Annotated in this window: 57 protein-coding genes and 5 tRNA genes (2 of these 62 cut by a window edge); 50 read left to right on the top strand and 12 right to left on the bottom strand. The window is 70.6% G+C overall.

The window, feature by feature from the left end:
- The 7 genes from gltX to BFF76_RS03425 form a co-directional block, all read left to right on the top strand.
- On the top strand, nt 1–1445 hold the 3' portion of the coding sequence (gltX, locus tag BFF76_RS03455; protein ID WP_079122296.1) for a glutamate--tRNA ligase. Its footprint begins 22 nt before the window's first position; the window shows 1445 of its 1467 coding nt (coding positions 23–1467); its start codon lies off the left edge, out of view; the stop codon is at nt 1443–1445.
- A gap of 88 nt (nt 1446–1533) precedes the next feature.
- Complete coding sequence (locus tag BFF76_RS03450; RefSeq protein WP_065847126.1) at nt 1534–2253, top strand: HAD family hydrolase; 720 nt, start codon at nt 1534–1536, stop codon at nt 2251–2253.
- A gap of 85 nt (nt 2254–2338) precedes the next feature.
- A tRNA-Gln gene (locus tag BFF76_RS03445) sits at nt 2339–2410 on the top strand.
- Nucleotides 2411–2429: 19 nt separating this feature from the next.
- Nucleotides 2430–2502 (top strand) — tRNA-Glu (locus tag BFF76_RS03440).
- Between the two features lie 60 nt (nt 2503–2562).
- A tRNA-Glu gene (locus BFF76_RS03435) sits at nt 2563–2635 on the top strand.
- A 12-nt stretch (nt 2636–2647) separates the two neighbouring features.
- Nucleotides 2648–2719 (top strand) — tRNA-Gln (locus BFF76_RS03430).
- A gap of 19 nt (nt 2720–2738) precedes the next feature.
- Nucleotides 2739–2811 (top strand) — tRNA-Glu (locus BFF76_RS03425).
- 171 nt (nt 2812–2982) lie between these two features.
- Here BFF76_RS03425 and ndgR read toward each other — a convergent pair.
- On the bottom strand, nt 2983–3699 hold the full coding sequence (ndgR, locus tag BFF76_RS03420) for an IclR family transcriptional regulator NdgR (protein WP_024490257.1): 717 nt from the start codon (nt 3697–3699) through the stop codon (nt 2983–2985).
- Between the two features lie 173 nt (nt 3700–3872).
- Here ndgR and leuC point away from each other — a divergent pair, with 173 nt between their 5' ends.
- The 4 genes from leuC to BFF76_RS03400 all read left to right on the top strand — a co-directional run bounded on the left by leuC (nt 3873) and on the right by BFF76_RS03400 (nt 7024).
- Nucleotides 3873–5297, top strand: a complete 1425-nt coding sequence (gene leuC / locus BFF76_RS03415; RefSeq protein ID WP_065847124.1) for a 3-isopropylmalate dehydratase large subunit — start codon at nt 3873–3875, stop codon at nt 5295–5297.
- A 5-nt stretch (nt 5298–5302) separates the two neighbouring features.
- Nucleotides 5303–5896, top strand: coding sequence for a 3-isopropylmalate dehydratase small subunit (gene leuD, locus BFF76_RS03410; RefSeq protein WP_031100636.1), 594 nt, complete (start codon nt 5303–5305; stop codon nt 5894–5896).
- 104 nt (nt 5897–6000) lie between these two features.
- Nucleotides 6001–6228, top strand: a complete 228-nt coding sequence (locus tag BFF76_RS03405) for an SCO5555 family protein (protein WP_031100634.1) — start codon at nt 6001–6003, stop codon at nt 6226–6228.
- Nucleotides 6229–6370: 142 nt separating this feature from the next.
- A complete protein-coding gene (locus BFF76_RS03400) occupies nt 6371–7024 on the top strand; it encodes an HU family DNA-binding protein (protein ID WP_031100633.1) in 654 nt (217 codons plus the stop codon).
- An 80-nt stretch (nt 7025–7104) separates the two neighbouring features.
- Here the strand turns inward: BFF76_RS03400 and BFF76_RS03395 are convergent, their stop codons facing one another.
- Both BFF76_RS03395 and cofC read right to left on the bottom strand, forming a co-directional pair.
- A complete protein-coding gene (locus BFF76_RS03395) occupies nt 7105–7308 on the bottom strand; it encodes a hypothetical protein (protein ID WP_031100632.1) in 204 nt (67 codons plus the stop codon).
- Nucleotides 7309–7318: 10 nt separating this feature from the next.
- Nucleotides 7319–8005, bottom strand: a complete 687-nt coding sequence (gene cofC / locus BFF76_RS03390; RefSeq protein WP_065847132.1) for a 2-phospho-L-lactate guanylyltransferase — start codon at nt 8003–8005, stop codon at nt 7319–7321.
- Nucleotides 8006–8152: 147 nt separating this feature from the next.
- On the opposite strand from cofC, the gene BFF76_RS03385 reads away from it, so the two are divergent.
- Genes BFF76_RS03385 through BFF76_RS03375 form a run of 3 tightly spaced genes read left to right on the top strand, consistent with a single transcriptional unit; the run spans nt 8153 to nt 11119 of the window.
- On the top strand, nt 8153–8905 hold the full coding sequence (locus tag BFF76_RS03385) for a lysophospholipid acyltransferase family protein (RefSeq protein WP_031100631.1): 753 nt from the start codon (nt 8153–8155) through the stop codon (nt 8903–8905).
- A complete protein-coding gene (locus BFF76_RS03380; RefSeq protein WP_031100630.1) occupies nt 8902–9912 on the top strand; it encodes an NAD(P)H-dependent glycerol-3-phosphate dehydrogenase in 1011 nt (336 codons plus the stop codon). Before BFF76_RS03385 ends, BFF76_RS03380 begins: the two co-directional genes overlap by 4 nt.
- A 34-nt stretch (nt 9913–9946) precedes the next feature.
- On the top strand, nt 9947–11119 hold the full coding sequence (locus tag BFF76_RS03375; protein ID WP_065847122.1) for a D-alanine--D-alanine ligase family protein: 1173 nt from the start codon (nt 9947–9949) through the stop codon (nt 11117–11119).
- 33 nt (nt 11120–11152) lie between these two features.
- On the opposite strand, the gene BFF76_RS03370 is transcribed toward BFF76_RS03375, so the two are convergent.
- Both BFF76_RS03370 and BFF76_RS03365 read right to left on the bottom strand, forming a co-directional pair.
- Nucleotides 11153–11644, bottom strand: coding sequence for a DUF3515 domain-containing protein (locus BFF76_RS03370; RefSeq protein ID WP_031100626.1), 492 nt, complete (start codon nt 11642–11644; stop codon nt 11153–11155).
- 20 nt (nt 11645–11664) lie between these two features.
- Complete coding sequence (locus BFF76_RS03365) at nt 11665–11898, bottom strand: Lrp/AsnC ligand binding domain-containing protein (RefSeq protein ID WP_031100624.1); 234 nt, start codon at nt 11896–11898, stop codon at nt 11665–11667.
- A gap of 321 nt (nt 11899–12219) precedes the next feature.
- Between BFF76_RS03365 and BFF76_RS03360 the strand changes: the two genes are divergently transcribed.
- Both BFF76_RS03360 and thiD read left to right on the top strand, forming a co-directional pair.
- A complete protein-coding gene (locus tag BFF76_RS03360) occupies nt 12220–13188 on the top strand; it encodes a thiamine-phosphate kinase (RefSeq protein ID WP_053929011.1) in 969 nt (322 codons plus the stop codon).
- 189 nt (nt 13189–13377) lie between these two features.
- Nucleotides 13378–14187 (top strand): bifunctional hydroxymethylpyrimidine kinase/phosphomethylpyrimidine kinase, encoded by an 810-nt coding sequence (gene thiD / locus BFF76_RS03355; RefSeq protein ID WP_031100617.1) that lies wholly within the window; start codon nt 13378–13380, stop codon nt 14185–14187.
- Nucleotides 14188–14272: 85 nt separating this feature from the next.
- Here the strand turns inward: thiD and rpmB are convergent, their stop codons facing one another.
- The gene (gene rpmB, locus BFF76_RS03350) at nt 14273–14458 is read right to left on the bottom strand and encodes a 50S ribosomal protein L28 (protein ID WP_003965989.1); all 186 of its coding nucleotides are present in this window, start codon (nt 14456–14458) and stop codon (nt 14273–14275) included.
- A gap of 257 nt (nt 14459–14715) precedes the next feature.
- Here rpmB and BFF76_RS03345 point away from each other — a divergent pair, with 257 nt between their 5' ends.
- The 9 genes from BFF76_RS03345 to mutM all read left to right on the top strand — a co-directional run bounded on the left by BFF76_RS03345 (nt 14716) and on the right by mutM (nt 23764).
- Nucleotides 14716–16338 carry a DAK2 domain-containing protein gene (locus BFF76_RS03345; RefSeq protein WP_065847120.1) on the top strand — a complete coding sequence of 541 codons (1623 nt, stop codon included), beginning with the start codon at nt 14716–14718 and terminating at the stop codon, nt 16336–16338.
- A 48-nt stretch (nt 16339–16386) separates the two neighbouring features.
- A complete protein-coding gene (gene recG / locus BFF76_RS03340) occupies nt 16387–18606 on the top strand; it encodes an ATP-dependent DNA helicase RecG (RefSeq protein WP_031100614.1) in 2220 nt (739 codons plus the stop codon).
- 87 nt (nt 18607–18693) lie between these two features.
- Nucleotides 18694–19278 (top strand): 16S rRNA (guanine(966)-N(2))-methyltransferase RsmD, encoded by a 585-nt coding sequence (gene rsmD / locus BFF76_RS03335; protein WP_031100612.1) that lies wholly within the window; start codon nt 18694–18696, stop codon nt 19276–19278.
- Nucleotides 19279–19304: 26 nt separating this feature from the next.
- Entirely contained in the window at nt 19305–19784 is a 480-nt protein-coding gene (gene coaD, locus BFF76_RS03330) for a pantetheine-phosphate adenylyltransferase (RefSeq protein WP_199831488.1), read from the top strand.
- 97 nt (nt 19785–19881) lie between these two features.
- Nucleotides 19882–21006: a cell division initiation protein gene (locus BFF76_RS03325; protein WP_053929015.1), complete on the top strand. Its 1125-nt coding sequence runs from the start codon at nt 19882–19884 to the stop codon at nt 21004–21006.
- A gap of 137 nt (nt 21007–21143) precedes the next feature.
- Nucleotides 21144–21809, top strand: a complete 666-nt coding sequence (locus tag BFF76_RS03320; protein ID WP_042837394.1) for a YceD family protein — start codon at nt 21144–21146, stop codon at nt 21807–21809.
- Nucleotides 21810–21811: 2 nt separating this feature from the next.
- Nucleotides 21812–21985 (top strand): 50S ribosomal protein L32, encoded by a 174-nt coding sequence (gene rpmF, locus BFF76_RS03315; protein ID WP_003965982.1) that lies wholly within the window; start codon nt 21812–21814, stop codon nt 21983–21985.
- A 19-nt stretch (nt 21986–22004) separates the two neighbouring features.
- Nucleotides 22005–22832: a ribonuclease III gene (gene rnc / locus BFF76_RS03310; RefSeq protein WP_031100603.1), complete on the top strand. Its 828-nt coding sequence runs from the start codon at nt 22005–22007 to the stop codon at nt 22830–22832.
- A gap of 74 nt (nt 22833–22906) precedes the next feature.
- Nucleotides 22907–23764 carry a bifunctional DNA-formamidopyrimidine glycosylase/DNA-(apurinic or apyrimidinic site) lyase gene (gene mutM / locus BFF76_RS03305; protein ID WP_065847118.1) on the top strand — a complete coding sequence of 286 codons (858 nt, stop codon included), beginning with the start codon at nt 22907–22909 and terminating at the stop codon, nt 23762–23764.
- Nucleotides 23765–23774: 10 nt separating this feature from the next.
- On the opposite strand, the gene BFF76_RS03300 is transcribed toward mutM, so the two are convergent.
- The 3 genes from BFF76_RS03300 to BFF76_RS03290 form a co-directional block, all read right to left on the bottom strand.
- Nucleotides 23775–24179: a winged helix-turn-helix transcriptional regulator gene (locus tag BFF76_RS03300; RefSeq protein WP_065847117.1), complete on the bottom strand. Its 405-nt coding sequence runs from the start codon at nt 24177–24179 to the stop codon at nt 23775–23777.
- Between the two features lie 57 nt (nt 24180–24236).
- A complete protein-coding gene (locus BFF76_RS33475) occupies nt 24237–24401 on the bottom strand; it encodes a hypothetical protein (RefSeq protein ID WP_244167205.1) in 165 nt (54 codons plus the stop codon).
- Nucleotides 24402–24869: 468 nt separating this feature from the next.
- The gene (locus BFF76_RS03290; protein ID WP_065847113.1) at nt 24870–25823 is read right to left on the bottom strand and encodes a CAP domain-containing protein; all 954 of its coding nucleotides are present in this window, start codon (nt 25821–25823) and stop codon (nt 24870–24872) included.
- A gap of 157 nt (nt 25824–25980) precedes the next feature.
- Between BFF76_RS03290 and BFF76_RS03285 the strand changes: the two genes are divergently transcribed.
- The 4 genes from BFF76_RS03285 (at nt 25981) to BFF76_RS03270 (ending at nt 32674) form a co-directional block, all read left to right on the top strand.
- Complete coding sequence (locus tag BFF76_RS03285) at nt 25981–26262, top strand: acylphosphatase (RefSeq protein ID WP_031100595.1); 282 nt, start codon at nt 25981–25983, stop codon at nt 26260–26262.
- 442 nt (nt 26263–26704) lie between these two features.
- Entirely contained in the window at nt 26705–26917 is a 213-nt protein-coding gene (locus BFF76_RS03280; protein ID WP_031100593.1) for a hypothetical protein, read from the top strand.
- Nucleotides 26918–27228: 311 nt separating this feature from the next.
- Nucleotides 27229–31002 (top strand): AAA family ATPase, encoded by a 3774-nt coding sequence (locus BFF76_RS03275; protein WP_065847111.1) that lies wholly within the window; start codon nt 27229–27231, stop codon nt 31000–31002.
- Nucleotides 31003–31255: 253 nt separating this feature from the next.
- Nucleotides 31256–32674 carry a sugar porter family MFS transporter gene (locus BFF76_RS03270; RefSeq protein ID WP_031100587.1) on the top strand — a complete coding sequence of 473 codons (1419 nt, stop codon included), beginning with the start codon at nt 31256–31258 and terminating at the stop codon, nt 32672–32674.
- Between the two features lie 126 nt (nt 32675–32800).
- Here BFF76_RS03270 and BFF76_RS03265 read toward each other — a convergent pair whose 3' ends face one another.
- On the bottom strand, nt 32801–34192 hold the full coding sequence (locus tag BFF76_RS03265) for a purine-cytosine permease family protein (RefSeq protein WP_031100585.1): 1392 nt from the start codon (nt 34190–34192) through the stop codon (nt 32801–32803).
- A gap of 110 nt (nt 34193–34302) precedes the next feature.
- Here BFF76_RS03265 and ftsY point away from each other — a divergent pair, with 110 nt between their 5' ends.
- Nucleotides 34303–35505 (top strand): signal recognition particle-docking protein FtsY, encoded by a 1203-nt coding sequence (gene ftsY / locus BFF76_RS03260; protein WP_031100583.1) that lies wholly within the window; start codon nt 34303–34305, stop codon nt 35503–35505.
- Between the two features lie 65 nt (nt 35506–35570).
- Here the strand turns inward: ftsY and BFF76_RS03255 are convergent, their stop codons facing one another.
- Nucleotides 35571–36218: a bifunctional DNA primase/polymerase gene (locus BFF76_RS03255; RefSeq protein ID WP_053929018.1), complete on the bottom strand. Its 648-nt coding sequence runs from the start codon at nt 36216–36218 to the stop codon at nt 35571–35573.
- A gap of 425 nt (nt 36219–36643) precedes the next feature.
- Here BFF76_RS03255 and nsdA point away from each other — a divergent pair, with 425 nt between their 5' ends.
- The 5 genes from nsdA (at nt 36644) to ffh (ending at nt 44299) form a co-directional block, all read left to right on the top strand.
- Nucleotides 36644–38119 carry a transcriptional repressor NsdA gene (gene nsdA, locus BFF76_RS03250; RefSeq protein WP_065847109.1) on the top strand — a complete coding sequence of 492 codons (1476 nt, stop codon included), beginning with the start codon at nt 36644–36646 and terminating at the stop codon, nt 38117–38119.
- A 337-nt stretch (nt 38120–38456) separates the two neighbouring features.
- Nucleotides 38457–39809 (top strand): ammonium transporter, encoded by a 1353-nt coding sequence (locus BFF76_RS03245; protein WP_031100576.1) that lies wholly within the window; start codon nt 38457–38459, stop codon nt 39807–39809.
- Nucleotides 39806–40144, top strand: a complete 339-nt coding sequence (locus BFF76_RS03240) for a P-II family nitrogen regulator (RefSeq protein WP_014048583.1) — start codon at nt 39806–39808, stop codon at nt 40142–40144. Before BFF76_RS03245 ends, BFF76_RS03240 begins: the two co-directional genes overlap by 4 nt.
- A gap of 35 nt (nt 40145–40179) precedes the next feature.
- Nucleotides 40180–42630 (top strand): [protein-PII] uridylyltransferase, encoded by a 2451-nt coding sequence (locus BFF76_RS03235; RefSeq protein WP_065847107.1) that lies wholly within the window; start codon nt 40180–40182, stop codon nt 42628–42630.
- A gap of 121 nt (nt 42631–42751) precedes the next feature.
- Nucleotides 42752–44299: a signal recognition particle protein gene (gene ffh, locus BFF76_RS03230; protein WP_053929020.1), complete on the top strand. Its 1548-nt coding sequence runs from the start codon at nt 42752–42754 to the stop codon at nt 44297–44299.
- A 60-nt stretch (nt 44300–44359) separates the two neighbouring features.
- Here ffh and BFF76_RS03225 read toward each other — a convergent pair whose 3' ends face one another.
- The gene (locus tag BFF76_RS03225) at nt 44360–45220 is read right to left on the bottom strand and encodes a class I SAM-dependent methyltransferase (RefSeq protein WP_053929021.1); all 861 of its coding nucleotides are present in this window, start codon (nt 45218–45220) and stop codon (nt 44360–44362) included.
- 520 nt (nt 45221–45740) lie between these two features.
- Between BFF76_RS03225 and BFF76_RS03220 the strand changes: the two genes are divergently transcribed.
- From BFF76_RS03220 to dprA, 15 genes are all read left to right on the top strand, one after another.
- Nucleotides 45741–46334 carry a hypothetical protein gene (locus BFF76_RS03220; RefSeq protein WP_053929022.1) on the top strand — a complete coding sequence of 198 codons (594 nt, stop codon included), beginning with the start codon at nt 45741–45743 and terminating at the stop codon, nt 46332–46334.
- A 155-nt stretch (nt 46335–46489) separates the two neighbouring features.
- On the top strand, nt 46490–46930 hold the full coding sequence (rpsP, locus tag BFF76_RS03215) for a 30S ribosomal protein S16 (RefSeq protein WP_031100566.1): 441 nt from the start codon (nt 46490–46492) through the stop codon (nt 46928–46930).
- A gap of 2 nt (nt 46931–46932) precedes the next feature.
- Nucleotides 46933–47172, top strand: coding sequence for an RNA-binding protein (locus BFF76_RS03210; RefSeq protein WP_031100565.1), 240 nt, complete (start codon nt 46933–46935; stop codon nt 47170–47172).
- 106 nt (nt 47173–47278) lie between these two features.
- Entirely contained in the window at nt 47279–47869 is a 591-nt protein-coding gene (gene rimM / locus BFF76_RS03205) for a ribosome maturation factor RimM (protein ID WP_031100564.1), read from the top strand.
- Nucleotides 47869–48690 (top strand): tRNA (guanosine(37)-N1)-methyltransferase TrmD, encoded by an 822-nt coding sequence (gene trmD / locus BFF76_RS03200; RefSeq protein ID WP_031100563.1) that lies wholly within the window; start codon nt 47869–47871, stop codon nt 48688–48690. The genes rimM and trmD overlap by 1 nt, the downstream gene beginning before the upstream one ends.
- Nucleotides 48691–48814: 124 nt before the next feature.
- Nucleotides 48815–49165 (top strand): 50S ribosomal protein L19, encoded by a 351-nt coding sequence (gene rplS / locus BFF76_RS03195; protein WP_031100562.1) that lies wholly within the window; start codon nt 48815–48817, stop codon nt 49163–49165.
- A 45-nt stretch (nt 49166–49210) separates the two neighbouring features.
- Nucleotides 49211–49984, top strand: a complete 774-nt coding sequence (lepB, locus tag BFF76_RS03190; protein ID WP_053929024.1) for a signal peptidase I — start codon at nt 49211–49213, stop codon at nt 49982–49984.
- A complete protein-coding gene (gene lepB / locus BFF76_RS03185) occupies nt 49977–51035 on the top strand; it encodes a signal peptidase I (protein WP_065847105.1) in 1059 nt (352 codons plus the stop codon). Before lepB (BFF76_RS03190) ends, lepB (BFF76_RS03185) begins: the two co-directional genes overlap by 8 nt.
- Nucleotides 50953–51834: a signal peptidase I gene (gene lepB, locus BFF76_RS03180; protein ID WP_031100556.1), complete on the top strand. Its 882-nt coding sequence runs from the start codon at nt 50953–50955 to the stop codon at nt 51832–51834. Before lepB (BFF76_RS03185) ends, lepB (BFF76_RS03180) begins: the two co-directional genes overlap by 83 nt.
- A 49-nt stretch (nt 51835–51883) precedes the next feature.
- Nucleotides 51884–52657 (top strand): signal peptidase I, encoded by a 774-nt coding sequence (gene lepB, locus BFF76_RS03175; RefSeq protein WP_031100547.1) that lies wholly within the window; start codon nt 51884–51886, stop codon nt 52655–52657.
- The gene (locus tag BFF76_RS03170; RefSeq protein ID WP_031100546.1) at nt 52647–53135 is read left to right on the top strand and encodes an NUDIX hydrolase; all 489 of its coding nucleotides are present in this window, start codon (nt 52647–52649) and stop codon (nt 53133–53135) included. Before lepB (BFF76_RS03175) ends, BFF76_RS03170 begins: the two co-directional genes overlap by 11 nt.
- 63 nt (nt 53136–53198) lie before the next feature.
- The gene (locus BFF76_RS03165; protein ID WP_003965949.1) at nt 53199–53507 is read left to right on the top strand and encodes a DUF2469 domain-containing protein; all 309 of its coding nucleotides are present in this window, start codon (nt 53199–53201) and stop codon (nt 53505–53507) included.
- A 170-nt stretch (nt 53508–53677) separates the two neighbouring features.
- A complete protein-coding gene (locus tag BFF76_RS03160; RefSeq protein ID WP_031100543.1) occupies nt 53678–54037 on the top strand; it encodes a YraN family protein in 360 nt (119 codons plus the stop codon).
- Entirely contained in the window at nt 54037–55659 is a 1623-nt protein-coding gene (locus BFF76_RS03155) for a YifB family Mg chelatase-like AAA ATPase (protein ID WP_053929027.1), read from the top strand. Before BFF76_RS03160 ends, BFF76_RS03155 begins: the two co-directional genes overlap by 1 nt.
- Nucleotides 55656–56341, top strand: partial view of a DNA-processing protein DprA gene (gene dprA / locus BFF76_RS30890; RefSeq protein WP_079122295.1) — the 5' portion only. The gene runs 487 nt beyond the window's last position; the window shows 686 of its 1173 coding nt (coding positions 1–686); it begins with the start codon at nt 55656–55658; the stop codon falls past the right edge of the window. Before BFF76_RS03155 ends, dprA begins: the two co-directional genes overlap by 4 nt.

Raw genomic sequence — 56341 nt, 5'->3', positions numbered from 1 at the left:
TCTGTCCCTCCCCGACCGGCAACCCGCATGTGGGCCTGGTCCGCACCGCCCTGTTCAACTGGGCCTTCGCCCGGCACCACCAGGGCACCCTGGTCTTCCGTATCGAGGACACCGACGCGGCCCGCGACTCCGAGGAGTCCTACGGCCAGCTGCTCGACTCGATGCGCTGGCTCGGCCTCGACTGGGACGAGGGCCCCGAGACCGGCGGCCCGCACGCCCCGTACCGCCAGTCGGAGCGGATGGACCTCTACAAGGACGTCGCGGAGAAGCTCCAGGCCGCCGGGCACGCCTACTCGTGCTACTGCACCACCGAGGAGCTCGACGCCCGCCGCGACGCCGCCCGCGCGGCCGGCAAGCCCTCGGGCTACGACGGTCACTGCCGCGACCTGAGCGAGGAGCAGAAGGCCGCGTACGAGGCCGAGGGCCGCACCTCGATCGTCCGCTTCCGGATGCCCGACGAGGCGATCACCTTCACCGACCTGGTCCGCGGCGACATCACGGTGCAGCCGGAGAACGTCCCGGACTTCGGCATCGTCCGTGCGAACGGCGCTCCTCTCTACACGCTCGTCAACCCGGTCGACGACGCCCTGATGGAGATCACGCACGTCCTGCGCGGCGAGGACCTGCTCTCCTCCACCCCCCGCCAGATCGCCCTCTACCGGGCGCTCATCGAGCTGGGCATCGCGAAGGACACCCCCGCCTTCGGCCACCTGCCGTACGTCATGGGGGAGGGCAACAAGAAGCTCTCCAAGCGCGACCCGCAGGCCTCGCTCAACCTCTACCGCGAGCGCGGCTTCCTGCCCGAGGGTCTGATCAACTACCTCTCGCTGCTCGGCTGGTCCATCGCGGAGGACCGCGACATCTTCGGCCGGGACGAGCTGGTGGCCGCGTTCGACATCGCGGACGTCAACGCCAACCCGGCGCGCTTCGACCTGAAGAAGGCCGAGCACATCAACGCCGAGCACCTGCGCATGCTCGACGTGAAGACCTTCACCGAGGCATGCGGCCCCTGGCTGAAGGCCCCCTTCGCCCCCTGGGCGCCCGAGGCGTTCGACGCGGAGCAGTTCGCCGAGATCGCCCCGCACGCCCAGACCCGTGTGACGGTCCTCTCGGACATCACGGCCAACGTGGACTTCCTCTTCCTGGACGAGCCCGTCGAGGACGAGGCGTCCTGGGCCAAGGCCATGAAGGCGGGCTCCGACGCCCTGCTCGTCACCGCCCGCGCCGAGCTGACCGCCGCGGAGTGGAACGCCGAGGCGCTCAAGACCGCCGTCCTCACCGCGGGTGAGAAGCACGGTCTGAAGCTGGGCAAGGCGCAGGCCCCGGTCCGCGTCGCCGTCACCGGCCGCACGGTCGGCCTGCCGCTCTTCGAGTCCCTGGAGATCCTGGGCCGCGAGAAGACGATCGCACGCATCGACGCGGCGCTGGCGAAGCTCGCCGCGTAGCGTCCGGTTCTCCCACGACGGGGTGGCCGCCCGAGCCGGGGTGGCCACCCCCTCGGCATGCGGTGGCCGTGCCGGTAATCTGGCCGGCATGCCGATCCGAGCGGTTCTCTGGGACATCGACGACACGATCTTCGACTACTCCGGGGCGGACCGCACCGGTATGCGCAAGCACCTGGAGCACGAGGGCTTTCCCGGGGGATACGCCACCCTGGAGCTTGCCCTCGACGCGTGGAAGGCCATCACGGATGTGCAGTGGGCGCGTTTCGCCGCAGGGGAGCTGGACTTCCAGGGGCAGCGACGGGAACGCGTACGTGCCTTTCTCGCGCGGGTGCTGAGCGATGCCGAGGCCGATGACTGGTTCGGCCGGCACGCGGCTCACTACGAGGCGGCGTGGGCCCTCTTCCCGGACACCATGCCCGTCCTGGACCGGTTGGCGGGAAGCTTCCGCCACGCCGTCCTGTCCAACTCGAGCATCCACAACCAGGACCGCAAGCTGCGCGCCCTCGGGGTCCGGGACCGCTTCGAGGCGGTGGTGTGCGCGGTGGAGCTGGGAATCTCCAAGCCGGACGCGGGGGCGTTCCACGCCGCCTGCGAGGTGCTCGCTCTCGAACCGCAGGAGGTGGCGTACGTCGGGAACGAGCCCGACATCGACGCCGGCGGTGCGGTGGCCGCCGGGCTGACCGGGATCTGGCTGGACCGCGAGGGGCGGGGCGGGCGTCCCGAACTCACGCGGATCACCGGTCTGGACGAGCTTCCCGGCCTGCTGGCGGGCGATACCCGTTTTGGAGCGCCGGACACCTTCAGGTAATGTTCTTCCTGCGCCACCCGAGCGGGACGAAAGATCCGGGCGGGGAGCGCAGACAGAAACAGAACCCCAAGGGGTTGCGTTTCAGTGGGCTATGGTGTAATTGGCAACACTACGGTTTCTGGTACCGTCATTCTAGGTTCGAGTCCTGGTAGCCCAGCGCAAGACCGAAGTAACAAGCCCCCGTTGTGTAGCGGCCTAGCACGCTGCCCTCTCACGGCAGTAGCGCCGGTTCGAATCCGGTCGGGGGTACAGATCCTTCCCGCGAGAACACCTGGGTCGCACCCACGTTCTTGATGCAGGATCGCTAGGGCCCCCGTTGTGTAGCGGCCTAGCACGCTGCCCTCTCACGGCAGTAGCGCCGGTTCGAATCCGGTCGGGGGTACTTGTCACACCATGGGCTATGGTGTAATTGGCAACACTACGGTTTCTGGTACCGTCATTCTAGGTTCGAGTCCTGGTAGCCCAGCGCAAGACCGAAGTAACAAGCCCCCGTTGTGTAGCGGCCTAGCACGCTGCCCTCTCACGGCAGTAGCGCCGGTTCGAATCCGGTCGGGGGTACAACACGGCAGTACGGAAAGGCCCTTCACCTCGGTGGAGGGCCTTCTGTGTGTGTGCGGCGCAGGCTTTCGCCGGAATCGGGCTACGGAGATGATGCCCATCTCCGGTGCGGGGCAGGCGACTTGGGCCGCCACGACGCTGGGGCGGCCGGAGGGGGCGAAGCGGGCCGGGTCAGCCCGTGCGGCGCAGGGCCTCGCTCAGGCGCGCCGCCGAGTCGATGATGGCCTGGGCGTGCATCCGGCCGGGGTGGCGGGTGAGCCGCTCGATCGGGCCGGAGACGGACACCGCGGCGACCACCCGGTTCGACGGCCCGCGGACCGGGGCCGAGACCGAGGCCACGCCCGGCTCGCGCTCGCCGATCGACTGGGCCCAGCCCCGGCGCCGTACGCCGGAGAGGGCCGTCGCCGTGAACCGGGCGCCCTGCAGGCCCCGGTGCAGGCGCTCCGGCTCCTCCCACGCCATCAGGATCTGCGCGGAGGAGCCCGCCTTCATGGTGAGCGTGGAGCCGACCGGCACGGTGTCCCGCAGGCCGGACAGCCGCTCCGCCGCCGCCACGCAGATCCGCATGTCGCCCTGCCGGCGGTAGAGCTGGGCGCTCTCGCCGGTGATGTCACGCAGATGTGTGAGCACCGGTCCGGCCGTCGCCAGGAGGCGGTCCTCGCCGGCCGCGGCCGCGAGTTCCGACAGCCGGGGGCCGAGAATGAAGCGGCCCTGCATGTCCCTCGCCACCATGCGGTGGTGTTCGAGTGCCACGGCCAGTCGGTGTGCCGTGGGCCGTGCGAGCCCTGTCGCCGCGACCAGCCCGGCGAGGGTGGCCGGACCGGACTCCAGGGCGCTCAATACCAGAGCTGCCTTGTCGAGAACGCCGACGCCACTAGAGTTGTCCATACGACGATACTCGCGTCTCACTCTGTGAAACGCAAGTTCAATTTTCCCCGGAAGTTGCGAACCTGTACAGGCGGCCGTACAACGGCCCGCAGCCACCGCCCCGCTCGGGGGTCCGGACGGCGGCACCCGAATCTCTAGTTGGGCCGGCGAAGACGCCGGCCGGAGGGAAAGCGATGGGTAGGACACTCGCGGAGAAGGTCTGGGACGACCACGTCGTCCGGCGCGCCGATGGCGAGCCCGACCTCCTCTTCATCGATCTGCACCTGCTGCACGAGGTGACCAGCCCGCAGGCGTTCGACGGTCTGCGCCAGGCAGGCCGGCCTGTACGGCGCCTCGACCTCACCATCGCCACCGAGGACCACAACACCCCGACCCTCGACATCGACAAGCCGATCGCCGACCCCGTCTCCCGCGCCCAGCTGGAGACCCTGCGCAAGAACTGCGCGGAGTTCGGCGTCCGGCTGCACCCGCTGGGTGACGTGGAACAGGGCGTCGTGCACGTGGTCGGCCCGCAGCTCGGCCTGACCCAGCCCGGCACCACGGTCGTCTGCGGCGATTCGCACACCTCCACCCACGGCGCCTTCGGAGCACTGGCCTTCGGCATCGGCACGAGCCAGGTCGAGCACGTCCTGGCCACCCAGACGCTGCCGCTGGCCCGCCCCAGGACGATGGCGATCACCGTCGAGGGCGAACTCCCCGACAGTGTCACCGCCAAGGACCTCATCCTTGCCATCATCGCCAGGATCGGTACCGGCGGCGGCCAGGGCTACATCCTCGAATACCGCGGCTCCGCCATCGAGAAGCTCTCGATGGAGGCCCGGATGACCATCTGCAACATGTCGATCGAGGCCGGTGCCCGCGCGGGCATGATCGCCCCCGACGAGACCACCTTCGCCTATCTGCGGGGCCGCGACCACGCTCCCGAGGGCGAGGAGTGGGACGCCGCGGTGGAGTACTGGAGGACGCTGCGCACCGACGAGGACGCCGTCTTCGACGCCGAGGTCGTCATCGACGGCACGGCGCTCGCGCCGTTCGTCACCTGGGGCACCAACCCCGGCCAGGGCGCACCCCTGTCGGCCGCCGTCCCCGACCCCGCTTCGTACGAGGACGCCTCGGAGCGCCACGCCGCCGAAAAGGCCCTGGAATACATGGGGTTGACCGCCGGACAGCCGCTGCGCGAGATCAACGTGGACACCGTGTTCGTAGGTTCCTGCACCAACGGTCGCATCGAGGACCTGCGTAACGTGGCCTCCATCATGGGCGGCCGTAAAGTCGCCGACGGCGTAAGGATGCTGGTCGTTCCCGGGTCCGTCCGGGTCGCCCTGCAGGCCGTGGAGGAGGGCCTGGACAAGGTCTTCACCGCCGCCGGTGCCGAATGGCGGCACGCGGGCTGCTCGATGTGCCTCGGCATGAACCCCGACCAGCTGGCCCCCGGCGAGCGCTCGGCCTCCACCTCGAACCGGAACTTCGAGGGCAGGCAGGGCAAGGGCGGCCGCACCCACCTGGTCTCCCCGCAGGTCGCCGCCGCCACCGCAGTGCTGGGCCATCTGGCCTCGCCCGCCGATCTGTCCGACGCCCGTACGCCCGCCGGAGTCTGAGAGCCATGGAAGCATTCACCGCACACACCGGCCGGGCCGTCCCGCTGCGCCGCAGCAATGTCGACACCGACCAGATCATCCCCGCGCACTGGCTGAAGAAGGTCACCCGCGACGGCTTCGAGGACGGGCTCTTCGAGGCCTGGCGCAAGGACGGGGACTTCGTCCTCAACCGCCCCGAGCGCAAGGGCGCCTCGGTGCTGGTCGCCGGCCCCGACTTCGGTACGGGCTCCTCGCGTGAGCACGCGGTCTGGGCCCTGCAGAACTTCGGCTTCAAGACCGTCATCTCCTCCCGTTTCGCCGACATCTTCCGTGGCAACTCGCTGAAGAACGGTCTGCTGACCGTCGTCCTGGACCAGCAGGTCGTCGACAGGCTGTGGGAGCTGACCGAGGCCGACCCGACGGCCGAGGTCACCGTCGACCTGGAGAAGCGACAGGTCCTCAGCGACGGCATCACAGCCGACTTCGAGCTCGACGAGAACGCCCGCTGGCGACTGCTGAACGGGCTCGACGACATCAGCCTCACTCTTCAGAACGAAGCGGACATTGCGACTTATGAGGCGGCGAGGCCGTCCCACAAGCCGCGTACGATTGACGCCTGAGCAGCGCTTTTCCCGAACTGCGCCCTCTGCCGGAAGGCAGGGGGCGCAGTCGCTTGTTGAGACCCCCTCGGGCGACAACTCGCCCCAGATGGCACAATCGGTGCATGGAACGCGACAGCCAACTCGAGCTCTATGGCCAAGTCGCCGACCGATTGAAGGAAGCGCACGCAAAGGTGCGTGCACTGCAAGTCCCGGAGGGCGTACGGATGGCGCTGTCCCGGAAGCTGCTGGTCGTCACGGCCGCGGCTAAGCACGATCTCCCAGGCGCGGCAAGGCGTCTGGACCGGTTGATGAAGGACCTCGATGAGGGCCGATTCCCCGAAGGTGACTGACTCTGCGGACAGCGCAGCGGTCGACTTCGTTGCGGCACTAGGGTGATTAGCCCGTTTCGTGTTTGATTTGCGGTATATATCTGCCTAACGTGCGAAAAAGCCTGAACAGTTTCGTTCCGGCAATGTCTCCGAAGGGGAAGACGTGAACAAGGCACAGCTCGTAGAAGCGATTGCCGACAAGGTCGGCGGCCGCCAGCAGGCCGCGGACGCAGTCGACGTGGTGCTCGACGCGATCGTCCGTGCGGTCGTCGCGGGAGACCGTGTCTCGGTCACCGGCTTCGGCTCGTTCGAGAAGGTCGACCGCCCCGCCCGGTACGCCCGCAACCCGCAGACGGGCGAGCGCGTACGGGTCAAGAAGACCTCAGTGCCCCGCTTCCGTGCGGGACAGGGCTTCAAGGACCTGGTCAGCGGCTCCAAGAAGCTCCCCAAGAACGACGTAGCCGTGAAGAAGGCCCCCAAGGGCAGCCTCTCGGGCGGTTCTTCCACCCGTACGACGGCGAAGGCGGCCGCGAAGAAGGCCACCGCCAAGAAGGCCACCGCGGCGAAGAAGACCACGGCGGCGGCGAAGAAGACGGCACCGGCCAAGAAGACCACCGCCAAGAAGACCACCACCGCGGCGAAGAAGACCACGGCGGCGGCGAAGAAGGCGACGCCGGCCAAGAAGACGACGGCCACGAAGAAGACCGTCGCCGCCAAGACGGCGCCCGCCAAGAAGGCCACGGCGAAGAAGGCGCCCGCGAAGAAGACCACGGCACGCAAGACCACAGCCAAGAAGGTCACCGCACGCAAGAAGTGAGACCGGGCACCGCTCGCTCTCACACGCGCCGGGCCGGGCTCCCCTCGGGGAGCCCGGCCCGCGGGCTGTTCAGGCCCCGCTCAGAGCGTCTGCAGCGTCACCAGGGTGATCCGCAGCGAGGCACCCTCGCCCTCGGTCTCGATCCGCACCCGCTGCCCCGGACGCAGCAGCCGCAGCCCGCCCGCGTCGAACGCCGCCGCGTCGAAGTCCACCGGGGTGCCGTCGTCGAGAAGCACGCTGCCGGTGCGGGTCTCGGAGTCGTACGTGAACGAGGTCGCCTGCATGAACCGCAGCCTATCGGTCGGCGGCGGGCGCGACCGGGGCCGTCAGCCCCGCTGTGAACCGCCCCACCCCGAGCGCCAGCGCCGCTTCCAGATCGCCGCCGGTGTCCACGTCCCTGCGGACCGAACCGAGGCCGGGCAGCGCGACCTCCACCGCCCCCGACGCCAGGTGCCGCGCGCGCGACGTCCCGCCGAAGGACGGCCGCAATTCCACTCCGGGCGCCGCGGAAAGAAATGTGGTGCCGATTCCCTGAGCATCACTGACGAATGCGCGTGGAAATTCCGCGGAGAATTCGAGCACCCGCGCCAGTTCATCCGGCCGCAGTGCGGGCAGGTCCGCGTTGAGCACGGCCAGTGCTGCGTCCCCGCGCCGCGCCCGCACCGACCGCGCACCGTGCTCCAGCGCCGCGTTGAGCCCGGCGGCCGGGGTGTCGGCCACCGCCCGCGCGCCGAGCGCGGCCAGCGCGGCCGCTGCCACCGCGTCGTCCGTGACGACCACCACATCCCTCACCATCCGGCAGGCCAGCGCCGCCGACACGGTGTCCTGCGCGAACGCCAGGGCCAGGCGCGGACGCAGATCCCCGCCCACCGCGGGGCCGAGCCTGCTCTTGGCCCCTGCGAGCGGTTTCAACGGGACGACCAGGGACCAGGGACCGGTCGGGTCGGTGTTCGTGGCGATCTCCCCCTCCGTACGCGTCAGCCCATATTCTCGCCTGCCCGCACGACAACCCGGAGGTCCGCCCCCAGGGGTGAGGCGTACGGTGTTCTCCACACAGCAGGGGCCCGGGGTGGGGCACGTACCGCCGCGAGCCGCGCAGCAGCTCAGTTCCTAAAGGAAGGCGTCCGAGTGTCCCGCCGCAGAATCGGCTTCTGGTACCGCCTGGCGGCGGCCATCGCGAAACCGCCCCTGGTGGTTCTGTTCAAGCGGGACTGGCGGGGAATGGAACACATTCCGGCCGACGGCGGATTCATCACCGCGGTCAATCACAACTCGTATCTGGACCCGCTGTCGTACGGGCATTTCCAGTACAACACCGGACGCGTGCCGCGGCTGCTCGCCAAAGCCGGGCTGTTCCGGACGCCCTTCGTCGGAATGATCCTGCGCGGCACCGGGCAGATCCCCGTCTACCGGGAGACGACCAACGCGCTCGACGCCTTCCGCGCCGCCGTCGACGCCATCGAGCGGGGCGAATGCGTCGCCTTCTACCCGGAAGGCACGCTCACCCGCGACCCCGACATGTGGCCGATGGCCGGCAAGACCGGTGCCGCCCGGGTCGCGTTGATGACCGAGGCCCCGGTCATCCCCGTCGCCCAGTGGGGCGCCAACCTCGCGATGCCGCCCTACGCCAGGGAGAACAAGCTCCGGCTGTTCCCCCGCAAGACGCTGCGCGTCCAGGCGGGTCCGCCGGTCGACCTCTCCCGCTACTACGGCCTCGAGCCGACGCCCGAGGTCCTGCGCGAGGCGACCGAGACCATCATGGCCGCCATCACCGGCCAGCTCGAAGAGGTACGCGGCGAGAAGGCGCCCGCCGAGCTCTACGATCACCGTAAGGCCCGCGCTGAACAGCGGCGCAAGGCAGAGGGAAAGGGATCGACGTGACGCACCCCGCAAAGGCGGCCGTCTTCGGAACCGGCTCATGGGGTACGGCCTTCGCCATGGTCCTCGCCGACGCCGGCTGCGAGGTCACCCTCTGGGGCCGGCGCGCCGAGGTGGCCGAGGCCGTCAACACGACCCGTACCAACCCCGACTACCTCCCTGGCGTCGAACTGCCGGCCTCGGTCCGGGCCACGACCGATCCCGCCGAGGCGCTGCGCGGCGCCGACTTCGCCGTTCTCGTCGTGCCTTCGCAGACCCTGCGCGCCAACCTCGCCGACTGGGCGCGGCATCTGGAGCCCGGCACGGTGCTCGTCTCCCTGATGAAGGGCGTCGAACTCGGCACCGCGAAGCGGATGAGCGAGGTCATCGAGGACGTCACCGAGGTCACCCCGGACCGGATCGCCGTCGTCACCGGCCCCAACCTCGCCAAGGAGATCGCCGAGCGCCGCCCCGCGGCGGCCGTCGTCGCCTGCTCGGACGAGGGCGTCGCCCAGCGCCTCCAGGCCGCCTGCCACACCCCGTACTTCCGCCCGTACACCAACACCGACGTGGTCGGCTGCGAGCTCGGCGGCGCGGTGAAGAACGTCATCGGCCTGGCCGTGGGCATCGCCGACGGCATGGGCCTCGGTGACAACGCCAAGGGCTCACTCATCACCCGCGGCCTCGCCGAGACGACCCGGCTGGGACTGGCCATGGGCGCCGACCCGCTCACCTTCTCCGGACTGGCGGGCCTCGGCGACCTGGTGGCGACGTGCTCCTCGCCGCTGTCGCGCAACCACACCTTCGGTACCAACCTCGGGCGCGGGATGACGCTCCAGGAGACCGTCGCCGTCACGCGGCAGACCGCCGAGGGCGTCAAGTCCTGCGAATCCGTACTCGATCTGGCGCGCAGGCACGGTGTCGACATGCCGATCACCGAAACCGTCGTCGGCATCGTCCACGAGGGCAAGCCGCCGGTGGTCGCGCTCAAGGAGCTGATGTCGCGCAGCGCCAAGCCCGAGCGACGCTGACTCGAGCCCTACCAGCAGGTACGCTCAACCCGATATGAGCAGCCAGAACCTCCCCCAGAGCACTGAGAGCCCCCTGCGGTCCGAGCAGGGCCGCAAGCCGCGCGTGGCCGTCGTGTTCGGCGGCCGGAGCTCCGAACACGGCATCTCGGTCGTCACGGCCGGCGCCATCATGAGCGCCATCGACCGGACGAAGTACGACGTCCTGCCGATCGGCATCACCAGGGACGGCCGCTGGGCCCTCACGTCCGACGATCCGGCCCGCATGGCCATCGCGGACCGGCAGGTGCCCGACGTGGACCAGCTGGCCGAGTCCGGGCAGGGCGTCGTCACGCTGTCCGTCGACCCCGGCAACCGCGACGTCGTCGTCGGTGAACCCGGTTCGGTGCCCACGGTCCTGGGCGAGGTCGACGTCGTCTTCCCCATGCTGCACGGCCCCTACGGCGAGGACGGCACGCTCCAGGGGCTCCTGGAGCTCTCAGGCGTGCCCTATGTCGGCGCCGGTGTCCTGTCCTCAGCCGTCGGGCAGGACAAGGAGTACATGAAGCGGGTGTTCACCTCCTTCGGGCTGCCGGTCGGCCCGTACGAGGTCGTCCGCCCCCGGGAGTGGGAGTCCGACCGCCCCGCCGCCCGCAAGCGCATCATGGAGTTCGCGGCCGAGAACGGCTGGCCCCTCTTCGTCAAGCCCGCCCGCGGCGGCTCCTCCATGGGCATCACCAAGGTCGACGACGCGGCCGGGCTCGACGAGGCGATCGAGGAGGCCCGTCGGCACGACCCCAAGTTCCTCGTGGAGTCCCTGCTGCGAGGCCGGGAGATCGAGTGCGGCGTGCTGGAGTTCGAGGACGGACCGCGCGCCAGTGTGCCCGCGGAGATCCCGCCCGTCACCGCGCACGACTTCTACGACTTCGAGGCCAAGTACATCGACTCGGCGGCCGGGCTGGTTCCCGCACCGCTCACCGACGAGCAGACGGCCGAGGTGCGGCGGCTCGCCGTGGCGGCCTTCGAGGCCGCCTCCTGCGAAGGCCTGGTGCGCGCCGACTTCTTCCTCACCGACGACGGAACGTTCGTCATCAACGAGATCAACACCATGCCGGGCTTCACCCCGATCTCGATGTTCCCCCGCATGTGGCAGGCGAGCGGCGTCGAGTACCCGGAGCTGGTCGACCGGCTGATCACGGCCGCGCTGAACCGCTCCACCGGTCTGCGCTGACCTCCCTGAGGGCCGCCTCGCGCGAGGCGGCCCTCAGAGGCTGTCGGGGACCGTCTTCCTCACGGGCACGGCGAACGCGGACAACGGGGTGATGTCATGGGCGTACTCGACCCCGAGCGTCACCTCGACGTACGCCTTGCGGTAGGTGGTCGTGAAGCGCGGCCCGGCGTCATCGCGCTGCTCCAGCAGCCAGTTGACGCCGTCGGCGTCGACGGCCCTGGACTGGGGATCATCCATCCTCGGGGGCCGCGGGACGCCGCAGCGCAGTACGATCGCCCCGTCCCCCCAGCCGGCGGTCAGGTCCGAATCCGGCGAGGGATCACCGCGTTCCAGACCGGCGACGGTCTCCGGCAGTTCCTCGTGCAGCTTCCCGCAGTACCCGGCGGCCTCCGACGACGACGGCGTGGGCACCGCCACCGAGGGCTGGGCACCGCCGGAGGAGCAGCCCGCCCCGGCCAGGACCAGCAGTGCGGCTGACGGGGCGAGAGCACGGTATCGGGGGGACCGGCGGCGGGAGTGAGTCACCGGACCAGCGTAGACAGGGGTCAGAGGTGGACGACCGGGCAGGTCAGCGTACGCGTGATGCCGTCCACCTGCTGGACCTTGGCGACCACCATGCGGCCGAGTGCGTCGACCGTGTCGGCCTGCGCGCGCACCACCACGTCGTAGGGGCCTGTGACGTCCTCTGCCTGGATCACTCCCGGAAGCCTGGCGATGGTCTCGGCGACGATCGACGCCTTGCCCACCTCGGTCTGGATAAGGATGTACGCCTGTACCACGGAACCTCCAGGGCGGCCACGAGGATCATGTGGGGGAAAGAGACGCCACGTTATCGCGTCGCCGCGGGCCGCGGGGAGACCTACGGGCCTGTTGACGCCCTCAGCGTGGCGTACGCACCACGCAAGTTGACGTATCCCTTGACGGTACCGACAGCAGTTCGGGCTCGCGACCGCAAGCCCACCGGTGCGGAAGGGGGGACAGTGATGCCTGCACGTCCCGGGGCCACCGGCTCCCGTGGGCCGTCCGCCCACGGTCCGGACCTCCGGCCGCTGAAGCAGCCCGGACGGGTGTCCGGTGCGATAGATGAGAGGTGAGACTCGGTGAAGGGAACCGTGGGCGAGTTGGGGGAGTTCGGGCTCATCAGAGAGCTCACGTCCCGGCTCACCACCACTCCGGCGGTGCGGCTGGGGCCCGGCGACGACGCCGCGGTCGTCGCCGCTCCCGACCGCAGGGTCGTGGCCAGTACGGACATCCTGCTGGAAGGGCGGCACTTCCGCCGCGACTGGTCGACGGCGTACGACGTCGGCCGCAAGGCCGCCGCACAGAACCTCGCCGACATCGCGGCCATGGGCGCCGTGCCCACCGCACTGCTGCTCGGCCTCGTCGTACCGGCGGACCTCCCGGTCACCTGGGCCGCCGAGCTGATGGACGGGCTGCGCGACGAATGCCAGGTGGCCGGCGCGGCGGTGGTCGGCGGTGACGTCGTCGGCGGCGACACCATCACCGTCGCGATCACCGCGCTCGGTGACCTGCGCAACCACGAACCCGTCACCCGTGGCGGCGCGCGGCCCGGCGACATCGTGGCCGTCACCGGCTGGCTCGGCTGGTCCGCGGCCGGATTCGCCGTGCTCTCCCGGGGGTTCCGCTCGCCACGTGCCTTCGTCGAGGCCCACCGGCGCCCCGAACCGCCGTACCACGCGGGCCCCGCGGCGGCCGGCCTCGGCGCCACGGCAATGACCGACGTCAGCGACGGGCTCGTGGCCGACCTCGGGCACATCGCCGAGGCCAGCAAGGTCCGTATCGACCTGCGGTCCGGGCTCATCGACATTCCCTCGCAGATGTCCGACATCGGCCAGGCCGTCGGGGTCGACCCGCTGCAGTGGGTGCTCACCGGGGGAGAGGACCACGCGATCGTGGCGACGTTCCCGTCCGACGTGAAACTCCCCGCCCGCTGGAAGGTCATCGGCGAGGTCCTCAACCCGTCCGCGCTGCCCCAGGTCACCGTCGACGGGGCGCCGTGGACGAGCAAGGGCGGCTGGGACCATTTCGGATCCATCGAGGACGCTTAGGGCGTGCTTGGGAAGTCCCGCCTGCCTGGCGGCGTCTGGCACGCACGCTCGCGGCGTTGCAGAAATGCCCTGGTAGCTCCGCTACAAGACCATTTCCGCGCCTTGCGATCGCACGCACCAGACGCCGCCAGGCCCGCCCTCCGGGCGGACGGCGCTACTTCCCAAGCACGCCCTAGTAGATTCCGGGGCATGACCGCACCTGCCCCGGTACCGCCCCGTGTCCTCACCGTCGCCGGATCCGACTCGGGCGGCGGTGCGGGCGTCCAGGCCGACCTGAAGACGATGCTGGCCCTCGGCGTTCACGGGATGAGCGTGCTGACCGCGGTGACGGCCCAGAACTCGCTGGGTGTCCAGGGCGCCTGGGAGCTGCCGGTGGACGCCGTGCGCGCCCAGTACCGCAGCGTCGTCGACGACATCGGCGTCCAGGCGGTGAAGACCGGCATGCTGTCCTCGGCGGTGCTCGTCGACACCGTCGCGGAACTCCTCGCGGAGACCGGCGTACCCGTCGTCGTCGACCCCGTAGGGGTCTCCAAGCACGGGGACGCGCTGCTGGCCGCCGAAGCCCTCGACTCCGTACGCACGAAGCTGCTGCCCGTCGCCACGGTCGCCACCCCGAACCTCGACGAGGTGACGCAGCTCACCGGGGTCACCGTCATCGATGAGGAGGGCATGCGCCGGGCCGCCGCCGAGATCCTCGGCCACGGACCGCGCTGGGTGGTGATCAAGGGCGGTCATCTGCCCGGCGACGCCGTGGACCTGCTGACGGACGGCCGCGAGGAGCACTGGCTGCGCGCACCGAGGCACGACAACCGGCACACCCACGGCACGGGCTGCACCCTGGCCTCCGCCATCGCGTGCGGACTCGCACGCGGCCAGGACGTCCCTGCCGCCGTGCGGGGCGCGAAGGAGTACGTCACCGGCGCGATCCGGGCCGGCTTCGCACTGGGAGGCGGCATCGGCCCCGTCGACCACGGCTGGCTCGCACGCGCTGCCCGTTGAAGCCCGCTGAAGCACAGCAAAAAGCCGGTCCACCGAGGTGGACCGGCTTTTTGGGCAACCGGAAGGCTGCGCTACGACGGGGACGTCAGCGCGCGACCTTGCCGGCCTTGATGCACGAGGTGCAGACGTTGAGCCGCTTCGGCGTCCGACCGACCACGGCACGCACGCGCTGGATGTTGGGATTCCAGCGACGGGACGTACGGCGGTGCGAGTGCGAAATGCTGTTGCCGAAGCTCGGCCCCTTGCCGCAAACGTCGCAGTTGGCAGCCACGGGTCACTCCAAAACTTCAGATGCACTTACAGTGAATTCCGGCGCGCCGGAATCATTTTACTGAAGTGGCGGTACCGGAGGAATGTCCCGACTCTCGTCGGGCAACCGAAGCAGCATACAACGCCTGCTTCGGAGATACGAAACTACCACGGCGCCCCGGGCACTCCGTCCCGCACCTCCGCCCGCCGGGCCCGCGCACGAGGGCTACCCTGCGGTGCAGCCAGCCCCCCCACGGCCGTCCCCAAGGAGGACCACCGGTGCCGCAGCCCCCCGACGATCTCGACGCCGTCGCGGTGCGCACCTGGTGCTCACTGGCCCTGGAGGCCCTCGGCCGGGAGCGGGCGGCCATCGACGCCATCAACGTCTACCCGGTCGCCGACGGGGACACGGGCACCAACCTGTATCTCACCGTCGAATCGGCCGCCGCGGCCGTGGAAGCGGTCTTCGCCGCCCATGAGACCGGCTCCACCACGCCCGATCCCGCCGACGCCGTGCGGGCCATGGCGCACGGCGCGCTGATCGGTGCCCGGGGCAACTCCGGCACCATCCTGGCCCAGCTGCTGCGCGGCATGGCCTCGGTGCTGTCCGAGTCCGGTGACGCGAATCACCTGCGGACCGCCCTGACGGAGGCGGCCGCCTCGGCACGGCTGGCCGTCGCCCACCCCGTCGAGGGCACGGTGCTCACCGTCGCCACCGCCGCCGCCGAGGCGGCCGGGGCCGCGGACGTCGGCGCCCGCCTCACGGACGTGGTCGAGGCGGCGTACGAAGGGGCGCGCGCCGCACTGGCCGCCACCCCCGGCCAGCTCGCCGTCCTCGGCAGGGCCGGCGTCGTGGACGCCGGCGGGCAGGGCCTGGTGACCGTGCTCGGTGCGCTGCTGGAAGCGGTCGGCGGGCGGACGCAGGAGCGTGCTGTCAGGCCCGCCCCCGACGTCCTGCCGCTCACCGGGGACTGCGCGGAAGGGGACCCGGAAGGCGGCCCGGCCTTCGAGGTCATCTATCTGCTGGAGGCCCCCGACGAGGCGGTCGCCCGGCTGCGGAACCGGCTGGACGCCCTGGGGGACTCACTCGTCGTGGTCGGCGGCGACGGCCTGTGGAACGTCCACGTCCACGTCGACGACGCGGGTGCGGCCGTCGAGGCCGGGGTCGAGGCAGGCCGCCCCTACCGGATCCGGATCACCCACTTCGCGGCCGACCGGGGCTCGGTCCACCGGGAACCCGCCCAGCGCGCGGTCGTCGTGGTCGTCCCCGGTGACGGGCTCTCCGGCCTCTGCACCGAGGCGGGGGCCACGACCGTGCTGGCCCGCCCCGGCGAGCCGCCCGCCAGCGGCGAACTGGTCGACGCCATCCGCCGGGCCCATGCCCGCGAAGTCGTCCTGCTGCCCAACGACGCACAACTGCGCCACACCGCAGCCGCAGCCGCCGAACAGGCCAGGACCGAGGGCATCCGCGTCGCCCTGGTCCCCACCCGCGCCGCGGTGCAGGGCATCGCCGCGCTCGCCGTCCACGAACCAGGCCGCAGCTTCGACGAGGACGTAGTCGCGATGACTTCGGCGGCCGGCGCCACCCGGTACGCCGAACTGGCGGTCGCCGAACGGCAGTCGTGGACGATGGCGGGCATCTGCCAGGCCGGCGACATCCTCGGCCTGATCGACGGTGACGTCGCCGTCATCGGTGAGGACGTCCCCGGCACGGCTCGCACGGTCCTGGACCGCATGCTGTCGGCGGGCGGTGAACTCGTCACCCTGATCCTGGGGGAGGACGTGCCCGACGCCCTGGCCGACGAGCTGAGCGCCTACGTCCGGGAGGGCTACCTCGCCGTCGACACGGTCGTCTACCGGGGCGGTCACCAGGCGGCGCCCCTGCTGATCGGCGTCGAGTGACACGTCGCCGCGCTGCGCCTGCGGCATCTGTCAGTGGCGTGGTGTGCAATGGACCGCGTGTCCGCTTTCGATGAACCCCTCAAGAAGCTGCTCGGCGGTGCCACCGCGAAGGTGATGGCCGAACACCTCGACCTGCACACGGTCGGTGATCTGCTCCACCACTACCCGCGGCGCTACGAGGAGCGGGGCCGTCTCACGGCGCTCACCGAACTCCCGCTGGACGAGCACGTCACGGTCGTCGCGCAGGTCGCCGACGCGCGGATCATCATGTTCAACAACGGCCGGGGCAAGCGGCTGGAGGTCACCCTCACCGACGGGAGCGGCAGGCTCCAGCTGGTCTTCTTCGGACACGGGGTCCACAAGCCCCACAAGGAGCTCCTGCCCGGCCGGCGCGCGATGTTCGCGGGCAAGGCCTCCGTGTTCAACCGGAAGATGCAGCTCGCCCATCCCACGTACCAGCTCCTCGACGCGCAGGACGAGAGCGAGGCGACCGACGCCGTCGACGCCTTCGCCGGGCAGCTGCTGCCGATCTACCCGGCCTGCAAGCAGCTCGACTCCTGGCGGATCGCCAAGGCCGTCGACACCGTCCTGCCCAGCGCGCAGGAGGCGGTGGACCCGCTGCCCCCGGCGCTGCGCGAAGGGCGTGGCTTCGTCCCCCTGCCCGAGGCGCTGCTCCGGATCCACCGTCCGCAGACCAAGGCCGACATCGCCTCCGCCCGGGACCGGCTGCGCTGGGACGAGGCCTTCGTCCTCCAGGTCGCGCTCGCCCGCCGCCGCTACGCCGACACCCAACTCCCAGCGGTCGCAAGAGGACCCGTCCCCGGCGGACTGCTCGACGCCTTCGACGCCACGCTCCCCTTCACGCTCACCGACGGCCAGCAGAAGGTCACCGAGGAGATCTTCGGCGCCCTCGCGACGGAACACCCCATGCACCGGCTGCTCCAGGGCGAGGTCGGGTCCGGCAAGACACTCGTCGCGCTGCGGGCCATGCTCCGGGTCGTCGACGCGGGCGGCCAGGCGGCGATGCTCGCCCCCACCGAGGTGCTGGCGCAGCAGCACCACCGGTCGGTCACCGAGATGATGGGCGAGCTCGCGGAAGGGGGGATGCTGGGCGGTTCCGACCTGGGCACCAAAGTGGTGCTGCTCACCGGGTCGATGGGCGTCCCGGCACGCCGCCAGGCACTGCTCGACCTGGTCACGGGCGAGGCAGGGATCGTCATCGGCACCCACGCGCTGATCGAGGACAAGGTCCAGTTCCACGACCTCGGTCTGGTCGTCGTCGACGAACAGCACCGCTTCGGCGTGGAACAGCGCGACGCGCTGCGCTCCAAGGGGAAGCAGCCGCCGCACCTGCTGGTCATGACGGCCACGCCCATCCCCCGTACGGTCGCCATGACCGTCTTCGGCGACCTGGAGACCTCCGTACTCGACCAGCTCCCCGCCGGCCGCTCGCCGATCGCCAGCCATGTCGTCCCGGCCAAGGACAAACCCCACTTCCTCAGCCGCGCCTGGGAACGCGTACGCGAGGAGGTGGAGAACGGCCACCAGGCATACGTCGTGTGCCCCCGCATCGGTGACGACGCCGACAAGGAGGGCGAGAAGAAGGGGAAGTCGGGGAACAAGCAGGCCGCCCCCGAGGACGACGCCGAGAAGCGGCCGCCGCTCGCCGTGCTGGACATCGCCGACCAGCTCGCCAAGGGCCCGCTCGCAGGTCTGCGCGTAGAGGTCCTCCACGGCAGGATGGCGCCCGACGACAAGGACGACGTCATGCGCCGGTTCGCGGCCGGGCAGGCCGACGTCCTGGTCGCCACCACCGTCATCGAGGTGGGGGTGAACGTCCCCAACGCCACCGCGATGGTGATCATGGACGCCGACCGCTTCGGGGTGTCGCAGCTGCACCAGCTCCGTGGCCGGGTCGGCCGCGGCAGCGCCCCTGGCCTCTGCCTGCTGGTGAGCGAGGCCCACGAGGCGAGTCCCGCCCGGGCCAGGCTCTCCGCGGTGGCGGCCACCCTCGACGGTTTCGAGCTCTCCCGCATCGACCTCGAGCAGCGGCGCGAGGGCGATGTCCTCGGCCAGGCGCAGTCCGGTGTCCGCTCCTCCCTGCGCGTGCTCAGCGTCATCGACGACGAGGAGGTCATCGCCGCGGCCCGCGAGGAGGCCGTCCGCGTCGTCGCCGACGACCCCGGGCTCGAGCGGCTGCCGGAGCTGCGCACCGCGCTGGACGCCCTCCTCGACAAGGACCGGGAGGAGTACCTCGACAAGGGGTGACCGGGCGGATCCGCGGCGACGCCATATCGTGGGGAGCACGGCGCACGTCCCGTCCGGTGTGCCGCCCGCGACCCGAGGAACAGACCCATGACCCGCGTGATCGCCGGCTCGGCCGGCGGACGGCGCCTGGCCGTCCCGCCCGGCACCGGCACCCGCCCCACATCCGACCGTGCGCGCGAGGGCATGTTCTCCACCTGGGAAGCGCTCCTGGGCACGCTCGACGGCATCCGTGTCGCCGATCTGTACGCGGGTTCCGGCGCGGTCGGCCTGGAGGCGCTCTCGCGGGGAGCGGTCCACGCGCTGCTCGTGGAGGCCGATGCCAAGGCCGCGCGCACCGTGCGCGACAACATCCGCACCCTCGGTCTGCCCGGCGCCGAATTCCGTGCGGGCAAAGCGGAACAGATCGTGACGGGACCGGCGCCCTCCGACCCGTACGACGTGGTTTTCCTCGACCCTCCGTACGCCGTCACCGACGACGATCTTCGGGAGATCCTGCTCACACTCCGTGCTCAGGGGTGGCTCAAGGGCGACGCTCTCGTCACGGTGGAACGGAGCACCAGAGGCGGGGAATTCAACTGGCCGGAAGGGTTCGAGCCGCAGCGGTCCCGTCGCTACGGCGAGGCCACGTTTTGGTACGGTCGCGCCGCCTCTACGTGCGAAGACGCACGATGACCGCACCGGAGAGCGAGGGGACCACGTTGCGCCGCGCCGTCTGTCCGGGGTCGTTCGACCCCATCACCAACGGACATCTCGACATCATCGGACGAGCTTCGAAGCTGTACGACGTCGTGCACGTCGCCGTGATGATCAACCAGTCCAAGAAGGGCCTGTTCACGGTCGACGAGCGGATCGCGATGATCCGCGAGGTCACCGCCGACTTCGGCAACGTCGAGGTCGAGTCCTTCCACGGCCTGCTCGTCGACTTCTGCAAGCAGCGCGACATCCCGGCGATCGTGAAGGGCCTGCGGGCCGTCAGCGACTTCGACTACGAGCTGCAGATGGCCCAGATGAACAACGGCCTCTCGGGGGTCGAGACGCTCTTCGTGCCGACGAATCCGACCTACAGCTTCCTGTCGTCCTCCCTGGTCAAGGAGGTCGCCACCTGGGGCGGTGACGTGGCGCACCTGCTTCCGCCGACGGTCCACGAAGCCCTCGTGAAGCGTCTCGGTGAGAAGTGATGCGCTGACGGACCGTCACCAGGTGTCGGACGGGAGGCGACTGGCCTTACAGTCGTCCCGTCCGTCTCCAACAGCAGCAGAGAGTGGCGAGCACACGGTGGACGTGCAGAAGAAGCTCGACGAGATCGTCGAAACGGTCGGGAACGCCCGGTCCATGCCCATGTCGGCGTCCTGCGTGGTCAACCGGGCCGAACTGCTCGCGATGCTCGAGGAGGTGCGGGAGGCCCTGCCCGGCTCGCTCGCCCACGCCGAGGAGCTCATCGGCGGCCGTGAGCAGCTCGTCGAGCAGGCCCGCCAGGAGGCCGAGCGGATCGTCGAGTCGGCACGCGCGGAGCGCGGCTCGCTGATCTCCGGCACCGAGGTGGCCCAGCGCTCCCAGGCCGAGGCGGACCGGATCCTGTCCGAAGCACGCAGGGAGGCCGACGAGGTCCGCGGCGAGGCCGACGACTACGTCGACAGCAAGCTCGCCAACTTCGAGGTCGTCCTCACCAAGACCATCGGCTCCGTGGACCGGGGCCGCGAGAAGCTCCTGGGTCGCGGCCAGGGCGTCGACGAGCAGGGCTACGAGGACCCCGACTTCGCCGAGGCGCCCGAGCGCAGCGCGGACCCGGAGACGCTCCGCCGGCGCGCCGACGACTACGTGGACACCAAGCTCGGCGCCTTCGAGGCGGTGCTGGCCAAGACCCTGGAGGCCGTCGGCCGGGGCCGGCAGAAGCTGCACGGCCGGGTCGCCACCGACGACCTCGGCGCGCACATGGCGGCCCAGGACGCCGCGGGCGGCGGGCAGCACACCAGCGACGAGGACCACTGGGCCGGCCTGGCCGAGATCGCCACCCCCGAGCCCCGGCAGGCACCCCGGCAGCACTCGTACGCCGAGCCCGCGCAGCCGGACTACGCGCAGACGGCCGGCTACGAGGACCCCGCGCAGCCCGGCTTCCCGGCCCAGGCCGAGCCGCAGTACGCGCAGACGTACGGCTACCAGGACCAGCAGCCCCAGGACGGCTCCTACGCCGCCTACCAGCAGCAGCCCGACCCGTACGCCGCCTACCAGCAGCAGGCGTACGACCCGAACCAGCAGCAGGGCCGGCAGCAGGAGTACGGCTGGCCGCAGCAGGCCCAGGCCCCTGCGCAGCAGGGCGAGAGCGCACTGGACGAAACCAGCCTGTTCGACACCAGCATGATCGACCTGGAGCAGCTGCGCCGCTACGAACAGGGCCGCTGACCGGAGCGTTCCGTACCGGATTGGGAGCTGGGCGGTGCGTCCAGTATCCTGGCTCTTCGGTCGCGTGTATGTCCGCGATCCCGGCTGCCCTCTTTCCATCAGGACAGGGGTGGCCCTCCCGAAGCCGCACCACGCACATGATTTCGAAAGCAGGAAAAGCCCTGAACGGCCACCTCGACCACCGCAGCCCTCTCGTGTTCGATACGCGCGAGCTGGGCCGGCGTCCGGGTACCCAGAAGCGGCTGACCCGCACGGCGGAAGCACCGAAGGACCTCGGCATCGACGGGGTCATCGGCGTGCCGGAGAACGCGCCCCTGGCGCTGGACCTCCGCCTCGAATCGGTCATGGAAGGGGTGCTCGTCACAGGCACCGCCCGTGCGACGGCCGAGGGGGAGTGCGTAAGGTGTCTGGAGCCGCTGACCCTCGAGGTCCAAGCGGACTTCCAGGAGATGTTCTCGTACCCTGACGCCGATGACCGGAACCGCAGCAGGACCGCGGACCCGGTCGACGACGCCGAGGACGACGAGGACAGGTTCTTTCTCGAGGACGACTCGTTCGACCTCGAGCCTGTGCTGCGTGACGCGGTGGTGCTCGCACTGCCGCTGCAGCCGGTGTGCAAGGAGACCTGTGCCGGCCTGTGTTCCGAATGCGGAATCAGGCTGGACGAGAATCCGGACCACCACCACGACGTCGCCGACATACGTTGGGCGGCACTGCAAGGACTCGCCGAGACCGTTCAGGACGGCGAGAAGGACAACATGGGCGGCGCCGAACCGGGCGTCGACGAGAAGCAGGAGAAGTAGCCGTGGCTGTTCCGAAGCGGAAGATGTCGCGCAGCAACACGCGCCACCGCCGGTCGCAGTGGAAGGCTGCGGTCCCCACCCTGGTTTCGTGCGAGCGTTGCCAGGAGCCGAAGCTCCAGCACATTGCGTGCCCGAGCTGCGGCACCTACAACAAGCGCCAGGTCCTCGAGGTCTGAGCGGCTGGTGAGAGGCCCGATGTCTGAGTTGTCCAGCGCCAAGAAGCAGGCAGACAACATCAACACAGCCTCGTCCCACACGCTTCTGGAAGGGCGGCTCGGGTACCACCTCGAGTCCGCCCTTCTGGTGCGTGCGCTGACCCACCGTTCGTACGCATACGAGAACGGCGGTCTGCCCACCAACGAGCGGCTCGAATTCCTCGGGGATTCGGTGCTCGGCCTGGTGGTCACGGACACGCTGTACCGCACCCACCCCGACCTGCCCGAAGGCCAGCTGGCCAAGTTGCGGGCCGCGGTGGTCAACTCGCGTGCACTTGCGGAAGTGGGCCGCGGCCTCGAACTCGGCTCCTTCATCCGGCTCGGCCGCGGTGAAGAGGGCACGGGGGGCCGGGACAAGGCTTCCATCCTCGCCGACACCCTTGAAGCGGTGCTCGGCGCCGTCTATCTCGACCAGGGCCTCAGCGCGGCCTCGGAGCTGGTCCACCGGCTCTTCGACCCGCTGATCGACAGGTCCTCCAACCTCGGAGCCGGCCTGGACTGGAAGACCAGTCTCCAGGAGCTCACCGCGAGCGAGAGCCTCGGAGTCCCCGAGTACCTCGTCACGGAGACCGGCCCCGATCACGAGAAGACCTTCACTGCTGCCGCTCGCGTCGGTGGTGTCTCGTACGGCACCGGCACCGGCCGTAGCAAGAAGGAAGCGGAGCAGCAGGCGGCGGAGTCCGCCTGGCGCGAGATCAGCGCCGCCGCGGAAGCACGGGAGGCGGTGGCCGAGGCCGCCGCCGACGGAGGGGCCGCCGACACCCCTGCCGACCCGTCGCCGCACTCGGACGCCGCTCCGGCTGAATGATCCGTGAAACCCCTCGGTGCCTCCGCGCACCGGGGGGTTTTCGCTGCCCCGTTCCCCCCGAAGGAGTGCCCGCCGTGCCCGAACTGCCCGAGGTCGAAGTCGTGCGACGGGGTCTGGAGCGCTGGACCGCCGGGCGGATCGTGGAGGCCGTCGAGGTCCTGCATCCGCGTGCGGTACGCCGGCACCTCGCGGGCGGCGCGGACTTCGCGGCCCGGCTCCGGGGCCTGCGCTTCGGCACGGCGATGCGCCGCGGCAAGTACCTCTGGGTTCCCCTCGACGATGCGGCGTCCTCGCTCCTGGGCCACCTCGGCATGAGCGGCCAGCTGCTCGTCCAGCCCGAGGAGGCCGCCGACGAGAAGCACCTGCGGATCAGGATCCGCTTCGACGACGCGCTCGGCACCGAGCTGCGCTTCGTCGACCAGCGCACCTTCGGCGGGCTCTCACTGCACGACAACACACCCGACGGCCTGCCCGACGTCATCGCGCACATCGCGCGCGATCCCCTCGACCCGGCCTTCGACGACACCGCCTTCCACCTGGCCCTGCGCCTGCGCCGTACGACGGTCAAGCGCGCCCTGCTCGACCAGTCCCTGATCAGCGGCGTCGGCAACATCTACGCCGACGAGGCGCTCTGGCGCAGCCGGCTGCACTACGAGCGGCCCACCGCGACCCTGACCCGTCCGAGGACGGCGGAGCTGCTCGGCCATGTCCGGGACGTGATGCGGGAGGCCCTCGACCAGGGCGGCACCAGCTTCGACAGCCTGTACGTCAATGTGAACGGCGAGTCCGGCTACTTCGACCGGTCGCTGGACGCGTACGGACGCGAGGACGAGCCCTGCCGCCGCTGCGGTACTCCGATGCGCAGGCGGCCGTGGATGAACCGCTCCAGCTACTTCTGCCCGCGCTGCCAGCGTCCGCCGCGGATCTCCTGACGATCCCGGATCAGGCTTCGCGGGCGGCGTCGTACCGGCTCCGGGCGTCCACGACCTCGGGCATCCGGCCCTCGACGAGCTGGATGAGGTCCATCAGCCGCCCCGCGACCTCACGGCCGAGTGCCGTCAGGTCGTAGTCGACACGCGGCGGATTCGTCAGCCGGGCGTCGCGGTGGACCAGCCCGTCCCGTTCCAGCGCGTGCAGCGTCTGGGAGAGCATCTTCTCGCTGACACCGTCGACCCGGCGGCGCAGCTCGTTGAAGCGGGCGCCGCTCTCGTACAGCGCGCCCAGGGTCAGGCTGCCCCAGCGGCCCGTGACGTGCTCCAGCGTCCCGCGCGAGGGGCACTGCCGTGAGAAGACGTCGAAGGCCCGGTCGTCGCCGTCCCGTACGGATTCCGTAGCCGTCTCACTCATGCGGGCCAGCTTACGCCGGTGCAGCGCTCACCTCCGGTAAGCGCTGCACCGGCGTGCTCAGCGGGTCACGACGGCGGTCTCGCTCGCACCCGACTCGGTGGCGTCCGCGTAGAGCACCGAGACGCGGTAGTAGACCGTGCTCGCGGGCGGGGCGGCAGGGTCCCACCAGTGCCACGGTCTGCGGGTTCCAGCGACGGATGGCGAAACCGGTGACGTCGGCAAGGCTCCCGGAGCCGCCGAGCGCCCAGGAAATCCAGGCGTTCTGGTCGGAACCGAGATGGGCGAGGGGCGCCCCCGTCGCAGCCGGGGCGGTCGGGCGGAGGTCCAGCTCGGTGACGTCGCCGCGGAGGCGCCGGTCCCGGGGGTGAGCTGGTTCCCGTACTGGTCCACGGCGACGACGCCGTACCGGACCTGCTGCCCGTCCGCGGGCAGGAAGTCGTGGAACGTCGTCTCCTTGATCTCCCACGGCTTGAAGTTCGAGGGATGCGGTACCGGGGTGTACGTCCACCGCCCGTCGGCCAGGGTGCCGCGCAGCAGGAGGTAGTGGGCGAGGCCGGGGTCGTCGCTCCTGTCCCAGGAGACGGTGACTGCCGAAGATCAAGACTCCTGCGAAGGGGGCATGGTTGTAGGCCTGCGTGGCCGACTGGACAGCGTTCTCCGTCGCCGCTCAGCAGCTCGCCGTCGATCTCCTCAGAAGCCGAAGTCCTGGGTCCACCAGGGGCCGCCGGAACCGAGGTGAACGCCGACACCGAGTGTCTTGTAGTCGCAGTTGAGAATGTTCGCGCGGTGCCCGTCGCTGTTCATCCAGGCATCCATCACGGCCTGTGCGTCGGCCTGGCCGCGGGCGATGTTCTCGCCGCCCAGACCCTGCACGCCGGCCTCGGCGGCACGGTCCCAGGGGGTCGCCCCGTCCGGGTCGGTGTGGCCGAAGAAGTCCCGGGCGGCCATGTCCTCGCTGAAGTCCTGGGCGAGCGCCGTCAGCGAGGCGCTGGTGGTGACCGGGCTGCAGCCGACCTTCGCGCGCTCCTGGTTGACCAGGTCGAGCACGGTGGTCCGTGCGGAGGTGGCGGACGGGCTCGCCGGGGCGGGGGCCTTGCTGCTCGGGGCGGCAGACGAGGGCTTGGCGGCGACCGGGGTGCTGGACGCCGGCTTGGGCGACGTGGTCCTCCTCGGCTCCGCTGCCGGCGCCTTCGTCCGCTCGGGCGCGGACGGTGCCTTCGTCGCAGGCTTCGACGCGGTGGCCGACGGCTTCGTGCTCGGCTTTCCGCTCGGGGAGGCCGAGGGCGACTTCGACGGTGCGGCGGAGCGGCCGGCACCCCGGCCGGCCTCGGCGGACGCGGAGGCCGACGTGCGGCCGGTCGGCTCTGCGGACGACTCGCCCTGGGTCAGCAGGTCGGGAGCGCCACCCGCGTCGACCTGGTTCGAGGCCCCGCCGCCGCTCACCTCGTAGCTGCCGCCGCCCGGCAGCAGACCGGAGGCCACGGCGACCGCTCCGACGGCCACGGCCGCGGAGACGCCGAGGAGTCCTGCGCGCACGGGCAAGCCGGCTCGCTTCCTCCGGCGGGCACCGCGGTGCCCGTCCTCCGCGTCTGCCGCGTGCTGCTCAGCGGCGGGGGCCGCGCCTGCGCGTCGATGCCGTCCCATGCGCTGTGCCTTCCTCGTGCTCCGGGCGCGTCGTTCCGACGTCACCGTATTCAAGATCAAGCTCACCCGTACGAGTGAAGCTATTGCGAGGGGACCATACGCCATGGCTGATTGGGGTGGCGTGCCGCTTGTTCAATTGGCCGGTTAGCGTTCGGGCATGAACGAAGATGCACGACTCGTCGTATGGGTACGCGGCCGAGTACAGCAAGTAGGGTTCCGCTGGTTCACCAGGGCAAATGCTTTGGAGATCGGAGAACTCACCGGCTTCGCACTCAATCTCGACGACGGCCGGGTGCAGGTGGTGGCCGAAGGGCCGCGTGAGAATTGCCACCGCCTGCTCGACTGGCTCGGCTCCGACGACACACCCGGCCGCGTGGATGGCGTCACTGAGATCTGGGACACGCCTCGCGGGGGATATGAAGGATTCGCGATCCGCTGACCGCGGGCGGGAAACACGGGCCGGAACCGCTGTGTGCGCCAGGGGCGGCGAGCGGTGACCGGCCGGGTGGCGAGGGCTCCACACCCGAAATGACCTGCGGAACAAGCGGGCCATGTACGTGGTTGCCAAGAGGCGCACACCGTGCCAGGCTGCGGGATTGACGAAGATCCCCATGCCCTTCGGGAACCCGCAGGAGAGTCGCGCCGCATGATCGTCCGGCCGCGCGCCCCCGGGACACCCGGTCCCCTGGCGTGTGATCGTGTTGACCGTCAAACTTTTTGGTGAGACGCTGAAAACCCCGCGCACCTTAGCTGTTCGGCAGAGCTGGAGACAGCGGAACAGCAGTGGAAAAAGATCACTGCCGAGCACCGCGGGTGCGATTCCCTCACGACCACGACCCACACCGCAACGGTCGGTCACTCAGTGTGGAGGACCATCCATCATGGCAAAGGCGCTTCTCGGTTACGTCGGCGGTTCCGACCCGCGACTCCTCGCCGAGATGCGACGGCTTCAGAAGCGCGTCCAGGACCTGGAATCCGAGCTCACACGGATCCAGGACGAGAACGACGCGCTCAACGCCGCCGCCCAGCACCAGGAGTCGCTGCTCGACAGCATCGACATCGACGTACCCCAGGCGGAGCCGGCGCTGACCTGACCGCAAGGCCCTGCCGGGGCCGGTCGGGCCGGACGTCAGCCGCTCGGGATTCAACCAACGAAGTCTTCGTCACGGATCGTCGTCCTGGACCACCGGGGATCGCATGTGATCCCGTCCGTTCGCGATCCGTCACGCAGGGCTGTGCCGGAACGACTGCACAGCAGCATCGTGCAGGAATGACAAGGGACGCTCCGGCGTCCCTTTTTTCTTTCCCCCCGGGGCCGTCACCGGCCTATCGCTCTTCGCTTACCGTCTGATGTGCCCTGCACCTTCATCAGCGAAACCGAGAGTGAAAGGTAGAGTCCGGCGGCGTGCACCTCAAGGCCCTGACCCTCCGTGGTTTCAAATCGTTCGCCTCCGCCACCACCCTGCGGTTCGAGCCGGGGATCACCTGTGTCGTCGGTCCCAACGGTTCGGGTAAATCCAATGTGGTGGACGCGCTCTCCTGGGTCATGGGCGAACAGGGGGCCAAATCCCTGCGCGGCGGCAAGATGGAAGACGTGATCTTCGCCGGCACCACGGGAAGGCCGCCACTGGGCCGCGCGGAAGTGTCGCTGACCATCGACAATTCCGACGGTGCGCTGCCCATCGAGTACGCCGAAGTGACCATCACCCGCATCATGTTCCGCAATGGCGGCAGCGAATACCAGATCAACGGGGACACCTGCCGGCTGCTCGATATCCAGGAACTCCTCTCGGACTCCGGTATCGGACGGGAGATGCACGTCATCGTCGGCCAGGGCCGGCTGGACTCGGTCCTGCACGCCGATCCGACGGGGCGACGCGCCTTCATCGAAGAGGCGGCCGGTGTCCTCAAGCACCGCAAGCGCAAGGAGAAGGCGCTGCGGAAGCTGGAGGCGATGGGCGCCAACCTCGCCCGCGTCCAGGACCTCACCGACGAACTCCGGCGCCAGCTGAAACCGCTGGGCCGGCAGGCTGCGGTGGCCCGCCGCGCCGCCGTCATCCAGGCCGATCTGCGGGACGCCCGGCTCCGGCTCCTGGCCGACGACCTGGTGCGGCTGCGGGAGGCGCTGCGCGGCGAGATCGCCGACGAGGCCGCCCTCAAACAGCGCAGGGAAGCGGCGGAGACCGAGCTCAGGGCCGCGCTCGTCCGCGAGGCGGACCTGGAGGACGAGGTACGCCGGCTGGCCCCGCGGCTGCAGCGGGCCCAGCAGACCTGGTACGAACTCTCGCAGCTGGCCGAACGCGTGCGGGGCACGATCTCGCTCGCCGACGCCCGGGTGAAGAGCGCCACCGCCGCGCCGGAGGAGGAGCGGCGCGGACGCGACCCGGAGGACATGGAGCGTGAGGCCGCCCGGATCCGCGAGCAGGAGGCGGAGCTGGAGGCGGCACTCGAGGCGGCGGAGCACGCCCTGGAGGACACCACCGCGCACCGGGCCGAACTGGAGCGGGAGCTGGCCTCCGAGGAGCGCAGGCTCAGGGACGCTGCCCGGGCCATCGCCGACCGGCGCGAAGGGCTCGCCCGGCTCAGCGGACAGGTCAACGCGGCCCGCAGCCGCGCCGGTTCGGCACAGGCCGAGATCGACCGGCTGGCCGCGTCACGGGACGAGGCGCAGGAGCGGGCGGTCGCGGCGCAGGAGGAGTACGAGCAGCTCAAGGCCGAGGTCGACGGACTGGACGCGGGCGACGCGGAGCTCGCGGAGCAGCACGAGGCAGCCAGGAGGGAGCTCGCCGGGGCGGAGGCGGCCCTGAGCGCGGCGCGCGAGGCGGTCACCGCGGCCGAACGCAGCCGGGCGGCGGTCTCCGCCCGGCACGAGGCGCTGTCGCTGGGGCTGCGGCGCAAGGACGGAACCGGCGTGCTGCTCGGCGCGGGCGACCGGCTCTCCGGGCTGCTCGGGCCGGTCGCGGAGCTGGTCACGGTGGCCCCGGGCTACGAGGTCGCGGTGGCCGCCGCGCTCGGCGTGGCAGCCGACGCCGTCGCGGTGACGGACCCGGCCGCGGCGGCGGCCGCGATCCGTCTGCTGCGCAAGCAGGACGCGGGGCGCGCGGCGCTGGTACCGGGCGGCGCGGGTGCCGGGCAGGTCCCCGCGCAGGGTACGGAGCATCCGGCCGGGCCCGCCGGCTCCCCGGCGGCCCAGGTACCCGGGCAGGCGTCCGGTGCGGACCACGGTCCCGCGGCCGCCGCCTCCGCCGCCCCGGGCGACGCAGCCGTGGAGCACGGAGCCGGTGTCCCCGCGGCCGAGCACCGTCCCGTGACCTCCGGAGCGGAACACGGTACGGCCGCGGGCCTGCTCCCCGTGGACGCCGCCACCGGGGACCGCGCCGTGACCGCCGTCGCCGGACTGCTGCACGGGCCCGCCGGGCTGACCGATGCCGTGCGGAGGCGGGTGCGCGGCATGGTCGTCGTCGGCACGCTGGAGGACGCCGAGGAACTGGTCGCCGCCCACCCCGGGCTGACCGCCGTCACCGCCGAGGGCGATGTGCTGGGAGCGCACTTCGCACACGGCGGATCCGCCGGGGCGCCGAGCCTGCTGGAGGTCCAGGCATCCGTCGACGAGGCGGCCGCCGAGCTGGCCGAGCTCGCCGTGCGCTGCGAGGAACTCGCCTCGGCCCAGCGCGCGGCCGCCGGCCGGCGCGGCGATGCCGCCGCCCGGGTGGAGGAACTGGGGGAGCGGCGCCGGGCCGCCGAGCGGGAGAAGTCCGGGGTGGCGCAGCAGCTCGGGCGGCTGGCCGGGCAGGCCCGTGGCGCGGCCGGGGAGGCCGAGCGGATGACCGCTTCCGCGTCCCGGGCGCAGGAGGCGCTGCAGCGGGCCACCGAGGAGGCCGAGGAGCTGGCGGAACGGCTGCTGGTCGCGCAGGAGAATCCCGTGGAGGAGGAGCCCGACAGCTCCGTACGGGACCGGCTCGCCGCCGACGGCGCCAACGCACGCCAGACCGAGATGGAGGCCCGCCTCCAGGCCCGTACCCATGAGGAACGGGTCAAGGCGCTCGCCGGACGGGCCGACGCCCTGGACCGCGGGGCCCGAGCGGAGCGCGAGGCGCGCACCCGGGCCGAGCAGCGCCGTGCCCGGCTGCGCCACGAGGCCGCCGTGGCCACCGCCGTGGCCTCGGGAGCCCGGCAGCTGCTCACCCATGTCGAGGTCTCGGTCGTACGGGCGGAGGAGGAACGGACCCGGGCCGAGGCGGCGAAGGCCGAGCGCGAGCGGGACCTGGCGGCCGAGCGCGGCCGTGGCCGTGACCTCAAGGGCGAGCTCGACCGGCTCACCGACTCGGTGCACCGGGGCGAGGTGCTCGGGGCCGAGAAGCGGCTGCGCATGGAGCAGGTGGAGGCCAAGGCGCTGGAGGAGTTCGGTGTCGAGCCGGCGGGCCTGGCCGCCGAGTACGGGCCGGAACAGCTGGTGCAGCCGTCCCCCGCCGCGGAGGGGGAGGAGCTCCCGGCGGACCCCGAACATCCGCGGAACCAGCCGAAGCCGTTCGTCAGGGCGGAGCAGGAGAAGCGGCTCAAGGCGGCCGAACGGGCGTATCAGCAACTCGGGAAGGTGAATCCCCTCGCCCTGGAAGAGTTCTCGGCACTGGAGGAACGCCACAAGTTCCTCTCCGAGCAGCTCGAAGACCTGAAGAAGACCAGGGCCGACCTGATGCAGGTGATCAAGGAGGTCGACGAGCGGGTCGAGCAGGTGTTCACGGAGGCGTTCCGCGACACCGCCCGGGAGTTCGAGGGCGTGTTCTCCCGGCTCTTCCCCGGCGGGGAGGGCCGTCTCGTCCTCACCGACCCGGACAACATGCTGACGACGGGTCTCGACGTGGAGGCGAGGCCGCCGGGCAAGAAGGTCAAGCGGCTCTCGCTGCTGTCCGGCGGTGAGCGGTCCCTTACGGCCGTTGCCCTGCTGGTCTCCATCTTCAAGGCCAGGCCGAGCCCGTTCTATGTCATGGACGAGGTCGAGGCGGCACTGGACGACACCAATCTGCAGCGTCTGATCCGGATCATGGTGGAGCTCCAGGAGAGCTCCCAGCTCATCGTGATCACGCACCAGAAGCGGACGATGGAGGTCGCCGACGCGCTGTACGGCGTCTCGATGCAGGGTGACGGGGTCTCCAAGGTGATCAGCCAGCGGCTCCGCTGAAGCCCTCGGGCACCGGCTGACGGGTGGTCACACCGTCTTTACTCAATCTTCAACACTTCAACGCACCTTTTGGGTGCTCCTGGGTACTTGTGAAGGACCCTCTCGCATGCACCCAGCTCTTGACTTCGAAACTTGAACGCATAACCTCAGCAATGTTGTTTTTACCTTCAAGTGGTGGTCGGCTGGAAGTTGTGCGCCACTGGGAGGGCTCACCCCCCACACCTGACGTCGCGGCCAGGTACCAGGAGTTCATGTGACCAGCACAGCGCACGGACCCGAGTCCGGAGCCCGAGAGGCCCACCCGGACCATCTCGGCCATGTCATCTTCATCACGGCGGCCGCAGCGATGGGCGGCTTCCTCTTCGGCTACGACAGTTCCGTGATCAACGGCGCCGTCGAGGCCATTCGTGACCGCTATGACATCGGGTCAGGGACCCTGGCGCAGGTCATCGCCATCGCCCTGATCGGCTGTGCCATCGGCGCGGCCACGGCGGGACGCATCGCCGACCGGATCGGCCGTATCCGCTGCATGCAGATCGCCTCGGTGCTCTTCACCATCAGTGCCGTCGGATCCGCGCTGCCGTTCGCCCTCTGGGACCTCGCCATGTGGCGGATCATCGGCGGCTTCGCGATCGGCATGGCCTCGGTCATCGGCCCGGCCTACATCGCCGAGGTCTCGCCGCCCGCCTACCGCGGCCGCCTCGGATCCTTCCAGCAGGCCGCCATCGTCATCGGCATCGCCATCTCGCAGCTGGTCAACTACGGCATCCTCCAGATCGCCGACGGCGACCAGCGGGGCGAGATCGCCGGCTTCGAGGCCTGGCAGTGGATGCTCGGAGTGATGGTCGTCCCGGCGATCCTCTACGGCCTGCTGTCCTTCGCCATCCCCGAGTCGCCGCGCTTCCTGATCTCCGTCGGCAAGAAGGACCGCGCCCGGAAGATCCTCGAAGAGGTCGAGGGCAAGAACGTCGATCTCGACGCCCGCGTGCACGAGATCGAGACGGCCATGCACCGCGAGCACAAGTCCAAGTTCAGCGACCTGCTCGGGAGCCGCTTCGGCTTCCTGCCGATCGTCTGGGTCGGTATCGGTCTGTCGGTCTTCCAGCAGCTCGTCGGTATCAACGTCGCCTTCTACTACTCGGCGACGCTCTGGCAGTCCGTCGGCATCGACCCGACCGACTCGTTCTTCTACTCGTTCACCACGTCGATCATCAACATCATCGGCACCGTGATCGCCATGATCCTGGTGGACCGGGTGGGACGCAGGCCGCTCGCGCTCGTCGGCTCCACCGGTATGGCCGTCGCCCTGGCGGTCGAGGCATGGGCCTTCTCCGCGGACCTGGTCGACGGCAAGCTGCCGACCACGCAAGGCACCGTCGCCCTGATCGCGGCCCACGTCTTCGTGCTCTTCTTCGCACTGTCGTGGGGTGTCGTGGTCTGGGTCTTCCTCGGCGAGATGTTCCCGAACCGCATCCGTGCCGCCGCCCTCGGTGTCGCCGCCTCCGCGCAGTGGATCGCCAACTGGGCCATCACCGCGAGCTTCCCGAGCCTCGCCGACTGGAACCTCTCGGGCACCTACATCATCTACACCTGCTTCGCCGTGCTCTCGATCCCCTTCGTGCTCAAGTTCGTGAAGGAGACCAAGGGCAAGGCGCTGGAGGAGATGGGCTAATCCCCGCTGCCCCTCTCCTCGACCCGCTGCCCCGGTCCGGCCCATGCCGGCCCGGGGCAGCGTTCTGTCCAGGGCCGGCACGGCCCGGTGTCCTTCCGTGCCACTGGCTGTCCGGCCGGCGGGGAGTCAGAAACGGGCGGGCGCGCCGGCGGTTCTGTCCGCCGGCCGCGGCAGTGCCGCGTACACACCCGCCGAGACGAGGATCGTGGCCGCCCAGCCCAGGCCGTGGCGCCCGGTCCAGGAGGCGGCGAGCGGGCCGCTGAACCACTCCACGTCGGTGAACAGCAGCCCGGTCACGAGCGCCGAGCCCCACGCCCCCATCGCCTGCCTGCTGAACCCGGCCGCGTACCAGTAGCCGCTGGTGGGAGTGGTGTCCATCAGGGCCGCGGAGTCGTACCTGCGGCCGCGCAGCAGATCCACCCCGAAGACCCCGATCCAGGCGGAGAACGTCACGCCGAGCAGTGTGAGGAACGAGAGGAACGTGTCGATGAAGCTCGTCGCCACCATCATCAGCGTTCCGCCGAGCAGCAGGCTGATCGTCGCGTTCACGCCCACGGCCCAGGCGCGGGGGACCGCGAATCCGAGCGTCTGAGCGGTGAAGCCGGCGGAGTACATCGACATCGCGTTGATCAGTGCCATGCCGACGACGGCGGTCAGGAGGTACGGCACGGAGATCCATCCCGGCAGCAGTTCGCCGATGAACGCCACGGGGTCCTTCGTGACGGCCAGGTGTGGTGAGCTCACCGCCATGACCGCGCCCATCATCACCATCGGCAGGATCGTGACCAGGGCCCCGCCCACGGCCGCGCCGACCATCGCCCGGCCGGACGCGGAGCGCGGCAGATAGCGGGCGAAGTCCGGCGCCGAGGGAACCCAGCTGATACCTCCGGCGGCCAGTGTCCCGATCCCGGCGATCATCATCGCCGTCGGCCCCGGAGGCCGGTCCAGGACGGTCCGCCACGGGGTCGAGACGATCAGATGGACCAGGACGAGGAGGCTCGTGGCCCCGAAGAGCCAGACGGAGACCCGGGAGCAGATCCGCAGTGCCCGGATCCCGAGCCCCGACACGAGGAAGCTCGCGGCGACGAAGGCCGTCAGGATCACCAGGATCAGTGAGTGCGTGCTCCGGACGCCGAACAGAAGATCGAGTACGGCCAGCACGGCGTAGGAGCCGGTGACCGCGTTCACGGTCTCCCAGCCCCAGCGGACCACCCACAGCAGGGCTCCGGGGAAGAGATTGCCGCGCTGCCCGAAAACGGCCCTGGACAGTGCCATGCCAGGCGCCCCGCCGCGCTTGCCGGCGATGGAGACCAGGCCGACAAGCCCGTACGCGAGCACGGACGCCGTGACCGCCACGACGAGCACCTGCCAGAGATTCAGGCCGTTGAAGACGGTGAGTCCGGCCCCCACGGTAAGCAGCAGCACCGTCATGTTGGCCGTCACCCAGGTGGGGAAGAGGGTGCGGACCCGGCCGGTGCGCTCGTGATCGGGGACGGGATCCAGGCCGCGGTTCTCCACGGGCAGCAGCGTACCTTTACCCCCAAACGTGGCATACCGGCCCTGCGGTGGGTGTCCGTGGTCGTCAGCGACCGCGCCCGGCCGCGGTCGTGGCCGATACTGGACACGTTATGGAAATCGTCATCCTTGCTGTAGTCATCGCCCTGGTCGCGGTCGGCCTGATCAGCGGGCTCGTGGTCAGCAGCCGCAAGAAGAAGCAGCTGCCGCCCTCGGCGCCGTCGAGCACGCCGACCATCACTCCTCCCGCCGAGCCCCGTGTCGGCGAGGAAGCCGAGACGCCGCGCGACGAAGCGCGGCGCACCACCGAGGAGGTCGGACTCCCCGGCGGGACTCCCGTCGAGGAAACCCCTGTAGTCATCGAGCCGGAGGCCCCCCGGCTCGAAGTCCCGGAGCCGACCGCCGGCCGCCTGGTCAGGCTCCGCGCCAGGCTCGCGCGTTCGCAGAACTCCCTGGGCAAGGGGCTGCTCACGCTCCTGTCCCGCGACAACCTCGACGAGGACACCTGGGAGGAGATCGAGGACACCCTCCTCACCGCCGATGTCGGTGTCGCACCCACCCAGGAGCTGGTGGAGCGGCTCCGTGAGCGGGTTCGCGTCCTCGGCACCCGTACGCCCGACGAGCTCCGCACCCTGCTGCGCGAGGAACTCGTCACTCTGCTCGGCCCCGAACTCGACCGTGAGGTGAAGACCGAGGGCGGCGAAGGGACCCCCGGCGTCGTGATGGTCGTCGGGGTCAACGGCACCGGCAAGACGACCACGACGGGCAAGCTCGCCCGGGTGCTGGTCGCCGACGGCCGCAGCGTCGTGCTCGGCGCCGCGGACACCTTCCGCGCCGCCGCCGCCGACCAGCTCCAGACCTGGGGCGAGCGGGTCGGCGCCCGTACGGTTCGCGGTCCCGAGGCCGGCGACCCCGCGTCGATCGCCTTCGACGCGGTGAAGGAAGGCATCGCCGAGGGTGCCGACGTGGTGCTCATCGACACCGCGGGCCGGCTGCACACCAAGACCGGCCTGATGGACGAGCTCGGCAAGGTCAAGCGGGTCGTGGAGAAGCACGGGCCGCTCGACGAGATCCTGCTCGTCCTCGACGCCACGACCGGGCAGAACGGTCTGGTCCAGGCGCGGGTCTTCGCCGAGGTGGTCGACATCACCGGCATCGTCCTCACCAAGCTGGACGGCACCGCGAAGGGCGGCATCGTCATCGCCGTCCAGCGCGAGCTGGGCGTCCCCGTGAAGCTCATCGGCCTCGGTGAGGGCCCGGACGACCTGGCTCCGTTCGAGCCGGGCGCCTTCGTCGACGCGCTGATCGGCGACTGACCGGAGTATCGCCGCGTACGGGCTGAGGGCGGTGGACCCGAGAGGGGTTCACCGCCCTCCGGCGTTCACCAGCGGTGGCATATGTAGGCGAGGGTGCCCAGCAGCAGCCGGGCCTGCGGGGGAGCGGCGGCCGTGTCCGGCACCGGCGGACGCAGCCAGCGGACCGGGCCGAGGCCCCCGAGGTCCGACGGGGGAGCGGTGACGTAGGCACCGGGGCCCAGCGCCCGCAGATCGAGGTCCGCGTCGTCCCAGCCCATCCGGTAGAGGAGCCCCGGCAGCCCCGCCGCGGCCCCGGGGGCGACGAAGAACTGCGTTCGGCCGGTGGGTGTGACCGTCACCGGCCCGAGCGGCAGCCCCATCCGCTCCATGCGCACCAGCGCGCGCCGGCCGGCGGCCTCGGCGACGTCCAGCACGTCGAAGGTCCGGCCCACGGGAAGCAGTATCGAGGCGCCCGGCACCTCGGCCCAGGCGTCCGCGGCCGTGCCGAGGGTGGCGCCCGGAGGCACCTCGGGAGCGAAGTCCAGCGGATGCGCGCCGGGGGCCCCGCACGCCGGGTCGCCGCACGAGCAGACCCCTGCCGCGGCTTGTGCGCCCGGAGCCACCGCCCAGCCCCACAGTCCTGTGTACTCGGCCACCTCGGTCGCCCCGCCCGCCCGGCCGCGGCGCCGTGTGCCCGACCGTATCTCCCGGATGCCGCCGATCGTGAAGCCCATGCCCCCTCCAACGGGTCCGACTCAGTGGTGGTTACGACCCGGAGTGCTCGACGTCGTCCTCCGCCGCCCATCCACCGGCGCGCATGGGTGGCGTAGCGGGGGTGCGCGATGCGCGTCATGCGCCCCTGAGTGCTTCACTCCGCCAGTCGCTGATCGCGACCTGTCAAGTGAATCGTGGACCGCGCCGATCGGGTTCACCCGAAGGGGTGGCGAATGGTGGCGTTTCCGCAACGGCCCTCGCCGGGGCGGTGATCGTAGGATTACCGTGGGTACCCGAACCTGCAATTGCATCTGCAGTTGAGTATGCCTCGGGCAATTCGATGATTCGTTCGAAGGTGGCCAACGCCCGTACGGACGGCGCCGGGGCGCGGCATTCTGATAGAGGTTCGCGCGACAGGTTTCAGCGGGATGGGGGGCGTTCCAGTTTGAGTGACAGCGGCGCGGGCGACACGAATGCCGGAAAGCGCCCCAACGGGCAGTTGGGCTCGTGGTTCATGCGAAGCGGCTGGTCGAAGGGCGAGCTCGCCCGCCAGGTGAACCGCCGGGCACGCCAGCTGGGTGCCCATCACATCAGCACCGACACCTCCCGGGTGCGCCGCTGGCTCGACGGCGAACAGCCCCGCGAACCGATCCCGCGCATCCTCTCCGAGCTCTTCTCGGAGCGCTTCGGAGCCGTCGTCTCCGTCGAGGACCTCGGACTGCGCACCGCCCACCAGTCCCCCTCGGTGGCGGGAGTCGACCTGCCCTGGGCCGGACCGCAGACCGTCGCGCTGCTCAGCGAGTTCTCCCGCAGCGACCTCATGCTGGCCCGGCGCGGCTTCCTCGGCAGTTCCCTCGCCCTCGCCGCCGGCCCCACCCTCATCGAACCCATGCAGCGCTGGCTGGTGCCCGTGGCCCGCACGGGGGAGCCGGAACCGGAGCTGCCGACCGCGGAGAGCCGCCCCTCGCGGCTCTCCGGCCCCGAGCTCGACCTGCTGGAATCCACCACGGCGATGTTCCGTCAGTGGGACGCCCAGTGCGGTGGCGGGCTGCGCCGCAAGGCGGTCGTCGGCCAGCTCCACGAGGTCACCGACCTGCTGCAGGAACCGCAGCCCAGGGCCACCGCCGAGCGGCTGTTCCGCTGCGCGGCCGAACTGGCCGAGCTCGCGGGCTGGATGAGCTACGACGTGGGCCTCCAGCCCACCGCCCAGAAGTACTTCGTGCTCGCCCTGCACGCCTCGAAGGAGGCGGGCGACAAGCCGCTGGGCTCGTACATCCTCTCCAGCATGAGCCGCCAGATGATCCACCTCGGCAGGCCCGACGACGCGCTCGAACTCGTCCACCTCGCGCAGTACGGCAGCCGCGACTGCGCCACCGCGCGGACCCAGGCCATGCTGTATGCGATGGAGGCCCGCGCCTACGCCAACATGGGCCAGCCGAGCAAGTGCAAGCGAGCGGTCCGGATGGCCGAGGAAACCTTCGCCGACGCCGTCCTGGACGACGAGCCCGAGCCCGACTGGATCCGCTTCTTCTCCGACGCCGAACTGCACGGCGAGAACGCCCACTCCTACCGTGACCTCGCCTATGTCGCGGGCCGCAGCCCCACGTACGCCTCGCTCGCCGAGCCCGTCATGGCCCGTGCCGTCGAGCTCTTCGGCGAGGACGACGAGCACCAGAGGTCCTACGCGCTCAATCTGATCGGTATGGCCACCGTGCATCTCCTGAAGCGCGAGCCCGAGGAGTCGACCGTCCTCGCCACCACGGCCCTCAAGGTAGCCAGGAAGGTCAGGTCGGAGCGCGTCAACACCCGGCTCCGCAAGACCGTCGACACCGCTGCCAGGGACTTCGGGGACGTTCCCGAGGTCGCCCGGCTCACCGACCTGCTCGCCGAGCAGCTCCCGGAGACCGCCGAAGCGGTCTGACCGGGTCCACCTCCACCGGCCACGACGCCGCCCGCACCACTCGACTCGGCTCCCCCATGTGCCAGGTCAGCGGGGCGCCGTCGTGGCCGGTTCACGTTCCCGGGCGTTCCAACCGCACCGTATGCGGCGCCGCCGGCATGGTAGGCAGCGCACCGGGCCGGACACTCCTGGTTCATTGGGACGTAACACGCGGAGCTCCTTCGTCACTGCGGTGAAACATCGTGCGGCATTCGTGGAAACCGCGCTGCGCGAATGTCATGGCGCATAACCGGCCCGCACCTTTTCACCGTGGTCCCGCACCCCCGCACGTGGCCGCACCGACGACGAGGAGACGCCGATGCCCCCAGGCATCACGACGCTTGCCGCAGACGCCCCTGAGCTGTCTGCCGCCAACACAGGGTTCATGCTCATCTGCACAGCGCTGGTGATGCTCATGACCCCGGGTCTGGCCTTCTTCTACGGAGGCATGGTCCGCGTCAAGAGCACCCTGAACATGCTGATGATGAGCTTCATCAGCCTCGGGATCGTCACGATCCTGTGGGTGCTCTACGGATTCAGCCTCGCCTTCGGCACCGACGTCGGCTCCGTCATCGGCTGGAGTTCGGACTACGTCGGCCTCAGCGGCATCGGCGTCACCGAGCTCTGGGACGGCTACACCATCCCGACCTACGTCTTCGCCGTCTTCCAGCTGATGTTCGCCGTGCTCACCCCGGCCCTCATCAGCGGCGCCCTCGCGGACCGCGTCAAGTTCACCTCCTGGGCCCTGTTCATCACCCTGTGGGTCACCATCGTCTACTTCCCGGTCGCGCACTGGGTCTGGGGCGCGGGCGGCTGGCTCTTCGAGCTGGGTGTCATCGACTTCGCCGGCGGTACGGCCGTCCACATCAACGCGGGTGCCGCGGCACTCGGCGTGATCCTCGTCATCGGCAAGCGGGTCGGCTTCAAGAAGGACCCGATGCGGCCGCACAGCCTGCCGCTCGTCATGCTCGGCGCCGCCCTCCTGTGGTTCGGCTGGTTCGGCTTCAACGCCGGTTCGTGGCTCGGCAACGACGACGGCGTCGGCGCCGTCATGTTCGTCAACACCCAGGTCGCCACCGGTGCCGCCGTCCTCGGCTGGCTCGCCTACGAGAAGATCCGCCACGGCTCCTTCACCACCCTGGGTGCCGCCTCCGGCGCCGTCGCCGGCCTCGTCGCCATCACACCCGCGGGCGGTGCGGTCAGCCCGCTGGGCGCCATCGCCGTCGGCGTCATCGCCGGTGTCCTGTGCGCCATGGCCGTCGGCCTCAAGTACAAGTTCGGCTACGACGACTCCCTGGACGTCGTCGGCGTCCACCTCGTCGGCGGCATCATCGGCTCCCTCCTCGTCGGCTTCTTCGCCACCGGCGGGGTGCAGTCCGACGCCAAGGGCCTCTTCTACGGCGGCGGACTCGACCAGCTCGGCAAGCAGGCCGTCGGAGTCTTCGCGGTCCTGGCATACTCCCTGGTCGTCTCCGCGGTCCTGGCGTTCGTCCTCGACAAGACCATCGGGATGCGGGTCAGCGAGGACGACGAGGTGTCCGGTATCGACCAGGTCGAGCACGCCGAGACGGCGTACGACTTCAGTGGCGCCGGCGGCGGCTCCGTCGCCCGCACCACTCCTCCGGCGCCCGGCGCCGCGGCAGCCCCGACGAACAAGAAGGTGGACGCATGAAGCTCATCACCGCAGTCGTGAAGCCGCACAGGCTGGACGAGATCAAGGAGGCCCTCCAGGCCTTCGGCGTCCAGGGCCTCACGGTCACGGAAGCCAGCGGTTACGGGCGTCAGCGCGGACACACCGAGGTCTACCGTGGCGCCGAGTACACCGTCGACCTCGTGCCGAAGATCCGCATCGAGGTACTCGTCGAGGACGAGGACGCCGAACAGCTCATCGACGTGGTCGTCAAGGCCGCGCGTACGGGCAAGATCGGTGACGGCAAGGTCTGGAGCGTCCCGGTCGAGACCGCGATCCGTGTGCGGACCGGGGAACGCGGCCCGGACGCACTCTGAACCGAAGGCCCCCCCGTGAACGGAAAGGCAGCTGGGTGACGAGCACCGAAGTGACCACCGAATCCGAGGACTCGGGACCCAGCGGCTACGCGGCGGCCCGGCTGCGCCTCCTCCAGGAGGAGACGCGGTCCGGGCCGCCGCGCCGTGCCGCACTGGCCCGGCTCACCGACGACTGGCTGACCGGTCTGTTCACCACGGCCGCCGAGCGGGCGGGCGTCCGCGGCGCCGCCCTCGTCGCCGTCGGCGGATACGGCCGCGGAGAGCTCTCCCCGCGCAGCGACCTCGACCTCCTGCTCCTGCACGACGGCAACGCCGACGCCGGAGCCGTCGCCGCCCTCGCCGACGGGATCTGGTACCCCGTCTGGGATCTCGGCCTCGCCCTCGACCACTCCGTACGCACCCCCGGCGAAGCACGCAGAACCGCGGGGGAGGACCTCAAGGTCCAGCTCGGACTGCTCGACGCGCGCCCGGTCGCCGGAGACCTCGGCCTCGTCGCCGGCCTGCGGACCGCGATCCTCGCCGACTGGCGCAACCAGGCACCCAAACGCCTCCCCGCCCTCGACGAGCTCTGCCGCGAGCGGGCCGAACGCATGGGCGAGCTCCAGTTCCTCCTGGAGCCCGACCTCAAAGAGGCCCGGGGCGGCCTCCGCGACGCCACCGCCCTGCGCGCCGTCGCCGCTTCCTGGGTCGCGGACGCGCCCCGCGAAGGGCTCGCGGAAGCCCGCCGTACGCTCCTCGACGCCCGGGACGCACTCCACCTCACCACCGGCCGGGCCACCGACCGCCTCGCCCTGCAGGAGCAGGACCAGGTCGCCGGGGCCCTCGGTCTCCTGGACGCCGACGCGCTGCTGCGCCAGGTCTACGAGGCCGCCCGGACCGTCTCGTACGCCACCGACGTCACCTGGCGCGAGGTCAACCGCGTCCTGCGGGCCCGCTCCTCACGACCGCGGCTGCGCACGATCCTCGGCGGCGCCAAGGCCGCTCCTGAACGCACCCCGCTCGCCGAGGGCGTCGTCGAGGCCGACGGCGAGGTCGTCCTCGCGCGCACCGCCCGCCCCGAACGCGACCCCGTGCTCACCCTCAGGGCCGCCGCCGCGGCGGCGGAGGCCGGGCTGCCGCTCTCCCGCCACCTCGTGCGCCACCTTGGCACCGCGGCCCAGCCGCTGCCCGTGCCGTGGCCCGCCCAGGCCCGCGAGGAACTCGTCACCCTGCTCGGTGCCGGTGAACCCACCGTAGGAGTCTGGGAGGCCCTCGAGGCGGAAGGCATCATCACCCGGCTGCTGCCCGACTGGGAGCGGGTCCACTGCCGGCCGCAGCGCAACCCCGTCCACACCTGGACCGTCGACCGGCACCTGGTCGAAACAGCCGTACGTGCCTCCCACCTCACCCGCCGTGTCGGCCGCCCCGACCTGCTCCTGATCGCCGCCCTGCTCCACGACATCGGCAAGGGCTGGCCGGGGGACCACTCCGTGGTCGGCGAGGTCATCGCCCGCGACATGGCCGCCCGCATCGGCTTCGACAAGCAGGACGTGGGCGTCGTCGCCACGCTCGTACGGCACCACCTGCTGCTCGTCGACACCGCCACCCGGCGCGACCTCGACGACCCCGCGACCGTCCGCGCCGTCGCCACGGCCGTCGGCAACGCCTCCACCCTGGAACTCCTGCACGCGCTCACCGAGGCCGACGCACTGGCCACCGGCCCCGCGGCCTGGAGCTCCTGGCGGGCCTCCCTCGTCACCGACCTGGTCAAGCGGGTCGCCGCTCTCCTGGCCGGCGAGGAACCCCCCGTGCCGGAGCCGCTCGCCCCCAGCGCCGAGCAGGAACGGCTCGCCGTCGAGGCCCTGCGCACCGGCGAGCCCGTCCTCTCCCTGCACACCCGGCCCGAACCGGCTTCCGAGGACGGCGAACCCGAACCCGTCGGCGTCGAACTCCTCATCGCGCTGCCCGACCGCCCCGGCGTCCTGCCCGCGGCGGCCGGCGTCCTCGCCCTGCACCGCCTCACCGTGCGCGCCGCCGACCTGCGCGCCGTCGAGCTCCCCACCGAGCTGGGCGACACGGCAGACCTCCTCGTGCTCAGCTGGCGGGTCGCGGCCGAGTACGGCTCACTCCCGCAGGCCACTCGGCTCCGCGCCGACCTGGTACGCGCCCTGGACGGCTCCCTGGACATCCGGGCCAGGCTCGCCGAACGCGAAGCCGCCTATCCACGGCGGCGCGGGGTGAAGGCCCCGCCGCCCCGGGTGACCGTCCCCGCGGCCGGATCGCGCCTGGCCACGGTGATCGAGGTCCGCGCCCAGGACGCCCCGGGCCTCCTGCACCGGATCGGCCGCGCGCTGGACCGGAGCGCGGTCAGAGTGCGCAGCGCCCATGTCTCCACGCTCGGCGCGAACGCCGTGGACGCCTTCTACGTCACCGACGCCGCCGGTGAGCCGCTCCTCCCGCAACGGGCCGCGGAGGTGGCCCGGGAGGTCGAGAAGGAGCTGGGCTGACCTCCTGTCCCAGGCCCGTTCGTCACGAGAAACGGGCGAGGGCTTCGCGTTCCCCGGGGTCCGGATACCCTGGAGGGCGACTGACCTGCCACGCCCCCGACCCTGAGGACCGACGAGCGCCGTGTTCGATACTCTCTCCGACCGCCTTAGCGCGACTTTCAAAAACCTCAGGGGCAAGGGCCGCTTGTCCGAGGCGGACATCGACGCCACGGCTCGCGAGATCCGTATCGCCCTGCTCGAGGCCGATGTCGCGCTCCCCGTAGTCCGGGCGTTCATCGCCAACATCAAGGAGCGGGCGCGCGGCTCCGAGGTCTCCCAGGCGCTGAACCCCGCCCAGCAGGTCGTCAAGATCGTCAACGAGGAGCTCGTCGGCATTCTCGGCGGCGAGACCCGGCGGCTCAGGTTCGCCAAGAACCCGCCCACCGTGATCATGCTCGCGGGTCTGCAGGGTGCCGGTAAGACCACCCTCGCCGGAAAGCTCGGTCTCTGGCTCAAGAGCCAGGGCCACTCCCCGCTGCTCGTCGCCTGTGACCTCCAGCGCCCCAACGCCGTCAACCAGCTGAGCGTCGTCGCCGACCGTGCCGGTGTCGCGGTGTACGCACCGGAGCCGGGCAACGGCGTCGGCGACCCGGTCAAGGTCGCCAAGGACTCCATCGAGTTCGCCAAGGCCAAGGTCCACGACATCGTCATCGTCGACACCGCCGGCCGCCTCGGCATCGACGAGGAGCTGATGCGGCAGGCCGCGGACATCCGCGACGCCGTCAGCCCCGACGAGATCCTCTTCGTCGTCGACGCGATGATCGGCCAGGACGCGGTCAACACCGCCGAGGCCTTCCGTGACGGCGTCGGCTTCGACGGTGTCGTGCTCTCCAAGCTCGACGGTGACGCCCGTGGTGGCGCCGCCCTGTCGATCGCGCACGTCACGGGCAAGCAGATCATGTTCGCGTCGAACGGTGAGAAGCTCGAGGACTTCGACGCCTTCCACCCCGACCGCATGGCCTCCCGCATCCTCGACATGGGTGACCTCCTCACCCTGATCGAGCAGGCGGAGAAGACCTTCAGCCAGGAAGAGGCCGCCAAAATGGCCTCCAAGCTGGCGTCGAGCAAGGGTAAGGACTTCACGCTCGACGACTTCCTGGCGCAGATGGAGCAGGTCAGGAAGATGGGCTCCATCTCCAAGCTGCTCGGGATGCTGCCCGGCATGGGGCAGATCAAGGACCAGATCAACAACATCGACGAGCGCGACGTCGACCGTACGGCCGCGATCATCAAGTCGATGACCGCGAAGGAACGCGCGGAGCCCACGATCATCAACGGCTCCCGCCGGGCCCGTATCGCCAAGGGCTCCGGTGTCGAGGTCTCCGCCGTGAAGAACCTGGTGGAGCGCTTCTTCGAGGCCCGCAAGATGATGTCGAAGATGGCCCAGGGCGGCGGCATGCCCGGGATGCCGGGGATGCCGGGCATGGGCGGCGGCCCCGGCCGGCAGAAGAAGCAGGTCAAGCAGGCCAAGGGCAAGCGCAAGAGCGGCAACCCGATGAAGCGCAAGGCTGAGGAGCAGGCCGAGGCGGCCCGCCGCGAGCAGGCGGCGCAGGGCGGTGCGTTCAACCTGCCCGCTCAGGAGGACAAGAACTTCGAACTGCCGGACGAGTTCAAGAAGTTCATGGGCTGACCGGCCCGGTGCACGGCAGAAGGGGCGCCCCGCTCGGCGGGGCGCCCCTTCGCTGTCCCGTTACGTCACGCACACCAGGTAGCGGAAGACGTTCGGCATCCACACCGTGCCGTCGGGCCGCAGATGCGGATGCATGGCCTCCGCGACCTCCTTCTCCACCTGGGTGCGGTCCGTCGCCCGTATCGCCGTGTCGAACAGGCCGGTCGACAGCAGGCCGCGCACCGCGCTGTCCACGTCCGCGTAGCCGAACGGGCAGGACACCCGGCCCGAGCCGTCCGGTTTGAGGCCGGCCCGGGCCGCCACCTCTTCCAGGTCGTCCCGCAGCGCCGGCCGCCAGCCGCTCCCGGACCGCGGGGCGCGCGCCGACTCGGTGAGCCGGGCCGCCACCCTGAGCACCGGAGCGGTGGCACACCGCTCCGGAGGACCCCAGCCCGCCAGCACCACCGTGGCCCCCCGTACGGCCAGCGGCATGGCCGAGGCCAGCGCGGGAGCGAGCCCCTCGGAGTCTCCGGCCGTGCAGCCGATCGGCTGGAAGGCGGTCAGCAGGTTGTACGGGGCCTCACCGTCCGGCGCGGCTGCCGGCACACTCTCGGCGAGCCTCGCCCGCGGGCCCGCACGGCCCGTGTCCTGCCCCGGCTCGGCGGCCAGGCGCTCACGGGCCAGGGCCAGCCGGTCGCGGTCGGTGTCGACGCCGGTGACGCGCGCCCCGCGCGAGGCCGCGATCAGCAGCGCGAGCCCGGAACCGCAGCCGAGGGAGAGCATCCGCGTACCGGCCCCGACTTCGAGGCGCGCGTACACCGCCTCGTAGAGCGGCGCCAGCATGCGCTCCTGGATCTCGGCCCAGTCACGGGCGCGGGTACCGGTGTCCACCGGGGCGGACGAATCCGCGTACCTGTGGTGCCGGACGAGCGTAGGTGTCATGGAATGCGCCCCAATCCGCCGTGAGGTCGGTCGTGCCCGAGTGAGGTCCCCCATGTCTGTGTGCTGTGTATGCGTGCCCACAGCCCCCGTATGTCAGGGAACTCCGCATCGGCGGTCCCGTCCAGAGGCCGGACGGGGTGGGATGGCATTGCCCGCGTGCTCCGGTCGTGCGCCCCCGGCCGCCGCGTGCGCGATGCGGACGCCGGGAACAGCACGCCTGCTGCTCGCTTCCTCACAGTCTTACCCGACACACGGGGCGCAGCACGTCGAGCGCCCCCGCCCCGGCTCGCGACCGGTGTGCGGCCGCCGTTCCGTGCCCGGTACTGTCCCCCGGGGGCGCCTGTCCAGACCGGTGCGTACGCGTTGCTACGTCCTACCTTGGTGCGAGCTGTGAGACTTCTCCGCTGTTCTGCGCACCCGCCCTCGTCCGGACGCATCAAGGGCAACTGACTGGTACGTGCAAATTATTTGGGATGCCCCGGAATAGGAACACCGGAGCACTCAGGCTCGTTGTCACGACGTGAGCACGACACCACCTGTACTTGCCGCAGAGCTGGCACAGGCGTGGGCCGACATTCAGCGGTACCACCCCGAGCTGCCCGATCTAGCCGCGCCAGAGTCCCTGATCGGAGAGTCCTCGTCCGCCTGTGGCGCCGAGCTCTCCTTCGAACGGCTGCTCCATGAGGCAGTCCACGGCATCGCTGCCGCGAGAGGTGTCCGGGACACCTCCCGTGCCGGCCGATACCACAACCGACGATTCCTCGCGATCGCCGAGGAGCTGGGCCTCGATCATGCCGAGGAGCCCCACCCCAGCAGCGGATTCTCGCTGGTGACGCTCAATCCCGAGGCCAAGCGCAGATACCGCCCCACGGCGGAGCGGCTGCAGCGTGCGCTCAAGGCGCACACCGTGGCCACCGCGGCGGACACCAAGCGCTCCTTCCGCGGTCCTGCCGCGCGCCACGGGTCCTCGGGGGGAGGAGTGCGGGTCAAGGCCGTCTGTGACTGCGGGCGCAACGTCCGGGTCGTCCCCTCGGTCCTCGCGCAGGCGCCGATCGTCTGCGGCGGCTGCGGCAAGCCCTTCCGCATCCCGGAAGCGGCGGTCGCGGTGGGGTGACCCGACGTGATGTGGCACAATGGCTAGCTGTACTCGACAGTCGCACAGGACCCCTCTCTCCTCCGGCTGACGCGTCCATCGGGCACCCGAGTACCGCAACCCCACGTGGCATCTTTTGTGCCCAACCACGTCAGAGACCAGGAGACACCACTTCCGTGGCAGTCAAGATCAAGCTGAAGCGCATGGGCAAGATCCGTTCGCCTCACTACCGCATCATCGTCGCCGACTCCCGCGTCCGCCGTGACGGCCGGGCCATCGAGGAGATCGGCCTGTACCACCCGGTGCAGAACCCCTCTCGCATCGAGGTCAACGCGGAGCGCGCGCAGTACTGGCTGTCCGTCGGCGCCCAGCCGACCGAGCCGGTCCTCGCGATCCTGAAGCTGACCGGTGACTGGCAGGCCCATAAGGGTCTCCCGGCCCCCGCGCCGCTGCTGCAGCCCGAGCCCAAGGCCGACAAGCGCGCCCTGTTCGAGGCCCTGGCCACGGACGGCGAAGAGGCCAAGGGTGAGGCCATCACCCAGAAGGCCAAGAAGTCGGACAAGAAGGCGGACGAGGCGGCTGACGCTGCAGCGTCCACCGAGTCGACCGAGGCCTGAGCATGCTCGAGGAGGCTCTTGAGCACCTCGTGAAGGGCATCGTCGACAACCCCGACGATGTGCAGGTCGCCTCGCGTGACCTGCGCCGTGGACGCGTGCTCGAGGTCCGGGTCCATCCCGACGACCTCGGCAAGGTGATCGGCCGCAACGGCCGCACCGCGCGCGCCCTGCGTACCGTCGTGGGTGCCATCGGCGGCCGTGGGATCCGTGTCGACCTCGTCGATGTGGACCACGTTCGCTGAAAGAGTTGAACACCGGCCGGGGCCGGGGAGGGCTTTCGAGCCGTCCCCGGCCTTTGTCGTCCGTACATGACCGCCTCCTCAGTAAGAAACCACCGGGAGAAACAGCGTGCAGTTGGTAGTTGCGCGGATCGGTCGCGCCCATGGCATCAAGGGCGAGGTCACCGTCGAGGTGCGCACCGACGAGCCCGAGCTCCGGCTCGGACCGGGGGCCGTGCTGGCCACGGAGCCCGCCGGCACCGGGCCGCTCACGATCGAGACCGGCCGGGTGCACAGCGGCAGGCTGCTGCTGCGGTTCGAGGGCGTGCGCGACCGTACGGCCGCCGAGGCGCTGCGCAACACCCTGCTGATCGCCGAGGTGGACCCGGAGGAACTGCCGGAGGACCCCGAGGAGTTCTACGACCACCAGCTGATGGACCTCGATGTCGTCCTCGCGGACGGCACCGAGATCGGCCGGATCACCGAGATCACGCACCTGCCGTCCCAGGACCTGTTCATCGTGGAACGGCCGGACGGCAGCGAGGTGATGATCCCGTTCGTGGAGGAGATCGTCGCCGAGATCGACCTCGAGGAGCAGCGGGCCGTCATCACCCCGCCGCCGGGGCTGATCGACGAGAGCGAGGCCGTCGTCGCCTCCACGCGTGACGAGGACGCTGCCGAGGGTGACGCGGCGGGCGACGGGAAGAGGGGCGACGAGTGATGCGGCTCGACGTCGTCACGATCTTCCCCGAATACCTCGACCCCCTGAACGTCTCCCTCGTCGGCAAGGCGCGCGCCCGGGGCAGTCTCGACGTACACGTCCACGACCTGCGGGACTGGACCTACGACCGGCACAACACGGTGGACGACACCCCCTACGGTGGCGGCCCCGGCATGGTCATGAAGACCGAGCCCTGGGGCGAGGCGCTGGACACCGCGCTGGCCGGCGGGTACGAGGCCGGGGCGCACTCCCCGGTGCTCGTGGTGCCCACGCCCAGCGGCAGGCCCTTCACCCAGGAGCTGGCCGTCGAGCTCTCGGAGCGACCGTGGCTGATCTTCACCCCCGCCCGCTACGAGGGCATCGACCGCCGGGTGATGGATGAGTACGCGACCCGGATACCGGTCATCGAGGTGTCCATCGGGGACTACGTCCTGGCGGGCGGTGAAGCCGCAGTCCTGGTGATCACCGAGGCCGTGGCCCGGCTGCTGCCGGGGGTGCTCGGCAACGCCGAGTCGCACCGCGACGACTCCTTCGCGCCCGGGGCCATGGCCGACCTGCTCGAGGGCCCGGTCTACACGAAGCCCCCCGAGTGGCGCGGGCGCGCCATCCCCGAGGTGCTTCTCAGTGGCCATCACGGCCGGATCGCACGCTGGCGACGGGACGAGGCCTTCCGCCGCACCGCTCTCAACAGGCCCGATCTGATCGAGCGTTGCGAGGCGACCGGCTTCGACAAGAAGGACCGCGAGATGCTGTCCATCCTGGGCTGGTCCCCGGGTCCCGACGGACGATTTTGGCGCAGGCCCGAGGCCGTGGAAGAATAGGCCCGCTGTACGTCCGGCGCGCGCCCCTGCCACAGGGGGAAAGACGCCCGCCCGATGTGATCAGCATCCGAACCTCACTCTCTCCCGTCGATGACCTGTGGCATCGGCGAAGAAAGCAGACAACATGACTTCCCTGCTCGATGGCGTCAACGCCGCCTCGCTCCGTACCGACCTCCCGGCGTTCCGCCCCGGTGACACCGTCAACGTCCACGTGCGCGTGATCGAGGGCAACCGCTCCCGTATCCAGCAGTTCAAGGGCGTTGTCATCCGCCGCCAGGGCTCGGGCGTCAGCGAGACCTTCACGGTCCGCAAGGTCTCCTTCAGCGTCGGCGTCGAGCGCACCTTCCCGGTGCACAGCCCGATCTTCGAGAAGATCGAGCTCGTCACCCGCGGTGACGTCCGTCGCGCCAAGCTTTACTTCCTCCGTGAGCTCCGCGGCAAGGCCGCGAAGATCAAGGAGAAGCGCGACCGCTGATTCACCTCCGGCGTCCACAGCATGGCCCGATAGGATTCGGCCCCGATGGACACCGAAGCACAGCACATGGAGCGCGATCGCTCCTCCGGCCCCGCGGACGGGACGGAGGAGGGGTCGCGCTCCACGCATGTCCGGGAGCGGCCGGCCGCGTCGATGTCCTGGGGACGGACCGTCTTCCTCGGCATGCTCTGCACGGCCGCTCTGCTGCTCTTCAGCGCTTTCGTCCTGCAGCCCTTCCTGATACCCAGTGGCTCGATGCAGCCCACGCTCCAGATCGGGGACCGGGTCCTCGTCAACAAACTGGCGTACCGTTTCGGCACCGAGCCCCGGCGTGGCGACGTGGTGGTCTTCGACGGCACCGGATCCTTCGTACCGGAGACGGCGGCCGGGGGGAACGCCGTCGGCACGCTGCTGCGGGGGGCGGCCGCGTCCCTGGGGCTGGCCGAACCCGCCGGGTCCGACTTCGTGAAGCGGGTGGTGGGCGTGGGGGGCGACCGTGTGGTCTGCTGCGAGAAGCGGGGGAGGCTCGAGGTGAACGGCGCTCCGCTCGACGAGCCGTATCTGCACCCGGGTGACCGTCCGTCCGACGTCGCCTTCGACATCGTGGTGCCGGACGGCAAGCTGTGGGTGATGGGCGACCACCGCAGCAACTCGCGGGACTCCCGTGACCATCTGGGGCAGCCCGGAGGTGGCATGGTGCCCGTCGAGCGGGTGATCGGACGCGTCGACTGGCTCGGCTGGCCCCTCGGCAGGCTCGGCTCCCTGGAGGGCACCGACGCCTTCACCGGCGTACGGCCGGCGGACGGGGACCATGGGTAACCGGGGGCGGAGGAGGGCGGCACCCGAGAGGGGTCAGCCGCTGCCCACCGGGTCGAGGCGCACCGGGACCCGCTCGCTGCCCACGCGGGCGGAGCGCCGCAAGCTGGCCCGCAAGGTGAAACGCCGCAGGCGCCGGTCGGCGATCAAGGAGATACCCCTCCTCGTCCTGGTGGCACTGCTGATCGCGCTGGTGCTCAAGACCTTTCTCGTCCAGGCCTTCGTGATCCCCTCCGGATCGATGGAGCAGACCATCCGGATCGGTGACCGGGTGCTGGTGGACAAGCTGACCCCCTGGTTCGGCTCCGAACCGCAGCGTGGGGACGTCGTCGTCTTCAAGGACCCGGGCGGCTGGCTGCAGCAGGAGAGCGCCGTACCCGAGGACCCGCCCGCCGGGGTCAAACAGGTCAAGGAACTGCTGACCTTCATCGGGCTGCTGCCGTCGGCGGACGAGCAGGACCTGATCAAGCGGGTGGTGGCGGTCGGGGGTGACACCGTGGAGTGCTGCGGCACCGACGGCAGGATCACGGTCAACGGCGTGGCGCTCGACGAGCCGTATCTGAATCCCGGTGACGTGCCGTCCACTCTCAAATTCGAGGTGAAGGTCCCCCAGGGCCGCATCTTCGTGATGGGCGACCACCGGTCGAATTCCGCAGACTCACGCTTCCACCTCGACAAGCCGGGGAAGGGCACGGTGTCGGAGGACGAGGTCGTGGGCCGGGCCGTGGTGATCGCATGGCCGTTCGGGCACTGGCGCAGGCTGGAGGAGCCCGGAACATACGCCTCCGTCCCTGACGGGAGCGCCGGAGCGACAGCTGGGACGGCCCGGTCGAATAGTGTGTCCTCCCAGGATCGCAACGGAATGGTCCTGCTCCCGACCCCTGCGGAACTCCCGCTCGTTATGGGAGTGGTGGGCCTGCGCCGAATCGGGCGTGGGCGGTGGCACGGAGTGAGGAGTGGATGTGGGGGATTTGGCGGTCGGCGCACGATCCGGACACGACGAACCCGAGGACCGGCCTTCGAACAACGGGGTCCCGGTGGAGGCGGAGAGTGACGGCGAGTCCCCGGGCAGTGGAAGTACGGCGGTGAAGAAGCCCCGTTCCTTCTGGAAGGAGCTGCCGCTCCTCATCGGTATCGCGCTCATTCTCGCGCTGCTGATCAAGACGTTCCTGGTGCAGGCGTTCTCGATTCCCTCGGACTCGATGCAGAACACCCTGCAGCGGGGTGACCGGGTGCTGGTCGACAAGCTGACGCCGTGGTTCGGCTCGGAGCCCGAGCGCGGAGAGGTCGTGGTCTTCCACGATCCGGGCGGCTGGCTTGAGGACACGGCGACGCCCGAGCCCAACGCGGTGCAGAAGTTCCTGAGCTTCATCGGGCTGATGCCCTCCGCGGAGGAGAAGGACCTGATCAAGAGGGTGATCGCCGTCGGCGGCGACACCGTCGAGTGCAAGAAGAACGGGCCGGTGACGGTCAACGGCAAGGCGCTCGACGACAAGTCGTTCATCTTCGCCGGCAACAGCGCCTGCGACGACGAGCCGTTCGGACCGATCAATGTGCCCGAGGGCCGGATCTGGGTGATGGGCGACCACCGGCAGAATTCGCTGGACTCCCGCTACCACCAGGAGCTGCCCGGTCAGGGCACCGTGTCCACGGACGAGGTGGTCGGGCGGGCCGTCGTCGTGGCCTGGCCCGTCAACCGCTGGGCGACCCTTCCGGTGCCGAGCACGTTCGACCAGCCCGGCCTCGACGCGGCTGCCGCTGTCGCCGTGCCCGGAGCACTGGGTGTAGCCGGAGCGCTGCCCCTCGTGTTCTGGCGTCGCCGCAGGCTGACCCGCGGGCATACCGCCGGGTAGGGTGCCGACTCGGATCAGCGATTGTCGATCTCCGATGGGGAGCGCTGGGATGAGTGGTTCAGGACGTCATGACGGCCGCGGCCGGCTCGGCAGCACGTTGTCGAACCTGGCCGTGGCCGTCGGCTGTGTGCTCTTTCTCGGCGGCTTCGCCTGGGGAGCGGTGGTGTACAAGCCGTACACCGTGCCGACCGACTCGATGACACCGACGGTGAACGCCGGTGACAGGGTCCTCGCCGAGCGGATAGACGGCGACGACGTGCGGCGCGGGGACGTGGTCGTCTTCACCGACACGGCGTGGGGCGACATGCCGATGGTGAAACGGGTCGTCGGCGTGGGCGGTGACAAGGTCGCCTGCTGCGACAAGGGCGGGCGGCTCACGGTCAACGGCGAGCCCGTCGAGGAACCGTATCTGCGGGCGGAGGGAGCCTCGTCCCTCGTCCCGGCGGAGGGCGAGGCGCCGGCCTCCCCCCAGAACTTCACGGCCGATGTCCCCGAGGGCCAGCTCTTCCTCCTCGGGGACGAACGCAGCACCTCCATGGACTCCCGCGTACATCTGGAGGACCCGGGGCAGGGCTCGGTGCCCCGCAGTGCGGTCCAGGCCCGGGTGGACGCCGTGGCCTGGCCCATGAACGGCATGATCGGCCGGCCGGGGGCCTTCGCCGCGCTGCCCGGCGGGGTGTCGTCCGAAGGTCCGCTGCCCCTGCAGGCGGGCGCCCTCGTGATGGGTGTGGTGCTGATCCTGGGCGGCGCTGCCTACGGCCCGCTCGTGGCCCGCTCCGGGCGCGGTGCCAAGCGGCCGAAGGCGTCCGCCGGTGCGCACTGAGGCACGCAAGGTGGCCCGTGTGGTGCTCCTGGACCCGGACGACCGGATCCTGTTGCTGCACGGCTTCGAGCCCGGGGACCCGGCCGACAACTGGTGGTTCACCCCGGGCGGCGGCCTGGAGGGCGGGGAGACCCGCGAGGAGGCCGCCCTGCGCGAGCTCGGCGAGGAGACCGGGATCACGGATGTCTCCCTCGGTCCTCTGCTGTGGACGAGGACCTGCTCCTTCCCGTTCGACGGGCGGCGCTGGGACCAGGACGAGTGGTACTTCCTGGCCCGTACGCCGCAGACGGCCACCGATCAGAAGGGCCTCACCGAGCTGGAGCTGCGCAGTGTCGCCGGTCTGAGGTGGTGGACTTCCGCCGAACTTCTCGCCACGCGTGAGACGGTGTACCCGACCAGGCTCGCCGGGCTGCTGCGCACGCTGCTCGACGAGGGTCCCCCGAGTGTTCCGCTGGTTCTCGCCCCCGAAATCGTCTAATCGGCCAGGGGCGCGCGGGGCTGACGCACAATGGGGGGACGCACGGCTGAAGGGGAACATGCCATGAGTGCCGAGGACCTCGAGAAGTACGAGACCGAGATGGAGCTGAAGCTCTACCGGGAGTACCGCGATGTCGTCGGTCTGTTCAAATATGTGATCGAGACCGAACGGCGCTTCTACCTCACCAACGATTACGAGATGCAGGTGCACTCGGTCCAGGGTGAGGTCTTTTTCGAGGTTTCCATGGCGGACGCGTGGGTCTGGGACATGTACAGGCCCGCCCGGTTCGTCAAGCAGGTCCGGGTGCTGACGTTCAAGGACGTGAACATCGAGGAGCTCAACAAGAGCGATCTCGAACTTCCGGGCGGCTGATTCCGGACAAGCCCCCGGCGTCCTGGTTCGACGACTGATCCCGGACGCATCGCCCGGTGTCCCGGTTCACTCGTCCGAGTGGCCGGGATATTCACATCGAGCCGGTTGTCCACCAAGATCCACCAGCTCGGGCGGGCCGCGTCACAGTCGGTGCCGGAGGTGGTGCCGATATGAACGCACGGGGTGCACTCGGGCGGTACGGCGAGGATCTGGCGGCACGGCTGCTGGCAAGCGCCGGTATGACCGTGCTGGAGCGCAACTGGCGGTGTCGCGCGGGAGAGATCGACATCGTCGCCAGGGACGGCGATGCGGTGGTCGTCTGCGAGGTGAAGGCGCGCAGGGCGGGCTCCTTCGAACATCCGATGGAGGCCGTCACACCGGCCAAGGCGGAGCGGCTGCGCAGGCTCGCCGAGATCTGGCTCGACGGTCATGGCGGGCCGCCGCCGGGCGGGGTCCGGATCGATCTGGTCGGTGTGATCCTGCCCAGGCGCGGTGCCCCGGTGACCGAGCACGTGCGGGGCGTGGCCTGATGGGGTTCGCGCGGGCGTGTTCGGTGGCGCTGGTGGGCGTCGAGGGCGTGGTGGTGGAGGTGCAGGCCGATCTGGAACCGGGCGTGGCGGCGTTCACGCTCGTCGGTCTGCCGGACAAGAGCCTGGTGGAGAGCCGGGACCGGGTCAGGGCCGCGGTCGTCAATTCCGGGGCCGAGTGGCCGCAGAAGAAGCTCACGGTGGGCCTGTCCCCGGCGTCCGTGCCCAAGGGCGGTTCGGGTTTCGATCTGGCCGTCGCGTGTGCGGTGCTCGGCGCGGCGGAGCGGATCGACCCCGCTGCCATCGCCGACGTGGTGATGATCGGGGAGCTCGGCCTCGACGGCAGGGTCCGCCCGGTGCGCGGGGTGCTGCCCGCGGTGCTCGCGGCGGCGGAGGCCGGGTACCGGCAGGTGGTCGTCCCGGAGCAGACCGCGGGAGAGGCCGCGCTCGTGCCGGGCGTCTCCGTCCTCGGCGTCCGGAGCCTGCGTCAGCTGATCGCCGTCCTCGGCGACGAACCCGTGCCCGAGGAGCCGGCCGCCGACCGGGGCCGCCCCGACGCGATGCTCGCCGGACTGATGGTGCCCGGAGCCGGCCTCGGCACCGGGCTGGCACCACTGTCCTCCGACGGCACTGCACACCGGCCGGACCTGGCCGATGTGGCTGGCCAGGGCCGGGCGCGCAAGGCACTGGAGGTGGCGGCCGCGGGAGGGCATCATCTGCTGCTCTCCGGGCCGCCCGGCGCGGGGAAGACCATGCTGGCCGAGCGGCTCACGGCGATCCTGCCGCCGCTCTCCCGGCAGGAATCCCTCGAAGTGACGGCGGTGCACTCGGTCGCCGGCATCCTCCCTCCGGGCGAACCACTGATCAGCAGGGCGCCGTACTGCGCCCCCCACCACTCGGCGACGATGCAGTCACTGGTGGGCGGGGGGAACGGCCTGCCGAGGCCGGGTGCGGTGTCCCTGGCGCACCGGGGCGTTCTCTTCCTCGACGAGGCCCCGGAGTTCTCCGGGAGGGCGCTCGACGCGCTGCGCCAGCCCCTGGAGTCCGGGCACGTGGTGGTCGCCCGCGCGGCCGGGGTCGTCCGGCTGCCCGCACGCTTCCTCATGATCCTCGCCGCGAACCCCTGCCCGTGCGGCCGGCACACTCTGGCGGGTGCCGGCTGCGAATGCCCGCCCTCCGCGGTCCGCCGCTATCAGGCGCGGCTGTCGGGCCCGCTGCTCGACCGCGTCGACCTGCGGGTCGAGGTCGAGCCGGTCGGCAGGGCCGACCTGATGGGGAGCGGCGGCCGCGGGGAGACCTCGGCCGAGGTGGCGGGCCGGGTGCGGGAGGCCAGGGAGCGCGCCGCGGAGCGACTCGCCGGGACCCCCTGGACCACCAACAGCGAAGTGCCCGGGCACGAACTGCGGACGAGGCTGGTCACTGCGCCCGGCGCGTTGATGGCGGCCGAGCGCGACATGGAGCGGGGCGTCCTCACGGCCCGCGGCCTCGACCGGGTCCTGCGCGTGGCGTGGACGGTCGCCGACCTGAGGGCCGCCGACCGCCCGGACGCCTCGGACATCGCGGTGGCGCTGGAGCTGCGGACGGGCATCCAGCGGGGGGTTCCGATGCGGGCGGGTGCCTCGTGAACGCCCCGCCGGCCCAGGGGGAGCGGGAGCGGCTGGCGCGCGCCGCCCTGACCCGCGTGTTCGAGCCGGGGGACGAACGCGGTGGCCGCTGGATCCGCGAGATCGGGCCCGTCGAGCTGATCCGGTGTCTCACCGGCACTGACGGAGCGGCGCAGGCGCTCAAGGGGATGACTCCGGCACGGCTCGCCGGCTATCGCCTGCGGGCGTCGGGTGCCGACCCCGGGAGGGACCTGGCGGACGTGGCCGCGATCGGAGGGCGGTTCGTCTGTCCCGGCGACCGGGAGTGGCCCAGCCAGCTCGACGACCTGAGGGACGCGCGGCCCATCGGCCTCTGGGTGCGAGGCCGGTCCGACCTGCGCCTCTGGGCCCTGCGCTCGGTCGCCGTCGTAGGAGCCCGGGCCTGTACGCCCTACGGGGCGCACATGTCCGCGACGCTCGCCGCGGGCCTGGCCGAGCTGGGCTGGGTGGTGGTCTCCGGCGCCGCGTTCGGGGTGGACGGCGCCGCCCACCGGGGTGCGCTGGCCGCCGGCGGGGCGACCATGGCGGTCCTGGCCTGCGGGGTGGACGTGGCCTATCCCAGGGGTCACGCCGAGCTGATCGGGCGCATCGTGGAACAGGGCATGGTCATGGGTGAACTGCCGCCCTCGGACCATCCGACGCGCAGCAGATTCGTCCTGCGGAA

The sequence above is a fragment of the Streptomyces mutomycini genome (assembly GCF_001700505.1).
Classification (GTDB): domain Bacteria; phylum Actinomycetota; class Actinomycetes; order Streptomycetales; family Streptomycetaceae; genus Streptomyces; species Streptomyces mutomycini.
Note: the sequence above shows the minus strand (reverse complement) of the source record. Positions and strands in the feature narration are given on the sequence as shown.

Bases quoted from the DNA above. Each gene is read 5' to 3' on its own strand.
- trmD (WP_031100563.1), top strand. From the start codon at position 47,869: ATGCGGCTCGACGTCGTCACGATCTTCCCCGAATACCTCGACCCCCTG.
- BFF76_RS03395 (WP_031100632.1), bottom strand. From the start codon at position 7,308: ATGCAGGCGACCTCGTTCACGTACGACTCCGAGACCCGCACCGGCAGC.
- lepB (WP_031100547.1), top strand. From the start codon at position 51,884: ATGAGTGGTTCAGGACGTCATGACGGCCGCGGCCGGCTCGGCAGCACG.
- BFF76_RS03225 (WP_053929021.1), bottom strand. From the start codon at position 45,220: ATGACACCTACGCTCGTCCGGCACCACAGGTACGCGGATTCGTCCGCC.
- BFF76_RS03160 (WP_031100543.1), top strand. From the start codon at position 53,678: ATGAACGCACGGGGTGCACTCGGGCGGTACGGCGAGGATCTGGCGGCA.
- BFF76_RS03210 (WP_031100565.1), top strand. From the start codon at position 46,933: ATGCTCGAGGAGGCTCTTGAGCACCTCGTGAAGGGCATCGTCGACAAC.
- BFF76_RS03255 (WP_053929018.1), bottom strand. From the start codon at position 36,218: ATGGGCTTCACGATCGGCGGCATCCGGGAGATACGGTCGGGCACACGG.
- BFF76_RS03405 (WP_031100634.1), top strand. From the start codon at position 6,001: ATGGAACGCGACAGCCAACTCGAGCTCTATGGCCAAGTCGCCGACCGA.
- leuD (WP_031100636.1), top strand. From the start codon at position 5,303: ATGGAAGCATTCACCGCACACACCGGCCGGGCCGTCCCGCTGCGCCGC.
- lepB (WP_065847105.1), top strand. From the start codon at position 49,977: ATGGGTAACCGGGGGCGGAGGAGGGCGGCACCCGAGAGGGGTCAGCCG.
- ftsY (WP_031100583.1), top strand. From the start codon at position 34,303: ATGGAAATCGTCATCCTTGCTGTAGTCATCGCCCTGGTCGCGGTCGGC.
- BFF76_RS03290 (WP_065847113.1), bottom strand. From the start codon at position 25,823: ATGGGACGGCATCGACGCGCAGGCGCGGCCCCCGCCGCTGAGCAGCAC.
- BFF76_RS03450 (WP_065847126.1), top strand. From the start codon at position 1,534: ATGCCGATCCGAGCGGTTCTCTGGGACATCGACGACACGATCTTCGAC.
- leuC (WP_065847124.1), top strand. From the start codon at position 3,873: ATGGGTAGGACACTCGCGGAGAAGGTCTGGGACGACCACGTCGTCCGG.
- BFF76_RS03240 (WP_014048583.1), top strand. From the start codon at position 39,806: ATGAAGCTCATCACCGCAGTCGTGAAGCCGCACAGGCTGGACGAGATC.
- BFF76_RS03280 (WP_031100593.1), top strand. From the start codon at position 26,705: ATGGCAAAGGCGCTTCTCGGTTACGTCGGCGGTTCCGACCCGCGACTC.
- BFF76_RS03320 (WP_042837394.1), top strand. From the start codon at position 21,144: ATGATTTCGAAAGCAGGAAAAGCCCTGAACGGCCACCTCGACCACCGC.
- rnc (WP_031100603.1), top strand. From the start codon at position 22,005: ATGTCTGAGTTGTCCAGCGCCAAGAAGCAGGCAGACAACATCAACACA.
- rsmD (WP_031100612.1), top strand. From the start codon at position 18,694: ATGACCCGCGTGATCGCCGGCTCGGCCGGCGGACGGCGCCTGGCCGTC.
- ndgR (WP_024490257.1), bottom strand. From the start codon at position 3,699: ATGGACAACTCTAGTGGCGTCGGCGTTCTCGACAAGGCAGCTCTGGTA.
- thiD (WP_031100617.1), top strand. From the start codon at position 13,378: ATGACCGCACCTGCCCCGGTACCGCCCCGTGTCCTCACCGTCGCCGGA.
- BFF76_RS03245 (WP_031100576.1), top strand. From the start codon at position 38,457: ATGCCCCCAGGCATCACGACGCTTGCCGCAGACGCCCCTGAGCTGTCT.
- lepB (WP_053929024.1), top strand. From the start codon at position 49,211: ATGGACACCGAAGCACAGCACATGGAGCGCGATCGCTCCTCCGGCCCC.
- BFF76_RS03165 (WP_003965949.1), top strand. From the start codon at position 53,199: ATGAGTGCCGAGGACCTCGAGAAGTACGAGACCGAGATGGAGCTGAAG.
- rplS (WP_031100562.1), top strand. From the start codon at position 48,815: ATGACTTCCCTGCTCGATGGCGTCAACGCCGCCTCGCTCCGTACCGAC.
- BFF76_RS03375 (WP_065847122.1), top strand. From the start codon at position 9,947: ATGAGCAGCCAGAACCTCCCCCAGAGCACTGAGAGCCCCCTGCGGTCC.
- BFF76_RS03285 (WP_031100595.1), top strand. From the start codon at position 25,981: ATGAACGAAGATGCACGACTCGTCGTATGGGTACGCGGCCGAGTACAG.
- BFF76_RS03155 (WP_053929027.1), top strand. From the start codon at position 54,037: ATGGGGTTCGCGCGGGCGTGTTCGGTGGCGCTGGTGGGCGTCGAGGGC.
- BFF76_RS03300 (WP_065847117.1), bottom strand. From the start codon at position 24,179: ATGAGTGAGACGGCTACGGAATCCGTACGGGACGGCGACGACCGGGCC.
- recG (WP_031100614.1), top strand. From the start codon at position 16,387: ATGGACCGCGTGTCCGCTTTCGATGAACCCCTCAAGAAGCTGCTCGGC.